The sequence below is a fragment of the Pseudomonas sp. LAMO17WK12:I1 genome, from assembly GCF_900177315.1.
Taxonomy (GTDB): Bacteria; Pseudomonadota; Gammaproteobacteria; order Pseudomonadales; family Pseudomonadaceae; genus Aquipseudomonas; species Aquipseudomonas marginalis.
The window spans coordinates 113,628-170,949 of the sequence record NZ_FWZV01000011.1 but is presented as its reverse complement, the minus strand read 5'-3'; the positions used below and the strand labels follow the sequence as shown (position 1 = coordinate 170,949).

At 62.1% G+C, this 57,322-nt stretch carries 52 protein-coding genes (2 of these 52 only partly in view); 17 read left to right on the top strand and 35 right to left on the bottom strand.

The genetic code is table 11. From position 1 onward, the window contains the following. From B9N88_RS21490 to betI, 9 genes are all read right to left on the bottom strand, one after another. Positions 1-237 carry the 5' end (the start) of a BaiN/RdsA family NAD(P)/FAD-dependent oxidoreductase gene (locus B9N88_RS21490; protein ID WP_027606028.1) on the bottom strand. The gene continues 942 nt to the left of window position 1, outside the view, so only the first 237 of its 1,179 coding nucleotides appear in the window; its start codon is at positions 235-237; its stop codon lies off the left edge, out of view. A 181-nt stretch (positions 238-418) separates the two neighbouring features. Next, positions 419-1,756, bottom strand: a complete 1,338-nt coding sequence (gene dbpA / locus B9N88_RS21485; protein WP_235865629.1) for an ATP-dependent RNA helicase DbpA — start codon at positions 1,754-1,756, stop codon at positions 419-421. A gap of 130 nt (positions 1,757-1,886) precedes the next feature. Beyond that, positions 1,887-3,314 (bottom strand): multidrug transporter subunit MdtD, encoded by a 1,428-nt coding sequence (gene mdtD / locus B9N88_RS21480; protein WP_027606026.1) that lies wholly within the window; start codon positions 3,312-3,314, stop codon positions 1,887-1,889. Positions 3,315-3,350: 36 nt separating this feature from the next. Further along, positions 3,351-4,241 (bottom strand): alpha/beta fold hydrolase, encoded by an 891-nt coding sequence (locus B9N88_RS21475; RefSeq protein ID WP_027606025.1) that lies wholly within the window; start codon positions 4,239-4,241, stop codon positions 3,351-3,353. 223 nt (positions 4,242-4,464) lie between these two features. Beyond that, positions 4,465-5,781, bottom strand: a complete 1,317-nt coding sequence (locus B9N88_RS21470; RefSeq protein WP_027606024.1) for a TldD/PmbA family protein — start codon at positions 5,779-5,781, stop codon at positions 4,465-4,467. Then, the gene (locus B9N88_RS21465; protein WP_027606023.1) at positions 5,778-7,223 is read right to left on the bottom strand and encodes a TldD/PmbA family protein; all 1,446 of its coding nucleotides are present in this window, start codon (positions 7,221-7,223) and stop codon (positions 5,778-5,780) included. The genes B9N88_RS21470 and B9N88_RS21465 overlap by 4 nt, the downstream gene beginning before the upstream one ends. 206 nt (positions 7,224-7,429) lie before the next feature. Beyond that, complete coding sequence (gene betA, locus B9N88_RS21460) at positions 7,430-9,133, bottom strand: choline dehydrogenase (RefSeq protein ID WP_027606022.1); 1,704 nt, start codon at positions 9,131-9,133, stop codon at positions 7,430-7,432. A 92-nt stretch (positions 9,134-9,225) separates the two neighbouring features. After that, positions 9,226-10,698 (bottom strand): betaine-aldehyde dehydrogenase, encoded by a 1,473-nt coding sequence (gene betB, locus B9N88_RS21455; RefSeq protein WP_027606021.1) that lies wholly within the window; start codon positions 10,696-10,698, stop codon positions 9,226-9,228. Positions 10,699-10,808: 110 nt separating this feature from the next. Beyond that, the gene (betI, locus tag B9N88_RS21450) at positions 10,809-11,402 is read right to left on the bottom strand and encodes a transcriptional regulator BetI (RefSeq protein ID WP_027606020.1); all 594 of its coding nucleotides are present in this window, start codon (positions 11,400-11,402) and stop codon (positions 10,809-10,811) included. 390 nt (positions 11,403-11,792) lie between these two features. On the opposite strand from betI, the gene B9N88_RS21445 reads away from it, so the two are divergent. Continuing rightward, entirely contained in the window at positions 11,793-13,727 is a 1,935-nt protein-coding gene (locus tag B9N88_RS21445) for a BCCT family transporter (protein WP_223841653.1), read from the top strand. A 153-nt stretch (positions 13,728-13,880) separates the two neighbouring features. Here B9N88_RS21445 and choV read toward each other — a convergent pair whose 3' ends face one another. The 3 genes from choV to B9N88_RS21430 all read right to left on the bottom strand — a co-directional run bounded on the left by choV (position 13,881) and on the right by B9N88_RS21430 (position 16,918). Further along, on the bottom strand, positions 13,881-15,059 hold the full coding sequence (gene choV / locus B9N88_RS21440) for a choline ABC transporter ATP-binding protein (RefSeq protein WP_027606018.1): 1,179 nt from the start codon (positions 15,057-15,059) through the stop codon (positions 13,881-13,883). Beyond that, positions 15,056-15,901 carry a choline ABC transporter permease subunit gene (gene choW / locus B9N88_RS21435; RefSeq protein WP_016972877.1) on the bottom strand — a complete coding sequence of 282 codons (846 nt, stop codon included), beginning with the start codon at positions 15,899-15,901 and terminating at the stop codon, positions 15,056-15,058. Before choW ends, choV begins: the two co-directional genes overlap by 4 nt. A gap of 69 nt (positions 15,902-15,970) precedes the next feature. Continuing rightward, positions 15,971-16,918: a choline ABC transporter substrate-binding protein gene (locus B9N88_RS21430; protein ID WP_027606017.1), complete on the bottom strand. Its 948-nt coding sequence runs from the start codon at positions 16,916-16,918 to the stop codon at positions 15,971-15,973. Positions 16,919-17,333: 415 nt separating this feature from the next. On the opposite strand from B9N88_RS21430, the gene B9N88_RS21425 reads away from it, so the two are divergent. After that, positions 17,334-18,710 carry an L-serine ammonia-lyase gene (locus tag B9N88_RS21425; RefSeq protein ID WP_027606016.1) on the top strand — a complete coding sequence of 459 codons (1,377 nt, stop codon included), beginning with the start codon at positions 17,334-17,336 and terminating at the stop codon, positions 18,708-18,710. Positions 18,711-19,247: 537 nt separating this feature from the next. After that, positions 19,248-20,351 carry a choline metabolism transcriptional regulator GbdR gene (locus tag B9N88_RS21420; RefSeq protein ID WP_027606015.1) on the top strand — a complete coding sequence of 368 codons (1,104 nt, stop codon included), beginning with the start codon at positions 19,248-19,250 and terminating at the stop codon, positions 20,349-20,351. 105 nt (positions 20,352-20,456) lie between these two features. On the opposite strand, the gene B9N88_RS21415 is transcribed toward B9N88_RS21420, so the two are convergent. The 6 genes from B9N88_RS21415 to B9N88_RS21385 form a co-directional block, all read right to left on the bottom strand. Further along, positions 20,457-20,720 carry a hypothetical protein gene (locus tag B9N88_RS21415; protein WP_027606014.1) on the bottom strand — a complete coding sequence of 88 codons (264 nt, stop codon included), beginning with the start codon at positions 20,718-20,720 and terminating at the stop codon, positions 20,457-20,459. A 246-nt stretch (positions 20,721-20,966) separates the two neighbouring features. Further along, complete coding sequence (locus B9N88_RS21405) at positions 20,967-22,127, bottom strand: gamma-butyrobetaine dioxygenase (RefSeq protein ID WP_027606012.1); 1,161 nt, start codon at positions 22,125-22,127, stop codon at positions 20,967-20,969. A gap of 9 nt (positions 22,128-22,136) precedes the next feature. Then, a complete protein-coding gene (locus B9N88_RS21400) occupies positions 22,137-22,613 on the bottom strand; it encodes a thioesterase family protein (protein ID WP_027606011.1) in 477 nt (158 codons plus the stop codon). Positions 22,614-22,626: 13 nt separating this feature from the next. After that, positions 22,627-23,592 carry an L-carnitine dehydrogenase gene (locus B9N88_RS21395; RefSeq protein WP_027606010.1) on the bottom strand — a complete coding sequence of 322 codons (966 nt, stop codon included), beginning with the start codon at positions 23,590-23,592 and terminating at the stop codon, positions 22,627-22,629. 70 nt (positions 23,593-23,662) lie between these two features. Beyond that, complete coding sequence (locus B9N88_RS21390) at positions 23,663-24,550, bottom strand: 3-dehydrocarnitine:acetyl-CoA trimethylamine transferase CdhC (RefSeq protein WP_027606009.1); 888 nt, start codon at positions 24,548-24,550, stop codon at positions 23,663-23,665. A 74-nt stretch (positions 24,551-24,624) separates the two neighbouring features. Further along, the gene (locus B9N88_RS21385; protein WP_027606008.1) at positions 24,625-25,569 is read right to left on the bottom strand and encodes a choline ABC transporter substrate-binding protein; all 945 of its coding nucleotides are present in this window, start codon (positions 25,567-25,569) and stop codon (positions 24,625-24,627) included. A 193-nt stretch (positions 25,570-25,762) separates the two neighbouring features. Here B9N88_RS21385 and B9N88_RS21380 point away from each other — a divergent pair, with 193 nt between their 5' ends. Together B9N88_RS21380 and B9N88_RS21375 are read left to right on the top strand one after the other, a co-directional pair. Further along, on the top strand, positions 25,763-26,707 hold the full coding sequence (locus B9N88_RS21380; protein WP_027606007.1) for a GlxA family transcriptional regulator: 945 nt from the start codon (positions 25,763-25,765) through the stop codon (positions 26,705-26,707). A gap of 68 nt (positions 26,708-26,775) precedes the next feature. Next, positions 26,776-27,954 (top strand): AAA family ATPase, encoded by a 1,179-nt coding sequence (locus tag B9N88_RS21375; RefSeq protein ID WP_027606006.1) that lies wholly within the window; start codon positions 26,776-26,778, stop codon positions 27,952-27,954. Positions 27,955-28,073: 119 nt separating this feature from the next. On the opposite strand, the gene B9N88_RS21370 is transcribed toward B9N88_RS21375, so the two are convergent. Beyond that, positions 28,074-28,490, bottom strand: a complete 417-nt coding sequence (locus tag B9N88_RS21370; RefSeq protein ID WP_027606005.1) for a DUF3010 family protein — start codon at positions 28,488-28,490, stop codon at positions 28,074-28,076. 40 nt (positions 28,491-28,530) lie between these two features. Next, on the bottom strand, positions 28,531-28,932 hold the full coding sequence (locus B9N88_RS21365; RefSeq protein ID WP_027606004.1) for a lysozyme inhibitor LprI family protein: 402 nt from the start codon (positions 28,930-28,932) through the stop codon (positions 28,531-28,533). A 221-nt stretch (positions 28,933-29,153) separates the two neighbouring features. Between B9N88_RS21365 and B9N88_RS21360 the strand changes: the two genes are divergently transcribed. From B9N88_RS21360 to B9N88_RS21335, 6 genes are all read left to right on the top strand, one after another. Then, a complete protein-coding gene (locus B9N88_RS21360; protein ID WP_027606003.1) occupies positions 29,154-30,131 on the top strand; it encodes a dipeptidase in 978 nt (325 codons plus the stop codon). 52 nt (positions 30,132-30,183) lie between these two features. After that, positions 30,184-30,714 carry a DUF5943 domain-containing protein gene (locus B9N88_RS21355; RefSeq protein ID WP_027606002.1) on the top strand — a complete coding sequence of 177 codons (531 nt, stop codon included), beginning with the start codon at positions 30,184-30,186 and terminating at the stop codon, positions 30,712-30,714. A 15-nt stretch (positions 30,715-30,729) separates the two neighbouring features. After that, a complete protein-coding gene (dgcA, locus tag B9N88_RS21350) occupies positions 30,730-32,790 on the top strand; it encodes a dimethylglycine demethylation protein DgcA (RefSeq protein ID WP_027606001.1) in 2,061 nt (686 codons plus the stop codon). Between the two features lie 156 nt (positions 32,791-32,946). Beyond that, positions 32,947-34,890, top strand: a complete 1,944-nt coding sequence (gene dgcB / locus B9N88_RS21345; RefSeq protein ID WP_027606000.1) for a dimethylglycine demethylation protein DgcB — start codon at positions 32,947-32,949, stop codon at positions 34,888-34,890. Then, positions 34,890-36,110 (top strand): electron transfer flavoprotein subunit alpha, encoded by a 1,221-nt coding sequence (locus B9N88_RS21340; RefSeq protein ID WP_027605999.1) that lies wholly within the window; start codon positions 34,890-34,892, stop codon positions 36,108-36,110. Before dgcB ends, B9N88_RS21340 begins: the two co-directional genes overlap by 1 nt. A 10-nt stretch (positions 36,111-36,120) precedes the next feature. Further along, the gene (locus tag B9N88_RS21335; RefSeq protein ID WP_027605998.1) at positions 36,121-36,891 is read left to right on the top strand and encodes an electron transfer flavoprotein subunit beta; all 771 of its coding nucleotides are present in this window, start codon (positions 36,121-36,123) and stop codon (positions 36,889-36,891) included. Positions 36,892-37,010: 119 nt separating this feature from the next. Here B9N88_RS21335 and B9N88_RS21330 read toward each other — a convergent pair whose 3' ends face one another. The 14 genes from B9N88_RS21330 to gbcA form a co-directional block, all read right to left on the bottom strand. Continuing rightward, entirely contained in the window at positions 37,011-38,936 is a 1,926-nt protein-coding gene (locus tag B9N88_RS21330) for a secretin N-terminal domain-containing protein (RefSeq protein WP_027605997.1), read from the bottom strand. A gap of 18 nt (positions 38,937-38,954) precedes the next feature. Beyond that, on the bottom strand, positions 38,955-39,446 hold the full coding sequence (locus tag B9N88_RS21325) for a hypothetical protein (protein ID WP_027605996.1): 492 nt from the start codon (positions 39,444-39,446) through the stop codon (positions 38,955-38,957). Further along, complete coding sequence (locus B9N88_RS21320) at positions 39,443-39,979, bottom strand: hypothetical protein (protein ID WP_027605995.1); 537 nt, start codon at positions 39,977-39,979, stop codon at positions 39,443-39,445. Before B9N88_RS21320 ends, B9N88_RS21325 begins: the two co-directional genes overlap by 4 nt. A gap of 6 nt (positions 39,980-39,985) precedes the next feature. Beyond that, positions 39,986-40,543 (bottom strand): hypothetical protein, encoded by a 558-nt coding sequence (locus B9N88_RS21315; RefSeq protein WP_051429359.1) that lies wholly within the window; start codon positions 40,541-40,543, stop codon positions 39,986-39,988. After that, entirely contained in the window at positions 40,540-41,265 is a 726-nt protein-coding gene (locus tag B9N88_RS21310; protein WP_027605993.1) for a hypothetical protein, read from the bottom strand. The genes B9N88_RS21315 and B9N88_RS21310 overlap by 4 nt, the downstream gene beginning before the upstream one ends. Then, positions 41,246-42,883 (bottom strand): GspE/PulE family protein, encoded by a 1,638-nt coding sequence (locus B9N88_RS21305; protein WP_027605992.1) that lies wholly within the window; start codon positions 42,881-42,883, stop codon positions 41,246-41,248. The genes B9N88_RS21310 and B9N88_RS21305 overlap by 20 nt, the downstream gene beginning before the upstream one ends. 4 nt (positions 42,884-42,887) lie before the next feature. Further along, the gene (locus B9N88_RS21300) at positions 42,888-44,072 is read right to left on the bottom strand and encodes a type II secretion system F family protein (protein WP_027605991.1); all 1,185 of its coding nucleotides are present in this window, start codon (positions 44,070-44,072) and stop codon (positions 42,888-42,890) included. After that, positions 44,069-44,533, bottom strand: coding sequence for a transglycosylase SLT domain-containing protein (locus B9N88_RS21295; RefSeq protein WP_043293568.1), 465 nt, complete (start codon positions 44,531-44,533; stop codon positions 44,069-44,071). Before B9N88_RS21295 ends, B9N88_RS21300 begins: the two co-directional genes overlap by 4 nt. Position 44,534: 1 nt before the next feature. Then, on the bottom strand, positions 44,535-44,966 hold the full coding sequence (gene gspG, locus B9N88_RS21290; RefSeq protein WP_027605989.1) for a type II secretion system major pseudopilin GspG: 432 nt from the start codon (positions 44,964-44,966) through the stop codon (positions 44,535-44,537). 212 nt (positions 44,967-45,178) lie between these two features. Continuing rightward, positions 45,179-46,678, bottom strand: a complete 1,500-nt coding sequence (locus B9N88_RS21285) for a lytic polysaccharide monooxygenase (RefSeq protein ID WP_027605988.1) — start codon at positions 46,676-46,678, stop codon at positions 45,179-45,181. A gap of 72 nt (positions 46,679-46,750) precedes the next feature. Then, a complete protein-coding gene (locus B9N88_RS21280) occupies positions 46,751-47,257 on the bottom strand; it encodes a hypothetical protein (RefSeq protein WP_027605987.1) in 507 nt (168 codons plus the stop codon). After that, entirely contained in the window at positions 47,244-47,624 is a 381-nt protein-coding gene (locus tag B9N88_RS21275; protein ID WP_027605986.1) for a type II secretion system protein, read from the bottom strand. The genes B9N88_RS21280 and B9N88_RS21275 overlap by 14 nt, the downstream gene beginning before the upstream one ends. Beyond that, complete coding sequence (locus B9N88_RS21270; protein ID WP_027605985.1) at positions 47,599-48,093, bottom strand: prepilin-type N-terminal cleavage/methylation domain-containing protein; 495 nt, start codon at positions 48,091-48,093, stop codon at positions 47,599-47,601. Before B9N88_RS21270 ends, B9N88_RS21275 begins: the two co-directional genes overlap by 26 nt. Positions 48,094-48,885: 792 nt before the next feature. After that, entirely contained in the window at positions 48,886-50,181 is a 1,296-nt protein-coding gene (gene gbcA, locus B9N88_RS21265) for a glycine-betaine demethylase subunit GbcA (protein ID WP_027605984.1), read from the bottom strand. 281 nt (positions 50,182-50,462) lie between these two features. Here gbcA and gbcB point away from each other — a divergent pair, with 281 nt between their 5' ends. Next, positions 50,463-51,563 carry a glycine-betaine demethylase subunit GbcB gene (gene gbcB / locus B9N88_RS21255; RefSeq protein ID WP_027605983.1) on the top strand — a complete coding sequence of 367 codons (1,101 nt, stop codon included), beginning with the start codon at positions 50,463-50,465 and terminating at the stop codon, positions 51,561-51,563. Between the two features lie 86 nt (positions 51,564-51,649). Here gbcB and B9N88_RS21250 read toward each other — a convergent pair whose 3' ends face one another. Further along, complete coding sequence (locus tag B9N88_RS21250) at positions 51,650-52,690, bottom strand: threonine aldolase family protein (RefSeq protein ID WP_027605982.1); 1,041 nt, start codon at positions 52,688-52,690, stop codon at positions 51,650-51,652. A 90-nt stretch (positions 52,691-52,780) separates the two neighbouring features. Here B9N88_RS21250 and B9N88_RS21245 point away from each other — a divergent pair, with 90 nt between their 5' ends. From B9N88_RS21245 to B9N88_RS21225, 5 genes are all read left to right on the top strand, one after another. Beyond that, a complete protein-coding gene (locus tag B9N88_RS21245) occupies positions 52,781-53,509 on the top strand; it encodes a TraX family protein (protein ID WP_027605981.1) in 729 nt (242 codons plus the stop codon). A gap of 175 nt (positions 53,510-53,684) precedes the next feature. Further along, a complete protein-coding gene (gene glyA / locus B9N88_RS21240) occupies positions 53,685-54,938 on the top strand; it encodes a serine hydroxymethyltransferase (protein WP_027605980.1) in 1,254 nt (417 codons plus the stop codon). A gap of 22 nt (positions 54,939-54,960) precedes the next feature. Further along, positions 54,961-56,211 (top strand): sarcosine oxidase subunit beta, encoded by a 1,251-nt coding sequence (locus B9N88_RS21235; protein ID WP_010207084.1) that lies wholly within the window; start codon positions 54,961-54,963, stop codon positions 56,209-56,211. 15 nt (positions 56,212-56,226) lie between these two features. Further along, a complete protein-coding gene (locus B9N88_RS21230; RefSeq protein WP_027605979.1) occupies positions 56,227-56,529 on the top strand; it encodes a sarcosine oxidase subunit delta in 303 nt (100 codons plus the stop codon). After that, positions 56,526-57,322, top strand: the 5' end (the start) of a protein-coding gene (locus B9N88_RS21225) for a sarcosine oxidase subunit alpha (protein WP_027605978.1). Its footprint extends 2,221 nt past the window's final position; 797 of the gene's 3,018 nt are visible here — the first part of the coding sequence; the start codon lies at positions 56,526-56,528; the stop codon falls past the right edge of the window. Before B9N88_RS21230 ends, B9N88_RS21225 begins: the two co-directional genes overlap by 4 nt.

The following is a 57,322-nucleotide window of genomic DNA, read 5'->3' as shown; positions in this document are numbered from 1 at the left end:
CTGGGTGTAACGGGCCAGGGCCGACTTGCAGAAGTGCGCGTTGTGCGAGAGGAAATTGGCCGGCTCGGTGTACATATTGGTGAAATTGCAGCGGCCACCGCCGGACATCAGGATCTTCTTGCCGGCCTTGTTCGCATGGTCGAGCAACATCACCTTGCGCCCACGCCCGGCGGCGGTCAGTGCGCACATCAAGCCTGCGGCGCCGGCGCCAATGATCACAACTTCGGTCGAGCGCACAGCAATGTCCTCATAAAAATACGGGTCTGGAATGCAATCAAAACTGGGGGAGGGGGGTTGCTGTGGTGAGGGGAGCTTGCTCCCGATTCAATGGGGCTGCTTCGCAGCCCAGCGCGGGGCAAGCCCGCTCACCACGGCAAGCCCCCTCCCACATTGGATCTCCATTGGTGCGGAGATCGTGTTACAGGATCCGAACGCGCAACGAGCGGCCTTTGATCTTGCCGTCGTTCAAGCGCTGCAACGCCTGCTTGGCGATGCCGCGTTCCACGGCCACGAAGGCCTGGAAGTCGAAGATCGCGATCTTGCCGACCTGGGCACCCGGGATGCCGGCTTCGCCCGTCAATGCGCCGAGGATGTCGCCCGGGCGCACCTTGTCTTTGCGTCCGGCGGCGATGCACAGGGTGCTCATCACCGGCAGCAGCGGACCACCGCTTTGCGGCTTGAGGTTGTCCAGTTGGTCCCAGTTCAGCGGCGACTTCTGCAGTTGCTCGATGGCTTGGGCGCGGTGTGCTTCGGACGGCGCCACCAGGCTGATGGCGATGCCGGTCTCACCGGCGCGACCGGTACGGCCCACGCGGTGGATGTGGATTTCCGAGTCGCGGGCCAGTTCGACGTTGATGACCATGTCCAGCGCGTCGATGTCCAGGCCGCGGGCGGCGACGTCGGTGGCCACCAGCACCGAGGTACTGCGGTTGGCGAACATCGCCAATACCTGGTCACGGTCGCGCTGTTCCAGGTCGCCATGCAGGCCGACGGCGGAAATGCCCTTGGCCGTCAGGTGGTCGACGGTTTCCTGCACTTGCTGCTTGGTGAAGCAGAACGCCACGCAGGAGGCCGGGCGGAAATGCGCCAGCACCTTGGTCACGGCGTCCATGCGCTCTTCCGGGGAGATCTCGTAGAAACGCTGCTCGATCTGGTCGTCGGAGTGGAACGCTTCGGCTTTCACTTGCTGCGGCGCGCGCATGAATTTCGAGGCCAGTTGCTTGATGCTCACCGGGTAGGTGGCCGAGAACAGCAGGGTCTGGCGGCGCGGCGGGGTCTTGCTGATGATGTCTTCGATGGCGTCGTAGAAGCCCATGTCGAGCATGCGGTCGGCTTCGTCGAGGATCAGGGTGTTCAAGCCGTCCAGCACCAGCGAACCCTTGCGCAGGTGTTGCTGGATACGGCCCGGGGTGCCGACGATCACGTGGGCGCCGTGCTCCAGGGAAGCGATCTGCGGGCCGAGGGACACGCCGCCGCACAGGGTCAGGACCTTGATGTTGTCTTCGGCGCGGGCCAGGCGGCGGATTTCCTTGGCGACCTGGTCGGCCAGCTCACGGGTCGGGCACATCACCAGGGCCTGGCAGCCGAAGTAGCGCGGGTTGATCGGGTTCAGCAGGCCAATGCCGAACGCCGCGGTCTTGCCGCTGCCGGTCTTGGCCTGGGCAATCAGGTCCAGCCCCTTGAGGATCACCGGCAAGCTTTGCGCCTGGATCTGCGTCATCTCGACATAACCCAGCGAGTCGAGGTTAGCCAGCATGGTGGCGGACAGGGGCAAAGTATTAAAAGCGGTGGCGATGGTAGTCACGGGACTGGCTCTGCAAAACAAAATGTCGCGCAGTGTACCAGCCCTGTGGGAATTTCCCCGCAAGTTCTAGACGAGACGCCGGTTAATGCTCGATATGCTGTTCCGGGCTGGCCGCCCGTTTGCCGTCTTGGGGCGACAGTTGCAGGAAGATCGCCGCCGCCAGCATTGCCATGATGCCCACGGTGAGGAAGGTCAGCTGGAACGCGCCGAGCACCGTGCTCACGCCGTCGTTGCCCGACTCGGCGGTAAACCCGCCGAGCAATGCACCGGCGCAGGCCACCCCCAGGCTCAGGGACAGTTGCGCCACCACCGACAGCAGACTGTTGCCGCTGCTGGCCTGGGCGTCATCGAGGTCGATGAGGGTGACGGTGTTCATCGCGGTAAATTGCAGCGAGTTGATCGCCCCCAGCACCGCCAGCATGGCCAGCAGCAGCGGGTAGGGCGTCTGTTCGCTGACCAGGCCCATGCTCGCCAGCATGATGCCCAGGGCCAGGGTGTTGCCGGTCAGCACCACGCGATAACCCAGACGCTCGATCAACGGACGCGCCACCGACTTGGCGAACATCGCCGCCGCCGCCAGGGGCAGCATGCTCATGCCGGCCTGGGACGGCGAGTACCCCAGGGCCACCTGCAGCAGCAACGGCACCAGGAACGGCAAGGCACCGCTGCCCAGGCGCGCGAACAGGTTGCCGAGGATGCCCACCGCGAAGGTGCGGGTCTTGAACAGCGCCGGTGAAAACAGCGGGTTATCGATATGCCCGGCGCGCAGCCAGTACGCCGCCAGGCACGCCAACCCGCCGAACAGCAGCAGCATCACCCGCAGGTGCGGCAGGTGCAGCTCGCCCAGGCCTTCCATGGCAATGGTGATCAGCACCATCGCCGCGCCGAACAACAGAAAGCCGAGGCCATCGAAGCGTGTGCGCTCGCTGCCGCGCAGGTCAGGGATGAATTTCCACACGGCGTAGCAACCGATCATGCCCACCGGCAGGTTGATCAGGAAGATCCAGTGCCAGGTCAGGTATTGCACCATCCAGCCGCCCATGGTCGGGCCGAGCAAGGGCCCGAGCAGACCGGGGATGGTGATGAAGCCCATGATCCGCACCAGTTCGGAGCGGGGGTAGGCACGTAGCACCACGAGCCGCCCGACCGGCAGCATCAGCGCACCGCCGAGGCCCTGGATGACCCGCGCGCCCACCAGCATGGTCAGGCTGCTGGACAGGGCGCACAGCAAGGAGCCGATGCTGAACAGCATGATCGCACCGAAGAAAATCTTCTTGGTGCCGAAGCGGTCGGCGATCCAGCCCGAGGCCGGGATCAGCAGGGCGACGGTGAGCATGTAGGCGATCACCACCCCTTGCATGCGCAGCGGGTTTTCCGCCAGGTCCCGGGCCATGGCCGGCAGTGCCGTGTTGAGAATCGTCCCATCCAGCGATTGCATGAAGAAGGCAATCGCGACCACCCAGGGGAGCCAGCGGGCGGTCTTGGCATCGAGAGGGGCACGATCTGGCATGGGGTACCTTTTTGTTAGCCGGCTATGTGTCGGCGATTATGCGCCATTCGTCGCTCCTTTTCCCACTGGCGGTTCATCTAAGTCCGACAAGTTCGCGTGCTCTCCCACCAGGAAATCCAACAACGCCCGGTGCACCGCCAAAGCCGCCTCGCGGGACTCCAGGTCGAGTAAATGCCCAGTGTGTTCGGCCACCGCAAAGCTGCTGTGGCCCACGTACTGTTTGAACAGTCGGGCCTCGGCGGCGGGGGTGTATTCGTCCAGCGCACCATTGAGAAAGTGCACCGGGGTTTCGATCTGCCGAAGCGCCGGCAGGTAGTTGCCATCACCCAATGCCAGCACCTGGTGGATATGAAAGCGCGCCTGACGGTACTCGGTGGTGGCCATGTTCGACAGGTGCCGATGGTTGTTGCGCTTGAGGCGTGGCGACAGGTATTTGCCGACGGTCTCGTTCAGCAGGTGGCCGACGGCGGATTTGTCATCGGCCTCGATCAGCACCCGCACGCGCTCCACATAGTCGAGCATGGCCTGGTTGAGGTTGGGCGCCAGGGCCATCACCACCGAGCTTTCGATCGACGGCGGGTTGTGCGCCAGGGTCAGCAGCGTGGAGATGCCGCCCCAGGAGGCCGAGACCAGGTGGTTGACCTGGAAGCGCTCGACCAGGGCGCGCAGGATTTGCACCTCGTCATCCTTGGTCACCAGATCCAGGTCGGTGTTGTGTTCGCGGGAATAGCCCGAGAAGGGCAGGTCGAACAACAACACATTGAAATGCTCGGCCAGGCATTTGCTGGTACGGGCGAATGAGCGTGTGGTGGACAGTGCGCCATTGACCATCAGGATGGTCTTCTTTTCCGAATCGTTTCCCAACTGCTCAACATGAACGTTGTAGTGCTTGAACAGCTTTTCTATGACAAAACTTCCATGGTTCATGTCAACGCTCCAGCTTGCCCTTCCCGGGCAAGGTCGTGCTCTCGTGGGTGAGGTGGCGGGGTGCCACTAACCGTTATAACGAGGTTTTCCGCAGGCGACAACAGGCTGCCCGTGCAGACTGGGAGGAAGAGAATCTACGGTAGGAAGGGCTGAAACCGGGATGTCTGAAATCAGCACAGGACAAGGTGGGAGAGGGCAAGCCCGCTCCCACAGGGGGGGGTATCTACAGGGTCAGGGTCAGGCGTTTAACCAGGGCACCCGGTAACAGGTTGGACGCGGTATTGCGCTGGCTATAAGTGCTGGCCGACAGCAGCAGTTCCCGCTCGGCGGTCAGCGCTTCCAGTTGCGAACCGAGCAACTGGTAGACGCTGTCATCAAAACGCATGGTGCTGACCGGCGCCTTGATCTCGCCGTCTTCCACCCAGAACGTGGCGAAGCGCGTCATGCCGGTCAGGCGTGCGGCGGGCAGGTCGGAGTAGTTCAGGTACCACAGGTTGCTGATGTAGAGCCCGGTGCCCAGTTGCTTGAGGATCTCGGCCTGGGCCAGGTTGCCCGCCGCGATCTGCAAGGCGCTCGGTGACTCATCGCCGCTGGCGCCGTTGGCGCTGAGGCCATATTCGGCGGCGCTGCGGGAGTTCACCAGTTGGCCCTCGGCCTGGCCGGCATTGATCAGGGTGACGTCACTGCGCGGGTAGCCTTCGCTGGAGAACGCCTGGCTCAGGGAGTCGGTGATATGTTCTTTCACCGTCACCAGGGGGCTCAAGGACTGCTCGCGGGCATACAGCCGTTGCAACGAGCTGCCTTTGCTGGCGATGGCCTGGGCGGAAAAACCACCCCAGGTGATGATGCTGATGATTTCTTCCAACGCCGCCGGCGCGAGGTAGGCGCGGTACTGCCCGGGCGCCACGGTGTGCAGCGGGCGGCCGAGGAATTCCAGCTGTTCACGCGCCAGCTGGAAGCGCCGGGCGAACTCGGCGCTGTCCCAGGCGTCGCCGGCGTAGCTGGCTTTTACCGCCTCGCCATTGGCGTGGAACAGGCTGAAATCGAAGTTGAAGCTATTGGCCTGATGCCAGCCAAACGCACCGTCCGAACTGGCGAAGCCCCGGCTGATCGGGCCGGCGGCATAGAAGCCGACCAGGTCGAGGCCATCGGCGGCCTGGCTGATTTCTTCCAGTACCTGGGCCAGGTCGGGCAAGGGGCGGGCCTGTTCGTGGTGGCTTTGCCAGGCGTTGTGGTTGAGCAGCAGGTACGGGTCATGGGGCAGCAGCGGCAGGGTTTCGCGCAATTGCCGCAGGCCGTCGGCGAGGCGCTGGCGATCCAGCTCGGGCTCGCCGGCCAGGGTGATGCCGAGGTCGGCATGGCGGCCATCGTTGATCAGCTTGAGGTTGAGGCTGGCCTGCTGCACGTGCCCGGCCTGACGCACCTTGGCGTGGTTGAAGCGCACGAACTCGGACGATTCTGCCGCATAGCCCAGGTGGAATTGTTCCTTGTCGGTGATGGCCTGCTTGAGCCACTGCACCAATGCCTTGAAGGTGTTCATTCGGCATCTCCTCCAAATACGTCAACGTTGCTGAACACACAGGCCGGCGACGCATGGCCGACGCGGATCACCTGGTTGGGCTCGCCCTTGCCGCAGTTCGGCGTGCCCAGCACCTTGAAGGTGCTGGCGTCGCCCACGGCGCTGAGGTTGCGCCAGAACTGCGCGGAAATCGCCCGGTAGTTGGGGTTCTTTACCACGCCCTTGAGCTCGCCGTTTTCAATCAACTGGCCCCACTCGCAGCCGAACTGGAACTTGTTGCGCGCATCGTCGATGGACCACGAGCGGTTGGTCGACATCAGGATGCCGCTGTCGATGCCGCCGATCAGTTGCGCCAGGCTCTTATCGCCGGCTTCGATATTCAGGTTGGCCATGCGGTCGATCGGCGCGCGGTTCCAGCTGCTGGCGCGGCTGTTGGCCACGCCGCCCATGCCCGAACGGAACTGCGACAACGCCCCACCCAGCGGCTTGAGCAGCAGCCCTTCGCGGATCAGGAATTGCTTGCTGGCGGCGGTGCCGTCGTCGTCATGGCCGTAGCTGGCCAGTTGCTCGGGAATGTCCGGGTCGAACGTCACGTTCAACAGCTTGGAGCCGTATTGCAGCTGGCCGAAGTCGCTGGCCTTCACAAAACTGGTGCCGGCGTAATTGCGCTCGTCGCCGAGAATGCGGTCGAGTTCCAGGGGGTGGCCGATGGACTCGTGGATCTGCAGGATCATCTGGTCGGGCATCAGCAGCAGGTCGCGCGGGCCCTGGGGCGTGTTGGGCGCCAGCAGCAGTTGCAGGGCTTCGTCGGCAATGCGCGGCGCGGCGCCCACCAGGCCGAAGCGGCTGATCACGTCAAACCCGCCTTGCTGGCCGAAGTTACTGCCGCCGAGGGTGCGCGATTGGCTGTCGGTGCCGTCGTAGGCGGTGACGTTGACGCCGGGGAACACAAACCGCTGGGCCTGGCGCAGTTCGGCGCCGGCACTGTTGAGGTAGATCTGCTCGACATGGGTCAGGCCGAGGCTGACTTCCCAGTTCACCAGGCGCTCGTCCTGGGGCACCGCAGAGGACTCATCGCCGAGCAGTTGGTAGCAGTCGCTCAAGGACGGGAAGGCGTGCTCGAGGTGCGGCGACAGGTAGTCGGCGACGTCGCTGGACACCGGTTGGTCGCGCAGGTCGAGCAGGGCGTGAGGTTTTATCAGGCGTGCTTGCTGTTCGGCGCGCTCGAGGGCGGCTTGCAGGCCAGGCAGGGAAATATCGTGGGTCGCGGCGTAGGTTTCCACACCGTTCAAACGCACGGTGAGCATGGCGCCTTCGTCGTGGTTCAGGTGCGGCGGTTCGGCGACGTTCTTGCGCACCGACAGGTACTGGCCGGACTCGCGCACGTAACGCAGGGAGAAAAATTCGGCGGTGGTGCGCAGGGCACTGAAGTGCTGCTTGAGTGTGGCGTGGTGTTCGAACATGGGGCCTTCCTTGTGGGCGGCTCAGCGCGGGCAGGCACACAGAGTAGGCCGGGGCTGGGGAGCGATCAAGGAGAGGTGATTCTTTGTGGCAAGTGCCCCTGTGGCGAGCGGGCTTGCCCCGCGTTGGGCTGCGCGGCGGCCCCCAAAATCTTGGGAGCGCTGCGCACTCCAGCGCGGGGCAAGCCCGCTCACCACAGAGTTTGGCGTTATTGCGCCAATGGTCCCACTTCACGCAACGGCTTGCCACGTACCGGCGCATCGCCGGCCACGTAGTAGTCGGCAGTGCTGCGCGGCAGCGGCTGGCGGCCACGGATCTTGTCGGCGATTTTCTCGGCGATCATGATCGTCGGTGCGTTCAGGTTGCCGGTGGTGATGATCGGCATGATCGACGCATCGACTACGCGCAGGCCCTGCATGCCATGCACGCGGCCTTCGCCATCGACCACGGCCATCTCGTCGTCGCCCATCTTGCATGAGCAGGACGGGTGGAACGCGGTCTCGGCGTGCTCGCGGATGAACTTGTCCAACTGCTCATCGGTTTGCACCTCGATGCCCGGGCTGATTTCGCGGCCACGGTACGGGTCCAGTGCCGGCTGCTGCATGATTTCACGGGTCAGGCGGATGCCGTCGCGGAATTCCTGCCAGTCCTGCTCGGTGGCCATGTAGTTGAAGAGGATGCTCGGGTAGTCCCGTGGGTTCTTCGACTTCAGTTGCACGCGGCCACGGCTCGGCGAGCGCATGGAGCCCATGTGCGCCTGGAAACCGTGCTCTTTCACACCGTTGCTGCCGTTGTAGTTAATCGCGACCGGGAGGAAGTGGTACTGGATGTTCGGCCATTCGAATTCTTCACGGGTACGGATAAAACCACCCGCTTCGAACTGGTTGCTGGCGCCGATGCCGGTGCCGTTGAACAGCCACTCTGCACCGATGGCCGGCTGGTTGTACCAGAGCAGCGACGGGTACAGCGACACCGGCTGGGTGCATGCATATTGCAGGTACAGCTCAAGGTGGTCCTGCAGGTTTTCGCCGACGCCGGGCAGGTCGTGGACCACCGGGATGTCGAGGCTTTCCAGCAGCTTGGCCGGGCCGACGCCGGAGCGTTGCAGCAGCTGCGGCGAAGCGATTGCGCCGCTGCACACCAGCACTTCTTTACGCGCACGGGCTTCCACGCGCTCTTCGGCGGCACCGATCAGGTAACGCACGCCAACGGCACGCTTGCCTTCGAACAACACCTTGTCGGTGAGGGCGTGGGTGACGATGGTCAGTGTGGAGCGCTTCTTGGCTATGTCCAGGTAACCGCGCGCGGTGCTGGCGCGACGGCCGTTAGGCGTGACGGTGCGGTCCATCGGGCCGAAGCCTTCCTGCTGGTAGCCGTTCAAGTCTTCGGTGCGCGGGTAACCGGCCTGCACGCCCGCTTCCACCATGGCGTGGAACAGCGGGTTGTTGCCGGCTTTAGGCGTGGTCACGCTGACCGGGCCATCGCCGCCGTGCCAGTCGTTGGGGCCGATGTCGCGGGTTTCGGCCTTGCGGAAATACGGCAGGCAGTCGAGGTAGCTCCAGTCTTCCAGGCCTGGCAGTTTCGACCAGTTGTCGTAGTCCATGGCGTTGCCACGGATGTAGCACATGCCGTTGATCAGCGAAGAGCCACCCAGGCCCTTGCCGCGACCGCATTCCATCCGGCGGCCGTCCATGTGTGGCTCCGGATCGGTTTCGTAGGCCCAGTTGTAGCGCCGGCCTTGCAGCGGGAAGGCCAGGGCGGCGGGCATCTGGGTACGGAAGTCGAGGCGGTAGTCGGGGCCGCCGGCTTCCAGCAGCAGGACGGTGACGCCTTCGTCTTCGGTCAGGCGGGTTGCCAGGGTGTTACCGGCGGAGCCGGCACCCACAATGATGTAGTCGTATTCTTGGGACATAAATGCACCCTCTTTGAAGTGTGGTCAGCAGGTCGGGCCTCATCGGGGGCCTGCCCCGATGACGGCCTCAAAGGCACGACAAAACCCGGGTCTTAGAACACCGAGGCGTAGTCGCCCAGCTCAACCTGTACCGATTTGATGCGGGTGAAGTTGTTCAGCGAGCTGATGCCGTTTTCACGGCCCACACCGGATTGCTTGTAGCCACCCACCGGCATCTTCGCGTCGGATTCGCCCCAGGCGTTGATCCAGCAGATGCCCGCTTCCAGCTGGTGAATCACGCGGTGGGCGCGGTTCAGGTCCTTGGTCACAAGGCCCGCAGCCAGGCCGAAGTCGGTGTCGTTGGCGCGGCGGATCACTTCTTCTTCGGTTTCGTAGGTGAGGATGCTCATCACCGGGCCGAAGATTTCTTCACGGACGATGGTCATCTCGTCGGTGCAGTCGGTGAACACGGTCGGGGCCACAAAGGCGCCTTTGGCCAGGTCGCCGTCGGTCAGGCGGTCGCCGCCGCACAGCACGCGGGCGCCTTCTTCCTTGCCTTTGGCGATGTAGCCCAGCACGCTTTCCATGTGGGCGAAGCTGACCAGCGGACCGAAGTTGGTGTTGGCGTCCTGCGGGTCGCCAACGCGGATGCGCGCAACACGCTCAACGATCTTGGCTTCGAATGCCGCTTGCAGGTGCTTGGGCACGAACACGCGGGTGCCATTGGTGCAGACCTGGCCGGAGCTGTAGAAGTTGGCCATCATCGCGATGTCGGCCGCACGATCCAGGTCGGCGTCTTCGAACACGATCAGCGGCGACTTGCCGCCCAGTTCCATGGTCACTTCCTTGAGCGACGAGCTCGAAGCGCTGGCCATGACTTTCTTGCCGGTGTCGGTGCCGCCGGTGAACGAGACTTTCTCGATGCGCGGGTGCTCGGTCAGCCAGGTGCCGACTTCACGGCCGCTGCCGGTCAAGACGTTGAACACGCCTGCTGGAACGCCGGCTTCGGTGTAGATCTCGGCCAGTTTCAGGGTGGTCAGCGAGGTGACTTCGCTTGGCTTGAAGATCATCGCGTTACCGGCGGCCAGGGCCGGTGCGGATTTCCACAGGGCGATCTGGATCGGGTAGTTCCAGGCGCCGATACCGGCGACCACGCCCAGGGGCTCGCGGCGGGTGTAGACGAACGAGGTGTCGCGCAGCGGGATCTGCTCGCCTTCGATGGCCGGTACCAGGCCTGCGTAGTATTCCAGCACGTCGGCGCCGGTGACGATGTCGACGTACTGGGTTTCGGAGAAGGCTTTACCGGTGTCCAGGGTTTCCAGGGCGGCCAGTTCGTCGTTGCGCTCGCGCAGGATGTCGACGGCACGACGCAGGATGCGCGAACGCTCCATGGCGGTCATGGCGGCCCAGATTTTCTGGCCTTTTTCCGCGCTGACCACGGCACGTTCAACGTCGTCGAACGTGGCGCGTTGCACTTGGGCGAGAACTTCACCGTTAGCCGGGTTGATGGCGTCGAAGGTGGCATCGCTGCCAGCGTCGCTGTAGCCGCCGTCAATGTAGAGTTTTTGCAGGTCGAAACGGGCCATAAAGTCCTCGCAAGTGCATAAGTGGTTGGCGTTACCCGCCGCAAAGTGGGCCATGAGGGTGTGGCAACACTGGGCGGCGGACGTTCAGGGGTTGAGCGTTTATAAGGGCTCTAACTCACCTGCTTGGCCAATTGGAAATCCATGTATTCGTAAGCGATCCGTTGCGCCTGCGCCGTGTCGAAAGCGTCCCCCGACAGGGCACCGCGCAACCACAAACCGTCGATCAGGGCCGCCAGGCCTCTGGCTGCTTTGCGTGCGTGCGGCAGCGGCAGCACTCGGCGGAACTGGCAGCACAGGTTGGAATACAGACGTTGATCGTTGATCCGCTGCAACCTGTGCAATGACGGGTGATGCATGCTGGTGGCCCAGAAGGCCAGCCAGGTTTTCATTGCCGGGCCATTGACCTGGCTGGCGTCGAAGTTGCCCTCGATGATCACCCGGAGGTGCGCCCGTGGGCTGTCGTCCTTCAGCGCAAGCCTGCGTTCGTGGACGTTCTCGATCAGCATGTTCATCAGGTAGCGCATCGTCGCGGCGATCAGGCCGTTCTTGTCCTGAAAGTAGTGACTGATGATGCCGTTCGAGACCCCGGCCAAACGGGCGATCAGCGCAATGCTGGCATCTCCCATTCCGACCTGGTCGATGGCCGTCAACGTGGCTTCGATCAACTGTTGGCGGCGTATGGGTTGCATACCGACCTTGGGCATGTAGCACCTCTCCTTAGGCCTGCCGACGGGCGATGAACGTTCGTCGACTTGAAGGCCAGTCTATTTTGTTTTGATTGAACGTTCAATCAACAAAGAATAAGCTCTGCGACAAATGGTCGCTGCCTACAGGTATTTCCTACGTGAGGGCCGCGACATCCGGCACCTGCAAAAACCTTTGAAACAGGCGGTATCAAGGCCTGCCCACTGCCTGGTGGGGCTCAAGGATTTTCGGGGTGTCTTTATAACACCCGTCCGTCGACTGCCGAAAAATCGATAGGTCGGGATAACCGCTGCCTTGTGTTTCTCTCTCGCACTGCCCGGAGCATCTGCGCCATGAGTTCTGCCTCTCTTATAAAGACCCCGCCGGAAAAGGTACGGGTCAACGGTTGGGTGTTCTACACCTCCACCGCACTGATTCTGTTGTTGACCGCCATTCTGATCATCGCCCCGCAGGAGGCCGGGCGCATGCTCGGCGTAGCCCAGGCCTGGCTTTCCAAAAGCTTCGGCTGGTACTACATGGTGGTCATCGCCGCTTACCTGGTGTTTGTGGTCGGCCTGGCGTTTTCGTCCTATGGCAAGTTGAAACTGGGCAGCAAGGACGACACCCCGGACTTCAGCTACGGCGCCTGGGCCGGCATGCTGTTCTCGTCGGGCATCGGTATCTCGTTGCTGTACTTCGGTGCCTCCGAGCCACTGGATCACTACTTCAACCCGCCCGAAGGCGCCGCCGCCAGCAACGGCGCGGCACGCCAGGCGTTGCAGTTGACCTTTTTGCACTGGGGCCTGCATGGCTGGGCGATCTATGCGCTGGTCGGCCTGGCGGTGGCGTACTTCGCCTACCGGCATAACCAGCCGCTGGCCTTGCGTTCGGCGTTGTACCCGCTGGTGGGTGAGCGTTGGGTGAAGGGCGCGGCCGGTCACGCGGTGGACGGTTTCGGCATGTTCGTGACCCTGCTGGGCCTGGTAACGAACCTGGGCATCGGTTCGATGCAGGTGTCGTCCGGCCTGGAAAACCTGTTCGGCATGGCGCACAGCAACACCAACCTGCTGATCGTAATCATTGTGATGAGCACCGTGGCGACCATCGCCGCCGTGTCGGGCGTGGAGAACGGCATCCGCCGCCTGTCCAACCTCAACATCGTGCTGTTCAGCGGCTTGCTGATCTTCGTGCTGCTGTTCGGCCCGACCCTGCACCTGCTCAATGGCCTGGTGCAGAACACCGGCGACTACCTCAACGGCATCGTGCTGAAAACCTTCGACCTCTATGTGTACGAAGGCGACGGTGACAAGACCGAACGCTGGATGGGCCTGTGGACCCTGTTCTACTGGGCCTGGTGGATTTCCTGGGCACCGTTCGTGGGCATGTTCATCGCGCGGATTTCCCGTGGCCGCACGGTGCGTGAACTGGTGGCCGGCGTGTTGCTGATTCCCCTGGGCTTTACCCTGGCGTGGCTGTCGATCTTCGGTAACTCGGCGCTGGACCTGGTGTTGAACCATGGTGCGGTGGAGTTGGGCAAGACGGCGCTGGAACAACCGTCCATGGCTATCTACCAGTTGCTGGAGCATTACCCGGCGTCGAAAATCGTTATCGGCGTGTCGATCTTCGTGGGCTTTGTGCTGTTCCTGACCCCGGCGGATTCCGGCGCGGTGATGATGGCCAACCTTTCCTGCAAAGGCGGTAATGTGGATGAAGATGCGCCGCACTGGTTGCGCATCTTCTGGTCGGCGGTGATCACCCTGGTGACCATCGGCCTGCTGTTTGCCGGCAACTTCGAAGCCATGCAAACCATGGTGGTGCTGGCGGGGCTGCCGTTCTCGGTGGTGCTGATTTTCTTTATGTTCGGTTTGCACAAGGCGATGCGCCAGGACGTGGCGATCGAACAGGAGCAAGCGCAACTGGCTGAACGCGGGCGTCGCGGCTTCAGCGAGCGCTTGACGGCACTCGACCTGCAACCGAGCCAGGGCACTGTGCAGCGCTTTATGGACAAGCACGTCACGCCGGCGCTGGAAGAAGCGGCGACGGCGTTGCGTGAACAAGGTTTGGAAGTGCAGACGCTGCTGGGTAAATCCAAGCGCTGCATCGGTGTGCGCATCGAGATGGAAGAGGGCAACCCCTTCGTTTATGAGGTGAGCCTGGATGCTTACTCGTCGGCGCCGAGCGACCTGCCCGAAGAAGAACGCACCCGCTATTACCGGGCCGAGGTGTACCTGCACAACGGGCCTCAGGAATACGACCTGATGGGCTTCGCCCAGGAACAGATCACCCGGGACGTGCTCGATCAGTTTGAAAGCCATCGGCAGCTCCTTGGCCGTGTCTATAGCTGATGCGTTGAAAGCCCGGTGGTGTCACTGACGCCACTGGGGCAAAAAATGTGGGAGGGGGCTTGCCCCCGATTGCAGTGTGTCAGTCAGTCCATCTGTTACTGATCCACCGCTATCGGGGGCAAGCCCCCTCCCACAGTTGTTTTGCAGTGTGTGTTAGCCCAGGTTTTTGCCCAACAGGGCGTGGTAGAGCTCACTGTCGCCGAGGATCCCCACCACCTGGTTGTTGTCATGCAACACCAGCTTGTTCCCCGTCTGGTAACGAATCTGCAGCGCATCACGCATGCCGATATTCGAATCCACCAGGGTCGGTACCCGGCCCAAACCTTCCACCGGTTGCCCCGGTGCCCAGTTTTGCAGGTTCATCACCACGCCATTCTGGCGGGCGCCCTGGATGGTGTTGCCTTCGGACAGGTCCAGCCACGAATCGCCGCCCGGGTCGAGGCACACCGAGCCGTTGACGCGTTTGCAGTTGTCCAGCGTGCGCATCAGGCTGCGGCCGCACAGCACGTTCAGCGGGTTGGTATGGGCGACGAAGGTGCGTACGTAGTCGTCCGCCGGGTTCAGCACGATCTCTTCCGGCACGCTGTACTGGATGATCTTGCCGTCTTTCATGATCGCGATGCGGCTGCCCAGCTTGAGCGCCTCGTCGAGGTCGTGGCTGACGAACACGATGGTCTTGCTCAGTTTGCTTTGCAGTTCCAGCAACTCGTCCTGCAGGCCCTGGCGGATCAGCGGGTCGAGGGCGGAGAAGGGCTCGTCCATCAGCAGGATGTCGGCATCCATCGCCAACGCGCGGGCCAGGCCGACGCGTTGTTGCATGCCGCCGGACAGCTCATCGGGCTTCTTGTTGCGCCACTGGGTCAGGCCCACCAGCTCGAGTTTCTCGTCCACCAGCTTGCGCCGTTCTTTTTCCGGGCGGCCCTGCATTTCCAGACCAAAGCTGATGTTCTCGCGCACCGTCAGCCAGGGCATCAGGGCAAACTTCTGGAACACCATGGCGATGCGCTTGGTGCGCATCATTTTCAGCTCGGCGGGGCTGCAGGAGGCGATGTCGATCTGGCGACCTTCATGCTCGACGAACAGCTGGCCACGGCTGACGGTGTTGAGGCCGTTGATGCAGCGCAGCAGGCTCGACTTGCCGGAGCCCGACAGGCCCATCAGCACGCAGATCTCGCCTTTTTCCACATCCAGGCTGGCCTTTTCAACGCCGACAATCTGCCCGGTCTTTTTCAGGATTTCGTTACGGCTCATGCCCTGGTCCAGCAGCTTGAGCGCTTCGCGTGGGTCTTTGGAGAAGATCACGTCGACATTGTCGAATCGGATAATGCTCATGCATCACCCCCTACTTTGGCGTCGGGTTGTTTGCAGATGCGGTCGAGCATGATGGCCAGCAGCACAATCGCCAGGCCGGCTTCGAAGCCCAGGGCGATATCGGCGGTGTTCAGCGCGTTGACCACCGGCTTGCCGAGGCCGTCGGCGCCCACCAGGGCGGCGATCACCACCATCGACAACGACAGCATGATGCATTGGGTAATACCGGCAGCGATGCTCGGCATGGCGTGGGGCAGTTCAATGCGCGAGAGCAACTGACGGCGCGAGCAGCCAAAGGCCTTGCCGGCGTCCATCAACTCTTGCGGTACATCACGGATACCCAGGTAGGTCAGGCGGATCGGCGCGGCAATCGCGAACACCACCGTGGAAATCAACCCAGGCACCACACCCAGCCCGAAGAGGGTCAGGGTAGGGATGAGGTAGACGAAGGTCGGTACGGTCTGCATCAGATCGAGCACCGGCCGCATCATGGTGTAGAACAGCGGTTTGTGCGCGGCAACAATGCCCAGCGGCACACCGATGACCACGCAGACCAGGGTGGCGAACAGCACCTGCGCGAGGGTCTCCATGGTTTCCTGCCAGTACCCCAGGTTGAGGATCAGCAGGAAGGAGGCGATGACAAAAACAGTCAGTCCCCATTTACGTTGAATAAAGTGAGCCAGCAGCGCAATCAGACCGATCAATGCCAGCGGATTGAACCAGGTCAGCGCGAACGTCACGCCGTGGATCATCGTTTCCAGTGTCGATGCGATTGCGTCGAAGTAGTTGGCGCCGTGTTGGGTCAACCATTCGACGAAGGCAGCGATGTACTGGCCTAGTGGGATTTTCTGTTCAGTCAGCATGGTAGTGAATGTCCACATGCGAAGAGGGAAAACATCCCGGGGCAGCGCACCGCCCCGGGGTCAGCGGGATTACTTGGCGAGATACGCTTTGACGGCCTCCAGGCCTGGTTTGCCATCGACGGTATTGACTCCGGCGAGCCAGGTGTCGAGGACTTGCGGGTTCTTTTTCAGCCAGGCCTTGGCGGCGGCATCGGGCTTCATCTTGTCGTCCAGGACGTTACCCATCAGGGTGCTTTCCATGTTCAAGGTGAACACCAGGTTCTTCAGCAACTGACCGACGTTGCTGCATTCCTCGGTATAGCCCTTGCGGGTGTTGGTGTAGATGGTGGCCTGGCCGTAGTTGGGGCCGAACGAATCGTCACCCCCGGTCAGGTACTTCATCTTGAAGCGGGTGTTCATCGGGTGCGGTTCCCAGCCGAGGAACACGATGGCCTGGTCACGCTTGGTGGCGCGCTCAACCTGGGAAAGCATCCCGGCTTCGCTGGATTCGACCACTTTGAAACCGGCGGTCTTTAAGCCGAAGGCGTCTTTGTCGATCAGCGTCTGGATGGTGCGGTTGCCGTCGTTACCCGGCTCGATGCCGTAGATCTTGCCACCCAGCTCATCCTTGAATTTGGCGATATCGGCGAAGTCTTTCAGGCCCTTGTTGTACAGCGCTTCGGGTACCGCCAGGGTGTACTTGGCGTTTTCCAGGTTGGCGCGCACGGTTTCCACGGTGCCGGCATCACGGTACTGCTTGATGTCGTTTTCCATGGTCGGCATCCAGTTGCCGAGGAACACGTCCATGTTCTTGCCGTCGGCCAGGGACTTGTAGGTCACAGGAACGGAAATCATCGTGGTCTTGGTCTTGTAGCCCAGGCCCTTGAGGATTTCGCTGGTGGTCGCGGTCGTGACGGTGATGTCGGTCCAGCCGACATCGGAGAAGTTGACGGTCTTGCACTGTTCCGGTTCTGCGGCGTGCGCCATGACTGGCAGACTCAGCATGGCGGCCAACAACAACGAGGGTGAACCTTTCATCTGGGTAGACTCCTGTGTTTTTTCTGGCGGCATTCGCCGCGCTTTATAAGTGTTGCGGTTGGAGCGTGCGGCAACAGCTCTGCCACGGTGCCTTGCAAACGAGTCGAGACTGATCATGTACCAGTGAAAATCTGACGCCTACAGGGGGCGTCGTATCCAGTACAGGGAGGGTCGTATCCAGTGTCGGTGACGTCGCTTACAGGTTTTTCCCAAGGTAAAACCGCTGTTTTTGCCCATCTGCACCGCTAAAAACGGCTGAAACAGGCGATCGCACGGGAGCGACGCTGGTGAGCATGGGTGCGTCGGTGTGAGACGCCGTGAGCGACAGCAAAAGCTTGATGATGCCGCCATCTGGGCGATCTGAGCGTAGCACCTCGTTCAAGCCTGGCCGTGCTTATCGAGGAGTTCTACCGCAATGGCTATCAGTGTTTTCGACCTGTTCAAGATCGGCATCGGGCCTTCCAGTTCTCACACCGTCGGCCCCATGCGCGCCGCGGCGTTGTTCGTCCAGGGGTTACGTGAACGTGAACTGTTGGAACAAGTCAGGCGTGTCGAAGTTCAGCTGTACGGTTCGCTGTCCGCCACCGGCATCGGCCACGGCAGCGACACCGCCACCATCATGGGCTTGATGGGCGAGTGGCCGGACGCGATCGATCCGTCGCAGATCGGCCTGCGCATCCACACCCTGCGCGAAACCGACACATTGCTGCTCGACGGGCGTTTGCCCGTGCCGTTCGTGTGGGCCCGGGACATGCGCCTGCTCGACGAAAACCTGCCGTTCCACCCCAACGCCATGACCCTGCTGGTGTACGGCGATGAAGGCGAGCTGCACCGCGACACCTACTACTCAGTGGGCGGTGGTTTCGTGGTGGATGAAGCCCAGGCGCAGAGCGGCGTGGCAGACATGGACCGCACCGAGTTGCCCTATGATTTCTCCAGCGCGGTGGAACTGCTGCACTTGTGCAAGACCCACAACCTGCGCGTTGCCGAGTTGATGCTGGCCAATGAAAAAGTCTGGCGCTCCGAAGACGAAATCCGCAGTGGTCTGATGAAACTCTGGCGCGCCATGCAGGCGTGCGTGGAGGAGGGCCTCAAGCACGAAGGCATCCTGCCCGGCGGCCTCAATGTGCGCCGTCGCGCCGCCAAGTTGCACCGCAGTCTGCAGGAGTTGAACAAGCCCAATGTGATCGGCTCGACCTTGAGTGCGATGGAGTGGGTCAACCTGTTCGCCCTGGCGGTGAATGAAGAAAACGCCGCCGGTGGACGCATGGTCACGGCGCCCACCAACGGTGCGGCGGGGATCATTCCGGCGGTGCTGCACTACTTCATGAAGTTCAGCGACGAAGTCACCGAAGCCAACGTGGTCGACTACCTGCTCAGTGCGGCGGCGGTGGGGATCCTGTGCAAGAAGAACGCCTCGATCTCCGGGGCTGAAGTCGGTTGCCAGGGTGAAGTGGGTTCGGCCTGCGCCATGGCCGCTGCCGGGCTGGCGGAGATCCTCGGCGCAACCCCGGAGCAACTGTGCAACGCCGCCGAGATCGGCCTTGAGCACAACCTCGGCCTGACCTGCGACCCGGTGGGCGGGCTGGTGCAAGTGCCGTGCATCGAGCGCAATGCGATTGCCGCGGTGAAGGCGATCAACGCGGCGCAGATGGCCCTGCGCGGTGACGGCCAGCACTTTATCTCCCTGGACCGGGTGATCCGCACCATGCGCGATACCGGGGCGGATATGCATGACAAGTACAAGGAGACGTCCCGGGGCGGGTTGGCGGTCAGTGCGGTGGAGTGCTGATTAGCTTGTTGTGATGAACAGGGCCTTTGTGGTGAGCGGGCTTGCCCCGCGCTGGGTAAAGGCACCACATAGTTTCAGATAAAACCCGGTCGCCTGATTTTGGGGCGGCTTCGCCACCCAGCGCGGGGCGAGCCCGCTCACTACAAGTGAACACACCAACCAAAATCGCCACCTTTTAGCGCGTCGCAAACAGATAAGTAGCTTCCAAACGATTTTCCCCTCGACCACCCGTCACCTGTGCGTGCGGTGACAGACTTTTCCTACGCGCTGAAAGCGCCTTCCCACAAGTGATACCGAACTGCTCACACACCTTGAGCAGGGCCGCTCCGACGTCTATTTCAGCCATATCCCGTACTCCTCGCGTGGGCTTATTTAGACGCGTCATCAGGTCGTTTTCAGGATTTGTTGAATGGCCATTCAAATTTAGGCATGGCATTTGCTCTACCAATTCAAAGCCTCTCGCCTTGCCGGATGAAGAGCGCAATAACAAGAGCCTCGCCTGAGGCCATCACCCGCTTTGTGTGAGGAGATACCGCGATGACGTCGTTCAACTCAGGGGCCCAACCCCAGAACCGTGCGCCTCAATCCATCGGCTTTTTGCTGCTGGACAATTTCACGCTGATTTCCCTGGCGTCGGCCGTGGAACCGCTGCGCATGGCCAACCAGCTGTCCGGCCGCGAGCTGTATCGCTGGACAACCCTGAGTGTCGACGGCAACCAGGTATGGGCCAGCGACGGTCTGCAAATCACCCCCGATGCCTCCATGCACAAAGCCCCGGTCCTGGACACTGTGATTGTGTGCGGCGGCGTGGGTATCCAGCGTACCGTGACCCGTGAGCATGTGTCGTGGCTGCAAAGCCAGGCGCGCCAGTCCCGTCGCCTTGGCGCGGTGTGCACCGGCAGCTGGGCCCTGGCCTGTGCCGGTCTGCTCGACGGCTTCGATTGCAGCGTGCACTGGGAATGCCTGGCGTCGATGCAGGAAGCCTTCCCACGCGTGTCGATGAGCACCCGTTTGTTCACCCTCGACCGCAACCGCTTCACCAGTTCGGGCGGCACCGCGCCGCTGGACATGATGCTGCACCTGATCAGCCGCGATCACGGCCGCGAACTGTCGGCGGCGATCTCCGAGATGTTCGTGTACGAGCGCATCCGCAACGAACAGGATCACCAGCGTGTGCCGCTCAAGCACATGCTGGGCACCAACCAGCCGAAGCTGCAGGAAATCGTCGCGCTGATGGAAGCCAACCTCGAAGAGCCGATCGACCTCGACGAACTGGCGGTGTACGTCGCCGTGTCGCGTCGCCAACTGGAGCGGCTGTTCCAGAAATACCTGCACTGCTCGCCGTCGCGCTACTACCTCAAGCTGCGCCTGATTCGCGCGCGGCAGTTGCTCAAGCAAACGCCGATGTCGATCATCGAAGTGGCCTCGGTGTGCGGGTTTGTCTCCACCCCACACTTCTCCAAGTGCTACCGCGAATACTTCGGCATTCCTCCACGGGATGAGCGCGTAGGCTCCAACACCACCCAGCAGGTGGCGATGATGCCGATTCCGCAGGCGCTGGTGTTGTCACCGCTGTCGGGACCGATGGCGGCGCTGAGCCAGGCGCGCAATGAGTCGACGTTTGCGAGCGTACGGCTCTAAACCGAGTTGACTGCATCGGGGGCAAGCCCCCTCCCACACTTGACCGAGTTGTCATGACGAACATGGCCAGATGTGGGAGGGGGCTTGCCCCCTGATAGCGGTCTGTCAGGCGCCGGAGTTCTGCTTGAACTGCATCAGCGCTGGTAACAACTGCTTGTCGATCGCCTGGCGCACCGCCGGCAAAATCGTCGCACTGCCGGTGTACATCTGCTCAACCATACCCTTGAGGGCCTTGGCCCGCGCTTCGCTCAAACCGCGTACCGCGCACTCGCAAGCCTGTTCGGCGCTGGCGCCGCTGGACACCTCGAAACCCAGGGAGCGCAGTTGGCTCAGCAGGTCATCCTGGTCAATCAAATCCGCATGCATCATGACGTTTATCCTGGTGAAGGGAGCGGGGATCGACTTGGATTCTGGTAGGCCCCCGGCCGGTCGGCAAGGGCAGAATGCACGAATGGCTCAGATGGCTATGAGCGTGTCGTTTTCGGGCCATTTACCCACTGAAGTAATAGGCACACTGTCCATCAGCAAGCAGCTTGAAGGTTTGGTCACCCTCGGGATGTACGGCTCACACAAGGCACTCTGCCCCGATCCAGTCACGGCTGGACCGGGGCTTTTTTAGCGCTGCAGCACCAGGATTCGTGAAAGCAGTTCGTCCCGGTCGATATAGCAACCCTGAAAGTGCCGCGCCCCGGAGGTGGGATCAAACGCATTGCGCGCATGCAACGTGCGGCGGTTATCGAAGCACCACAGCTCGCCCGGGTCCAGGCGCTTGACCAGCCGAAAGCGCGCCTCGCGCGTCATCGCGATAAAGCGTCGATAAGCCCGATACAGCAACGGCATCTGCGCCACCGACGTCTCGAACGGCCCACGCAAAAAGTTGGCCATGCGAATCTCTGCCACATCCCCCAAGGCGTCCAATGCGATGATCGGCGCGAGGCGACGATAGTCGCTGTGGCGGTCTTTGTTGCGAAACTCCACGGGTATTTCACACAAGGCACGAAACGCTTCGGGATCTTCCTCGCGCAGGGCATTGGCGATGGCAAACCCATCGACAAAAATACTTTCGCCCCCGTCGGCATCGTTGACCAGGCAATGCAGGAATTGCAGCCCCGGTTGCAGCTCCCGGGTCGGCAAATCACTGTGCAAGGGCAGGTTGAAAGCGGTGTAGGCATTGCTGTCGGCATCGGCCTTGGATTGCACGTTGAACAGCACGCCGAAATTGCTCTCGCGGATAAATGAAATACGCTGGGCGACACGCGCCAGGGAGCCGGGTTCGGTGGGTACGCCGCGCATTTGCGTCAGGCCCGCGTCACGCAAGGCCAGCAGCCATTGCAGCAGCGCCGCAGGGTCTTGCATGACCGCCGCGTAGTCGAATATAGGCAGTTCGAAGGTGTTGTCCCAGAGCCGCGATTTTGCTTTCGCCGCCCGGCGTTCGGCGCGGGATTCATCGTCGTAGGCATGGGCCCGCAGCCAGCCGGGATCGTACCGGCTGCGATGACCGCCGTGCCATTCCACGCTGAGGAGGCCCTGGTCGATACGCACGCTGATGGCGCCGAGGTTTTCATCCACATCGACAATTTCCAGCACTTGCTCGCGGGTCACGCTGTACACGCATTGCGTGCACGGGCAGTTGTCCCGCAGCCACTGATGGTGAAACGGGCTGACCCGACCATCGGCCCATATCACGCGAACCTGATCGTCCAGCACCTGTGCATCGGCGAGGTCGCAGAGTTTCGGGTAAGTACGGAAATCGGCAACAGCGGCGGCGGTTTGCATGATGGCTCCTTATTTTTTCGGGGGCAGTCCAATCACTCGGCCGAGGAGGGCGGGCCTTGGCAGGTCGGCTTGCTCAGCGCTGATCGCAATGAGTTTCTCCAATGTCGCCTCGGCAAACGGGGCCGAATGCGGACCGGCCAGGTCGACGTGCAGCAGCATCTGTTCGTTGCCGGCCAGTTCTTTCTCATCGCCCACTAAATGCAGGCTGTGATAAAGGTGCAGGCGCTTGGCATCGTGGGCGATCAGTTGCGTGTGCACCTCCACTTCGGCACCGAGTTTCACTTCGTGCAGGTAGTTCAGGTGCAGTTCCAGGGTGAACAGCGAATGGCCGCTGGCTTCGCGGTTTTCGCTGTCCAGGCCGAGGGTGTCCATCAGCGCGTCGGTGGCGTAGCTGAAGATCAGCAGGTAGAACGCGTCGCGCAGGTGGCCGTTGTAGTCCACCCAGTCGGCAAGGACTGGGGTGGTGTAGGTGGTCAGTGCAGGCATGGTGAGGGTTCCGTTATTCGGCGAAGGTCATGCCGTGCTTGGCTTTGGTGGTTTTCACCGCTTCCAGCACCGCCAGCAGGCAATCATCACGATAGCGTTCCAGCGCCGAAATGCTGTGTTTGCCCAGCTGGTCGCTGGTGCCATCGACCACATCGTCGATCAACTTGTCGGTCAGCTCCGGAGCCGGCAGGTAGGTCCACGGCAATTGCAACGCCGGGCCGAACTGCGCCATGAAGTGGCGCATGCCCGCATCGCCACCCGCCAGGGTGTAGGTGAGGAAGGTGCCCATGAACGACCAGCGCAGGCCGGCGCCAAAGCGGATGGCATCGTCGATCTCGCCAGTGGTGGCCACGCCGTCATTGACCAGGTGCAACGCCTCGCGCCACAGGGCTTCGAGCAAGCGGTCGGCGATAAACCCGGGGACCTCCTTGCGCACATGCAGCGGGCGCATGCCGAGGGATTCATACACCTTGATCGCGGCCTGGATCGCTTCCGGCGCGGTGTGCTTGCCGCCGACCACTTCCACCAGCGGCAGCAGATAGACCGGGTTGAACGGATGGCCGACCACACAGCGTTCCGGATGGGTCGAGCCCTCGTAGAACTCACTCGGCAACAGCCCCGAGGTACTTGAACCGATCAATGCATCGGGCTTGGCCGCGGCGCTGATCCTGCTGTGCAATTCCAGCTTCAGTTCCAGGCGTTCCGGGGCGCTTTCCTGGATGAAGTCGGCGTCTTTCACGCATTCTTCGATGGTGGCCACAAAGCGCAGGCGGTCTTGGGATGCGCCGGGTGCCAGGCCCTGTTTTTCCAGGGCGCCCCAGGCATTGGAGACGCGCTTGCGCAGCGCCGCTTCGGCACCCGGCGCCGGGTCCCAGGCCACCACATCCAGGCCGTGGGCCAGCGCGCGGGACACCCAGCCGCTGCCGATGACACCGCTGCCCAGGGCGGCGAAGGTTTTGATCTCAGTGATAAAGCGCATGGCAAATTCCTAGAGCGTTCGGTGGTTCCCTGTGGGAGGGGGCAAGCTCCTCCCACATTTTTTGATTCGGTTAGCCGCGTTTGGTAAGGCCCATCTTGATGCGACCCTCCGCCGGGGTCATGACCCGCGCGCCCAGGCGGCTGAGGATTTCGCCGGCGCGTTCCACCAGTTGGCCGTTGGTGGCGAGTACGCCCTTGTCCAGCCACAGGTTGTCCTCCAGGCCGACCCGTACGTTGCCGCCCAGCAGCACCGCCTGCGCGGCCATGGGCATTTGCATGCGGCCGATCCCGAACCCGGCCCACACCGCGTCGGCCGGCAGGTTGTCGACCATGGCCTTCATGGTGGTGGTGTCGGCCGGCGCGCCCCATGGGATGCCCAGGCACAGTTGGAACAGCGGGTTGTCGAGCAGGCCTTCCTTGATCATCTGCTTGGCGAACCACAGGTGGCCGGTGTCGAAGATTTCCAGCTCGGCCTTCACGCCCAGTTCCTGGATGCGCTTGGCGCCCGCACGCAACTGCGCCGGGGTGGAGACGTAAATCGTGTCGCCATCGCCGAAGTTCAGGGTGCCGCAGTCCAGGGTGCAGATTTCTGGCAGCAGCTCTTCCACATGGGCCAGGCGGGTCAGCGGGCCGACCAGGTCGGTATTGGGACCGAATTCCATCGGGTGCTCGCCGCCGCCGATCTCCAGGTCGCCGCCCATGCCGGCGGTGAGGTTGACGATGATGTCGATGTCGGCCTCACGGATGCGCTCCATCACCTCGCGGTACAGGGCGACGTCGCGGCTGAACTTGCCGGTCTCGGGGTCGCGCACATGGCAGTGCACCACGGTGGCGCCCGCCTTGGCGGCTTCCACCGCAGCGGCGGCGATTTGCTTGGGGGTGACCGGCACGTGTGGGCTTCTGGCGGTCGTGTCGCCAGCACCGGTGAGTGCGCAGGTGATGATGACGTCGTGGTTCATGAGGCAGGTTCCTTACAGGCGTGGTGATGCCGTTCGCGGTCGGTAGTGACCGCGAAACGGTGATTCGAAGAAGGTTATTTGCTGGTCAATTGCAGGTTGGCCGCCGCCGGTTTGCCGTCGAAGGTGGTCACGCCTTCGAGCCAGCGCGCCTGGTCCTGGGGGTGATCCTTGAGCCACTGCCTGGCGGACTCGAGGGCATCCTTGTGATCCAGCAACGGCTGCATCATCCGGCTCTCGTCGGCGGCGGTGAAGGTCAGGTTGGTCAACAGCTTGTGCACGTTGGGGCACTGTTCGGCGTAGGTCGGCGCGGTGACCGTCCACACGCTGGCCATGCCTTCGTTCGGGCCCAGGGCGTCGTCGCTGCCGGTGAGGTAGGTCATCGCGATATTGACGTTCATCGGGTGCGGCGCCCAGCCGAAGAACACCACGGCTTCCTTGCGGCGTACCGCACGGTCCACGGCGGCGAGCATGCCGGCCTCGCTGGATTCCACCAGTTGGAACTTGCCCAGGCCGAACTGGTTCTTGGCGATCATTGCCTTGATCTGGGTGTTGGCCCCCGAGCCCGGCTCGATGCCGTAGATCTTGCCGCCCAGCTCCTTCTCGAATTTGGCGATGTCGGCAAAGGTCTTCAGGCCTTTGTCCGCCAGGTAAGTCGGCACCGCGAGGGTCGCGCGGGCGTCTTCCAGGCTGGGTTTGTCGAGGACTTTGATTTGCTTGGCGTCGACGAACGGCGTGATGGTCTGGGTCATCAGCGGGTTCCAGTAGCCGAGGAACAGGTCCAGGCGCTGGTCACGGATACCGGCGAAGATGATTTGCTGGGAGGCGCTGGTTTGTTTGGTCTTGTAGCCGAGGCCGTCGAGCAGCACTTGGGTCATGGCGCTGGTGGCGATGACGTCGGTCCAGTTCACCACGCCCATGCGCACGTTCTGGCAGGATGCCGCGTCGGCAGCCCATACGTTCGTGCTCAAGATGGCGCTGGCGCTGAGTGCAAGCACGCAGCGGCGAATCAGTCGGTTCATGGTGGATCCCTCGGCAGGTCGTTATTGTGGGGGCCGGCGTCTTTGTGCGCCGTGAGGCCAAGTTACGTAGCTTTGGAGGCGACAAAACGCACGGCGGCGACCAGCTCTTGCACTGCAGCGACCTGCCCCCTTGAATCCACCCGAGAACGGGAGTATCACAGTGCCACGCTGCCCGTCCTACGAGAGCGCCACCATGTCCCAGGATTTCTACTTTCTGCTGATGCCGGGGTTCTCGGCCATCGGTTTTATTTCTGCACTGGAACCTTTACGCGTGGCCAACCGCTTTCGTGGCGAGTTGTACCGCTGGCATGTGCTGAGCGCCGATGGCGGCGCGGTGCTGGCGAGCAATGGCATGTCGGTCAACGCCGACGCCGCGCTGGAACCGCTGAAAAAGGGTGCGACGCTGTTGGTGGTGGCCGGCTTCGAACCGCTGCAGTTCGCCACGCCGGCGCTGGAGCACTGGCTGCGCCGTCTGGACCATGACGGCGTGACCCTCGGCGCCATCGACACCGGCGCCTGCGTGCTCGCCGAAGCCGGCCTGCTCGACGGTCATCGCCTGACCCTGCACTGGGAAGCCATCGATGCCTTCAAGGAGTCGTACCCGCACCTGAGCGTGACCCAGGAACTGTTCGAAATCGACCGCCGCCGCATCACCTGCGCCGGCGGTACCGCCTCCATCGACCTGATGCTCGACCTGATCGCCCAGGCCCACGGCGCCGACCTGGCGATCCAGGTCTCCGAACAGTTCGTACTCGGCCGCATCCGCCCGCGCAAGGACCACCAGCGCATGCAGATCGCCACGCGCTACGGCATCAACAACAAGAAGCTGGTGCAAGTGATCGGCGAGATGGAGCAGCACACCGAACCGCCCCTGAGCACCTTGGCGTTGGCCGACGCGATCAAAGTTACCCGGCGCCAGTTGGAGCGTCTGTTTCGCCTGCATTTGAACGATACCCCGAGCAACTTCTACCTTGGCCTGCGCCTGGAAAAAGCCCGGCAGCTGCTGCGCCAGAGCGATATGAGCGTGCTGGAGGTGAGCATTGCCTGCGGGTTCGAGTCGCCGTCGTATTTCACCCGGAGTTATCGGGCGAGGTTTGCCAAGTGTCCGAGGGAGGATCGGCGACGGGAGGTGGTTTGACGAACAATTATAGTGAATTATACTCATCACTATAATTTATAGTTGTTTTCATAATTGAGTATAAATCCATGTCCAAGCACAGCGGCTTCGTGTTCCGTCGCCCCGCCCTGGCAAGCAGTATTGCCGATGGCCTGGTGGGCGCCGGTATTCAGGATTTCACCTCTGGCCTGTTCCTCGCGGCGCCCCGTCGCACCGGCAAAAGCACTTTCCTGCGCGAAGACCTGATTCCGGAATGTCAGCTCCGGGGCTGGCTGGCGGTGTATGTGGATCTCTGGGCTGACAAGGAGAAAGATCCTGCGGAGTTGATTGCCAGTGCTATTGCGGCTGCCCTGGTTCCCTATGAAAAGGGCATCCGCAAACTGGCCAAGAATATTGGCATCGAGAAACTGAGCTTTCTGCGGACGCTCTCCTGGGACTTTACCCAGCCACAATTGCCTGTCGGTGCGACGCTGACCCAAGCCCTGGAATTGCTCCACAGTGCTGCAGAAAAACCCGTTGTGCTGGTGATTGACGAAGCGCAGCACGCCTTGACCACCGAGTCGGGTATCAATGCGATGTTCGCGTTGAAGGCTGCCCGGGATCAGCTCAACCAGGGCCGTGACGAAGAGGGCAGCGGCTTGCGCCTGGTGTTTACCGGTTCCAATCGCGACAAACTCGCCCATTTGGTATTGGGTAAAAGCCAGCCGTTCTTCGGTTCCAGCATCACGCCGTTTCCGCTGCTGGGTAAAGAGTTCACCCAAGCCTACACTGTGCACCTCAACGCGCACCTGGCCGAGACCAACCAGTTCAACGCGGCTGATATTGATGAGGCGTTTGAGCTGGTAGGCCGGCGTCCCGAGATGTTGCGCACGATCATCGGTGAAGTCGCGTTGGAACTGGGCGAGGCGAGCAATCTGGGCCAATTGCTGCACAGTCGCGCCGAACTGCTGCGCGCGGGTGTATGGACCGAGTTCGAAAGCGCCTGGAACGCCCTGACCATCCCGCAGCGCGCCGTGCTGGAGGTGATGGTGGAGCGCTCCCAGAACAACGAACCCTTCGCGCCCTTCACCGACAGCACCCTCACGGCTGTCAGCAAGGCGCTGGAAGCCATGGGCAGTGACGTGGTGCCGGGTACCCAGACCGTCCAGGCCTGCATCGATGCCTTGCGCGACAAGGAGTTGGTGTGGAAGTCGGGCCGCGGTGGTTATGCCCTGGAAGACAAGTCGTTCGGGGATTGGCTGCGGCACAAGCGCCATACACCCCACTGAAAACACCCCACATCTAATGTGGGGGCTTGCTCCCGATGACGGACTGTCAGTTGATACAGCTTTGGCTGACTCACCGCTATCGGGGGCAAGCCCCCTCCCACATAGGATTGTGGTGTAGCTTACTTCTTCAGCAGTGCCGAACACGCCGCCTTGAAGGCCTCATGCTGATATTTGTTCAACGTCGCCGGCAGTTCAAAGTTGTGCTTCTTGTTCTGCGCATTGATGGTCTGCGGCGACAGCAACGTCACCTCAACCCCCTCCAGCAGTTGAAACACCCCTTCAATCTTGAACGTGGTCGGGCCACCGGCGAATTCGCCTTTTTTGCTGCGCTTCTTGATCGCGATGCGAGTGACGGCGTTGGCCTGCACGAAGGCCTTCACCTGGGCGGCAAAGGCTTTGACGTTGGCCGCTTCATCATCGTCTTCAAGGGCGATTTTCTTGGTAGCCAGGGCGACGTGGCCCAGCGCCTGGTTGTCCAGGGAGGCGACAGCGATGATGGCTTCGCTGCCTTTGATTTCGATGCCACAGATAGTCATGAAGGGCCTTGGTTCAAAGAGAAAGTGGCGGGATTGTCGCTTATTCCTGCCCAATCGACTCCAGAAACTCCGACCGCTCATCACTCATCCGCGCCAGGCAGTCATTTTGCGCAATCGCATAGGCTTTGGTGCCGGTCACTGCCGGGAAGGTGTCCACCGCGCAGTCGGCGTCACGCAGTTTTTCCCATTTCTGCTGGGCATCCTTCAGACGAGCGGTAATGTCGGCGAGCTTGGTCTTGTCGCTGCCATAGGTGGAATGCATGCGTTCCAGCAGGCCTTGATAATTATCCTTGAGCAATTGCTCGGCAGTGGTTTTGTTATAGGTGGCGCATTCCAGGGTTTGCTTGTCGTTTTCGATGCCATCGCACGGCGTGCTGTCGGTGTCTTCGGCCGCGTGGACGCCGGTTGCGATGAGTGCCAAAGCCAGGAAAATCGATTTCATTGCGCCGTCTCATATCAGGTGATGCGGGAATTCTGGCTCAAGCGTAAGACAAATAACAGCCGCCAGTCAGACCACTCATAACAGCCTTTGTCGTGGATTGACGCTTTCGGCAATTCCCCTGTCGTTTTTGCACCCGGCTCGGTCGGCCCCTGGGCATATGCTGGCCCCAAAGCGCCGGCAGACGATTCGGCGCATGAATCGCCAAAATAAGGGGACGCCTGATGAGCCCAGCCGAATTGCACGCCGACAGCATCGTTATCGACGGGCTGATCATTGCCAAGTGGAACCGCGACCTGTTCGAGGACATGCGCAAAGGTGGCCTCACCGCCGCGAACTGCACCGTGTCGGTGTGGGAAGGGTTCCAGGCCACGATCAACAACATCGTCGCCAGCCAGGCCCTGATCCGCGAGAACAGCGACCTGGTGATCCCGGTGAAAACCACCGCCGACATCCGCAAGGCCAAGGAACAGGGCAAGACCGGCATCATCTTCGGCTTCCAGAACGCCCATGCATTTGAAGACCAGCTCGGGTATGTGGAGATCTTCAAGCAGCTCGGCGTCGGTGTGGTGCAGATGTGCTACAACACCCAGAACCTGGTCGGCACCGGTTGCTACGAGCGCGACGGCGGCCTGTCGGGCTTCGGGCGCGAGATCGTCGCCGAGATGAACCGCGTCGGCATCATGTGCGACCTGTCCCACGTCGGCTCCAAGACCAGCGAAGAAGTCATCCTCGAATCGAAAAAACCGGTGTGCTACTCCCACTGCCTGCCGTCCGGCCTTAAAGAACACCCGCGCAACAAGTCCGATGAAGAGCTGAAGTTCATCGCCGACCACGGCGGTTTTGTCGGCGTGACCATGTTCGCGCCGTTCCTGGCCAAGGGCATCGATTCGACCATCGACGACTACGCCGAAGCCATCGAATACACCATGAATATCGTCGGCGAGGACGCCATCGGCATCGGCACCGACTTCACCCAGGGCCATGGCCAGGATTTCTTTGAAATGCTGACCCATGACAAGGGCTACGCCCGCCGCCTGACCAGCTTCGGCAAGATCATCAACCCGCTGGGCATCCGCACCGTCGGCGAGTTCCCCAACCTGACAGAGACCCTGCTCAAGCGCGGCCACCCCGAGCGTGTGGTGCGCAAGATCATGGGCGAGAACTGGGTCAACGTCTTGAAGGACGTTTGGGGCGAATAAGCCAAGCACCCACGGGCAACATCACAACGAATTTTTCTGGAGTTAAGTTTCCATGGCCAAGATCGCCCCGCAATTGCCTATTGAAGTCGACAGCGAAACCGGTGTCTGGACGTCCGACGCCCTGCCGATGCTGTACGTGCCGCGTCATTTCTTCGTCAACAACCACATGGGCATCGAAGAAGTGCTGGGCGCCGAGGCCTACGCCGAGATCCTCTACAAGGCCGGCTACAAATCCGCCTGGCACTGGTGCGAGAAAGAAGCTGAATGCCATGGCCTGGAAGGCGTCGCGGTGTTCGAGCACTACATGAAGCGCCTGTCGCAACGCGGCTGGGGCCTGTTCAAGATCCAGGACATCGACCTGGATAAAGGCACCGCCAGCGTCAAGCTCGAACACTCGGCCTTCGTCTATGTGTACGGCAAGGTCGGGCGCAAGGTCGACTACATGTTCACCGGCTGGTTTGCCGGCGCCATGGACCAGATTCTGCAAGCCCGTGGCAGCCAGATCCGCACCGTGGCCGAACAAGTCTACGGAGGCTCCGAAGAGGGCCACGATGACGGCTTGTTCACCGTCAAGCCGTTGTAAGCCGAGGACCGTGCCATGGCTTTCGAAGCAATGTTCCAGCCGATCCAGATCGGCAAACTGACCATCCGCAACCGCGTGCTCAGTACCGCCCACGCCGAGGTGTATGCCACCGACGGCGGCATGACCACCGACCGCTATGTGAAGTACTACGAAGAGAAAGCCAAGGGCGGTATCGGCCTGGCGATCTGCGGCGGTTCCTCGGTGGTCGCCATCGACAGCCCCCAGGAATGGTGGAGCTCGGTGAACCTGTCCACCGACCGCATCATCCCGCACTTCCAGAACCTGGCGGATGCCATGCACAAGCATGGCGCCAAGATCATGATCCAGATTACCCACATGGGCCGTCGCTCCCGTTGGGATGGCTTTAACTGGCCGACCCTGATGTCGCCGTCCGGCGTGCGCGAGCCGGTGCACCGTGCCACCTGCAAGACCATCGAGCCGGAAGAAATCTGGCGCGTGATCGGCAACTACGCCCAGGCCGCGCGGCGTGCCAAGGCCGGTGGCCTGGACGGTGTGGAACTGTCCGCCGTGCACCAGCACATGATCGACCAGTTCTGGAGCCCACGGGTCAACAAGCGTACCGACGAGTGGGGCGGCACCTTCGAAGGCCGCATGAAGTTCGGCCTCGAAGTGTTGAAGGCCGTGCGTGCCGAAGTCGGTGACGACTTCTGCGTGGGCATGCGCCTGTGCGGTGACGAGTTCCATCCGGACGGCCTGTCCCACGAGGACATGAAGCAGATCGCCAAGTATTACGACGACACCGGCATGCTCGATTTCATCGGCGTGGTGGGCTCGGGTTGCGACACCCACAACACCCTGGCCAACGTGATCCCCAACATGAGCTATCCGCCGGAGCCGTTCCTGCACCTGGCGGCCGGTATCAAGGAAGTGGTCAAGGTTCCGGTGCTGCACGCACAGAACATCAAGGACCCGAACCAGGCCACGCGCATCCTCGAAGGCGGCTATGTGGACATGGTCGGCATGACCCGTGCGCACATCGCCGACCCGCACCTGATCGCCAAGATCAAGATGGGCCAGATCGACCAGATCAAACAGTGCGTCGGCGCCAACTATTGCATCGACCGCCAGTACCAGGGCCTGGATGTGCTGTGCATCCAGAACGCCGCGACGTCCCGTGAGTACATGGGCGTGCCGCATATCATCGAGAAGTCCACCGGGCCGAAACGCAAGGTGGTGGTGGTCGGTGCCGGCCCTGCCGGGATGGAAGCCGCGCGGGTGGCCGCCGAACGTGGCCACGACGTGACCCTGTTCGAGAAGAAAGAATTTATCGGCGGGCAAATCACCACCGCCTCCAAGGCGCCGCAACGCGACCAGATCGCCGGTATCACCCGCTGGTTCCAGCTGGAGCTGGCGCGTTTGAAAGTCGACCTGCGCCTGGGCGTGGCCGCCGATGCCGAGACCATCCTGGACCTGCGTCCGGACGTGGTGGTGCTGGCGGTCGGCGGGCATCCGTTTATCGAACAGAACGAACACTGGGGTGCCGCCGAAGGCCTGGTGGTGAGCAGCTGGGACGTGCTCGACGGCAAGGTCGCACCGGGCAAGAACGTGTTGGTGTACGACACCATTTGCGAATTCACCGGCATGTCGGTGGCGGACTTCCTGGCCGACAAAGGCTGCCAGGTGGAAATCGTCACCGATGACATCAAGCCGGGCGTAGCCATCGGCGGTACGTCGTTCCCGACCTACTACCGCAGCATGTACCCCAAGGAAGTGATCATGACCGGCGACATGATGCTGGAAAAGGTCTACCGCGAGGGCGACAAGCTGGTGGCGGTGCTGGAGAACGAATACACCGGCGCCAAAGAGGAGCGGGTAGTGGACCAGGTGGTGGTGGAAAACGGCGTGCGTCCGGACGAAGCCATTTACTACGGGCTCAAGGAAGGTTCGCGCAACAAGGGCCAGATCGACGTCGAAGCCCTGTTCGCGATCAAGCCGCAGCCGTGCCTGAGCGAGACGGGCGAGGGGTACTTGCTGTTCCGCATCGGTGACTGTGTGGCGCAGCGCAATACCCACGCTGCCATCTACGACGCCCTGCGCCTGTGCAAAGACTTTTGATGAGGTGAACGCGGTCAAATGTGGGAGGGGGCTTGCCCCCGATAGCGGTGGTTCAGCGACAACTGTACCAACTGACAGTCCGCCATCGGGAGCAAGCCCCCTCCCACATTCGGGCCAGTTTCACAGTAGACCTGTGCGGTCTGTGGGAGCTTCACCATGTTGAACACCTTGCTGCCTATTCTCTTATTTACCGCCCTGGGCCTTGCCGTCCTCGGCGCCCTGCGCCGTGTGAACATGTGGCGCCGCGGCCGAGCCTCCAAGGTCGACCTGCTGGGCGGCCTGCTGGCCATGCCCAAGCGCTACATGGTCGACCTGCACCACGTGGTCGCCCGCGACAAATACATCGCCAACACCCACGTCGCCACGGCCCTGGGCTTTGTGCTGTCGGCGCTGCTGGCAATCCTGGTGCACGGCTTCGGCCTGCATAACCGTATCCTCGGCTACGCCTTGCTGCTGGCGTCAGTGTTGATGTTTGTCGGCGCCACCTTCGTTTACCTGCGGCGGCGCAATCCACCGTCGCGCCTGTCCAAGGGCCCGTGGATGCGCCTGCCGAAAAGCCTGATGGCGTTCTCGGTGAGTTTCTTCCTGGTGACGCTGCCGGTGGCGGGGATCCTGCCCGCCGACTTCGGTGGCTGGCTGCTGGCCGCGCTGCTGAGTGTGGGTGTGCTGTGGGGCGTGTCCGAGATGTTCTTCGGCATGACCTGGGGCGGCCCGATGAAACACGCCTTCGCCGGTGCCCTGCACCTGGCCTGGCACCGTCGCGCCGAACGCTTTGGCGGTGGTCGTTCCACTGGTTTGAAACCCCTGGACCTGAGCGACAAGAGCGCGCCCCTGGGCGTGGAAAAACCCAAGGATTTCACCTGGAACCAACTGCTCGGTTTCGACGCCTGCGTGCAGTGCGGCAAGTGCGAAGCGGCGTGCCCGGCCTTCGCCGCCGGCCAGCCGCTGAACCCGAAAAAGCTGATCCAGGACATGGTGGTCGGCCTGGCCGGCGGCACCGATGCCAAGTTCGCCGGCAGCCCTTATCCAGGTAAACCGATTGGCGAGCACAGCGGCAACCCGCACCAGCCGATCGTCAACGGCCTGGTGGACGCCGAGACCCTGTGGTCGTGCACCACCTGCCGCGCCTGCGTGGAAGAGTGCCCGATGATGATCGAGCACGTCGACGCCATCGTCGACATGCGCCGCTACCTCACCCTGGAAAAAGGCGCGACCCCGAACAAGGGCGCCGAAGTCCTGGAAAACCTGATCGCCACTGACAACCCCGGCGGCTTTGCGCCGGGCGGTCGCCTGAACTGGGCGGCGGATCTGAACCTGCCACTGCTCAGCGAAAAAGGCAGTGCCGACGTGGTGTTCTGGGTCGGCGACGGTGCCTTCGACATGCGCAACCAGCGCACCCTGCGGGCGTTCGTCAAAGTGCTCAAGGCGGCCAAGGTCGACTTCGCCGTACTGGGCCTGGAAGAGCGCGACAGCGGTGACGTCGCACGGCGCCTGGGCGATGAAGCAACGTTCCAGCTGCTGGCCTCGCGCAATATCCAGACGCTGGCCAAGTACAGCTTCAAGCGCATCGTCACCTGCGATCCCCACAGCTTCCATGTGCTGAAAAACGAATACGGCGCCTTCAACGGCAACTATCTTGTGCAGCACCACAGCACCTTCATGGCCGAGCTGATCGGCGAAGGCGCGCTGAACCTGGGCCAGCACAAAGGCAACAGCGTGACCTACCACGACCCGTGCTACCTGGGCCGCTACAACGGTGAGTACGAGGCGCCGCGCCAAGTGCTGCGTGCCTTGGGCATCGAGGTCAAGGAGATGCAACGTTCGGGTTTCCGCTCACGCTGCTGCGGCGGCGGTGGCGGCGCGCCGATTACCGACATCCCCGGCAAGCAACGTATCCCCGATATGCGCATGGAAGACATCCGCGAGACCGGCGCCGAACTGGTAGCGGTCGGTTGCCCGCAATGCACCGCGATGCTCGAAGGTGTGGTTGAACCGCGCCCGTTGATCAAGGACATCGCCGAGCTGGTGGCCGATGCATTGCTGGAAGACGTCGCACCGGCCAAAGCTCCCAACAAGCGTGAACCTGCGGAGGTGCACTGATGAGCGACATTATCCGCCGCGACCCACGGGCCGAATGGATCGCCCGCAACCGCCTGCACCCGCTGCATGCGGCGATGCAGCCGCTGCAACACAGTTGGATGGGGCCTAACGGCGTCATCCGCAAGAACGTGCATGGTGTCGGTTTTATCGGCCCCAACGGCATCAAGCGCATCGACCGCAGCGGTGCCCAGCAGGGCGGTGCGGCCAAGCGTACGGCGGCGATTGAAGTGCAGTTGCCGCTGCATCAGGTGCCTGCGCCTGCGTTCTACATCAACGTAGTGCCGGACATGGTCGGTGGCCGCTTGAGCAGCCACGACCGCGACCTGCTCGGCCTGGCGCGGCAACTCGCCGGCAACGACGGCGCGGTGCTGGTGGTGGTGTTTGGCGAACACAAGGAAAGCGCGTTTGCCACGGCCGGTGTCGATCGCCTGCTGGTGCTCGACGGCCGCGAATTCGACGGTTATTCACCGGAGCAACGCGTGCAGGGTTTGCGCGCTGTGGATAACCAGTTCAACCCGCGCCACTGGTTGCTGCCCGACAGCCGCAGTGGTGGCGGCGAGTTGGGTCGGCGCTTTGCCGCCAGCCTCAAGGAACGCCCGGCCACTCGCGTCTGGCAGATCAAGGGCGATGAGTGCATCGGCCGCGCCGGTGCGGGCCGGGAAGACTTGGCGCGGCCGCTGCCACGCCTGATTCTGGCCGCCGCCGAATGCGCCGATCCGGTCAGCGACACACGCCATGAGGTGCTGCCCGTGGAGTTATCCACAAGCCTGGCGCGCAGCCTGCCGCGTATCGAGGATCTCGGTGCGGTGGCGGTGGACCCGGCGGCGATTCCCATGGCCGAGGCCGAGTTTATTTTCTCCGGCGGCAACGGCGTGAAGGACTGGGCGCTGTTCCACCAGACCGCCGCGGCATTGGGGGCCACCGAAGGCGCCTCGCGGGTGGCGGTGGACGATGGATTCATGGCCCGTGATCGCCAGGTCGGCGCCAGCGGTACCTGGGTGACGGCGCGGGTGTATGTGGCCGTGGGGATTTCCGGGGCGATCCAGCACCTGCAAGGCATTGGCGCCTGCGACAAGGTGGTGGCGATCAACCTCGACCCGGGCTGCGACATGATCAAGCGTGCCGACCTGTCGGTGATCGGCGAAAGCGCCGCGATTCTGCAAGCCTTGATCGCTGCGGTCGAGGCCTACCGCAACGGCGCCAAGCGCGATGCGGCTTGAGGACATGACCATGACCACGAATGTAATCAGCCTGGTGTCCATCGGCGCCCACCCCACCTCCGGCCGGCCACGCCGCGCCGAACAGGATGCGCGCGCCGTCGAACTGGGTCTGCAGATGGCTGGGGATAAGTTGCAGGTGCTGCACGCCGGCAACATCGCCGAACCGACCCTGCGCAGCTACCTGGGCATGGGCCTGCCACAGTTGCACGTGCTGGAACAACCGGAGGGCAGCGATGCGTTGCCGGTGCTCGGCGAGTACCTGCGCCACGCCGGTGCCCAGGTGGTGCTTGCCGGCAGCCAGGCCGAAACCGGTGAAGGCTCGGGCATGTTGCCGTTCCTGTTGGCCGAGCAATTGGGCTGGCCGCTGATTGTCGGGCTGGCCGAGGTGGAGTCCATCGACGGCGGTGTGGCCCATGTGCTGCAAGCCTTGCCCCGTGGGCAGCGCAGGCGCTTGAAGGTGCGCCTGCCATTCCTGGCGACGGTGGACAACGCCGCGCCCAAGCCTCGGCAGAGTGCCTACGGCCCGGCACAGCGCGGTGAGCTGGCGGCCCATGAGGTCGAGGTTGAAGACGATGAGTTATTCGCCAGCGCGCTGTTGCAACCGGCCAAGCCCCGGCCCAAGCGCCTCAAGGTGATCAAGGCCAAGAGCGGCGCCGACCGCATGAAAGCCGCCACCGCCAAGGCCAGTGGCGGCGGTGGGCAGGTGCTCAAGGGTGTGAGCGCCGAGGAAGGTGCCCAGGCAATCCTCAAGTTGCTCATAGAAGAAGGCGTCGTGCGCTAACCCACCAACACTGCAAAACAAATGTGGGAGGGGGCTTGCCCCCGATAGCGGTGCTTCAGTTAAAGATACTGAGACTGACACATTGCAATCGGGGGCAAGCCCCCTCCCACATTGGATCTTCATTGGGGCGCAGGTTCGGGCGCAGGCTTGGGCACCAGATCCGGCAGCGGTGGCGGCAGGGGTTGCCAGGTGGCATCCGGCTGTTGCATCGGCGGTGGCAGCGCCGGCGTGGGGTCGCCGCCAATCGGCTTGAGGATCATTTTGTCGGTGGTGTCGCGCAGGATCATGCCCTGGGTCGAACTGCGCGCCTCGGTGCCGCTGTGGAAGGTACTGATCTGGGCAATCGGCAGGTCCAGGTTGCGTTCGATCCTCGGGGTCAGCAGCAGAATGATCTCAGTCTTCTGCTGGGTATTCTGGTTGGTGCCGAACAGCTTTTTGCCGATCCACGGGATCTGGCTCAACCACGGCAAACCCGAGCCCTCGTCGACGTCCGCCGTGCGGATCAGCCCCGAGACGATCTGGGTTTCATTGTTGCGCGCGGTCAGCAGGGTCTTGGTGGCCCGTGAGCCGAGTTCGAAGGTGGCCGGTACGTTTTCCGAGCCGGGAATACGCTTGGTGATATGGCTCATTTCCACGTTCAGCTCCAGGTTCACCTCATCGCTCAGGCTGATATTCGGCTTGACCGTGATCTGCAGCCCGACGTCCTGGTAGGCCACCGACGAGGTGGTGATCTGGTTGGCGGTGGTGGTGGTCACCACGGGGATCTTGTCGCCGATGTTTACCTGGGCTTCTTCGCGGTTGCGCACCCGCACCCTGGGGTTGGCCAGGGTCACGGTGTTGCCGCTGCGTTGCAGCATATTGATGCGCGCCGAGGTACTGCCCGCGTCGAGCAGGATGTTGTCGCCATTGATCCCGCGCAATGCGCTGAGCGGGATGCCTGCCAGCCCGGCAGGCACGTTGGCCAGGTTGCCCACGGACAGGCCGATGCTCTCCGGGTACTGGATGCCCAGGTTCAACTCGTCGGTCAGGCTGACCTCCAGCACCTGGATGTCGATGGTCACTTCCGATTGTGCGATATCAATGGCTTCCACCAGTTTTTCCACCGCGCTCAGGGTGTCCAGTCCATCGCGCACGATCACCGCGTTCAGGCGTTCGTCCACCAGCACCTCCTTGGGCTTGAGCACCTGTTTGATCTCGGCGGCGATGACCTTGGGGTCGCCATGGCTGAGGTAGAAGGTGCGCACGGCCAACTCGCGGTATTCCCGTTCCTTGTCCGGGCGGCGGGGGTAAACCAGGATGGTGTTGGCGTTGAGGACCTTCTTGTCCAGCCCCTGGGTGGTCAGCAGCAGGTTCAGCGCGTCTTCGGCGGTGGTTCGGCTCGCGGTCATGCTCGCCGAGGCACTGGGATTGACGTCCTTGTCGATGACGAAGTTGACCCCCGACAGGCGCGCAATGGTCTCGAAAATCGTGGTCAGGCTTTGGGCGCTGAACTCCAGGCTCAGGGGTTTGCGCATGGCCTCGGAGAGGTCGGCGCTGAGGTAATCGGCGCTCACCAGTTCACGGGTCAGGGCATTGCGAAAGTCCAGGGCCTCTCGGTAGTTGGGCTTTTGCGCGATGATCCGGCGCACCAGGTTGAGGGCTTCCACCGGGTTGGAACGCTTCATTTCGTAGGCCTGGGCCAGTTGCGGGCGCAGTTGTTTCATCGCCTGGATGCTCTGGATTTCCTGGCGCGCGCCGAGGTTGCTGGGGTCGTATTTGAGGATGGTTTCCAGGGCGCGGATGGCAGCGGCATCGTCGCCACGCATCAGCGCGGTGCTGGCTTCGCGGCTGTATTGGGCCACCAGCAATTCCAGCTTGCTGAAGTTGGCGGTGCGCAGTTGCACATCGTCGGGGGCCTGTCTGGCTTCGGCTTGCAGCACTTCGACCGAACGGATGATGTCGCCCTTCTGGCGCAACTCGTCGCTCTCCTTGATCGCCCGGTGGGTCTGGCAGGCGCTGAGCAGGGCCACGGCCAGGCTCAAGGGTATCCACGTGCGTATGGCCATGATCGTGTCCTGCGCCGGTCAGTGAGTGTCCAGCCGCAAGGTGCTGACATGCTTGAGGGGCATGTAGGTCAGCACCACGGCGGTGTCGGTGAGTTTGTCCAGCCGGTAGTGCGCGTCGAGCATCTTGCCGGGCACGATGCGCCCGGGTACCGAGCAACGGTTGCACAGGGTGTACTGGCTGCCATTGCCGCTGAGCACGACGATTTTCGCCTGGTTCTCGTAGCGCCATTGCGCGCTCACGGTGAAGGGCAGGGGCGGTGGCTTGGGCGCTGAGGTGTCGACCGGTATGGGCGGCGGTGCAGGTGTCCAGGTCTGGGCGGGGAACAGGTCGATGGCTTCGGCCACCGCCGGCGCAGGTGCTGCGACCGGTGCCGAGGGCACCTGTACAGGGCGGGCGATCACTGGCACCGGCGAGGGCGTGGGAGTGTCCGCAGTGTCCTGCCAGAACAGCCAGCCGCAGCCGATCAAGGTCAGCAGCAACAGCACGCGCAGATACAGCGGCAGCGTCATTCCACCACCCCCAGCACACTCACCTTGAGGCTGATGTTCAACATGCCGCTGGTGATTTCCTTGCGCTCCAGGGCCAGGCGTTCGATGCGCACGGCCGGCTCATTGGCGACGTCGACCAGGGCATCGCGCAGCAAGGCGTAGGGGCCGACGAGGGGAATGTCCACGTCCAGCCGTTGCAGCCCGGTGTCGCCGGGCGCGGAGTAGGCCAGGGTGGTCTGTTCGATGATAAAGCCGCGCCGGGTGAGGACGTCCAGCAGCTTTTCCAGGCGTGGGGCGAAGTCCTGTGCACTGGGCAGGCGTTCGACCACGGCCGGTTCGGTCACCTGCACATCCTGGGGCTGCTCGGCGATACCGGCCTCCAGTTCCTGGCGCCGCAGGCTGTCGGCAATGCCTGCCGGATGAATCACTGTGACTTCGATCAGCAACGTTGCCGCCATCAGCCCTAATGCCAGCAGCCCCCAAAAGCCCAGGCGCTGTTGCCATTGCATCAAGTGCCAGCGCACGCGCGGGAGGTGGCGGGTCAGTGCGTCCATGGGCGACTACCCTGCACCAACCGCAAGTTTGACCTGCACCGGGTGTTGCGGGTCATTGGCCTTGCGTGTGCTTTGTTGCAGGTTCACGTGCACCCCTGGCTGGGCCTTGAGCCGTTCGACAAAGCGAAAGGCATCCCTCAGCATCTTGGCTTCCAGCTCCAAGTGAATCAGCCGGGCCTGGGTGTCGACCTCCACGCGCGTCAGCGCGACTTCCGCGGACCAGGCCCGGGCCACGGCGTCCATCAGCGCGAAGGGCGTGTCCTGCTGTCGGGAAAAGGCGGCCAGTTGTTGTTTCTGCTGGGGTGACAAGCGAATGGCGGCCTGGATCAATTGCTCCTGGCGGCGCGTCAATTCGATAAAGCGCTGCTCCAGTGCGTCGGTCTGTTGTTGCTGATGCTCCATGCGCTGCCAGTGTTGCCAGGTCACGAAGACAAGCCCGGCGGCGACCAGCCACAACCCACTCACCAGCGGCCGATAGACGGCGTTAGGGTGCAGGAAGTCGACGCCCGGCGCCTGCCGCTGTCGCCAGGCACCGGCGAGTTGTGATTTCAGCTGAGCGATCATGCCAACGGCTCCCCCAGCCAGGGATGCAGTGGCCCCAGCCAATGTTCAGTGGGGTGATTGGCGACGACCCATGTGGCCGCCGCGTGCCGTTGCGCCAGCAGGTCGGCGGTGAACAGGTTGTCGCTCAAGTGGCTGCCGGGTGGGGTTTGCAGCACGCAGACTTGTTGAGCCACACCCCGTTGCCGGTAAAGGCAACTGAGACCTCGCGCCTCAGGTACCGCCAGCACGCAATCGTCAGGCAATTGCTGCCAATACCGTTGGGCCACGGCCGTCAACAATGGCGTGCATGTCACCAGCGGCAGGTGCTGTTGCTTGAACAACTCCCGCAGGTCTTGCAGCAAATTCCGTGGCGTCGCGACCGCCAGGCGTTCATCTCCAAAGGTGCTGTTGGCGACTTGCACTTGCCACTGTCCGGGGTCGATGCCTGCCTGTTGGTTGAAGGTCACTTCGGCCAAGCCTTGCCAGTCGGCCTGGCTGTACACGCCGGTTTGCCACGCCAGCATCAGGTAGTGCACATGGGGGAAGCCCAGCAGCACCGTGGTCCGGTCCAGAAACCCGATGCGGCCGCGCGGCGCCTGTTCCAGCAGTTCGGCACAGGCGGCCAATGGTTCGCCAGCCTGTTGCGCACGCCATACTGCTGCACCGCGCCAGCGCGGCCGTGCAGCCCATTCGGCGCCGTCGCTGTGCAGCCACACCACATGCTCAATAAAGGGAAATGACACGGTGGATCTCCTTGAGCGTGGTGTCGCCCTGGGCGGCGTGGGCCAGGGCGATGTCGCGGATAAACACGTGGCCGGCTTCACGGGCCAGTTCGCGCAGGGTGGAGGCCGAACTGCGGTTGAGCAGGCCCTCCTTGATGCTGTCGGTCAGTGTCAGCACTTCGGCCAGGGCGAGTCGGCCGCGATAGCCGGTGTGACGGCAGGCCTCGCAGCCTTTGCCCACGCGGTAGTGACCCTGTTGGAGTTGAGCCTCGGCGAGTTGGGCGAGCTGGGTGATCTCGGGGTCGGGGGCGGCATCCGTGCCGCAGTCCGGGCAGATGCGCCGCACCAGGCGCTGGGCGACCACGCCGTTAAGGGCTTCGACAAAGCTGGCCGGGTCCACGTCCATGTAGGTGAAGCGCTCCAGCACACTGAACGCGCTGTTGGCGTGCACCGACGACAGCACCAGGTGCCCGGTCAACGCTGCCTGCACCGCAATGCCGGCCGTTTCACCGTCGCGTATTTCCCCCACCAGGATGGTGTCCGGGTCGTGGCGCAGGATCGAGCGCAGGCCACGGGCAAAGGTCAGGCCCTTCTTGTCGTTCACCGGGATTTGCAGGACCCCGGGCAGTTCGTATTCCACCGGGTCTTCGATGGTGATGATCTTTTTCTCGCCGGTATTGGTCTCCGACAGGGCGGCATACAGCGTGGTGGATTTGCCGCTGCCGGTGGGGCCGGTCACCAGCAACATGCCATAGGGTTCGCCGGCCAACACACGGATGCGCGCGATGGTCTCGGCGTTCAACCCCAGGGTTTCCAGGCTCAGGGACTCGCCGCGCTGGGACTTGTCGAGAATCCGCAGCACCGCATCTTCACCGTGGATGCTGGGCATGATCGACACGCGAAAGTCCACTTCGCGACCCTGGATTTTCATCTTGAAACGCCCGTCCTGGGGCACCCGCCGCTCGCCGATATCCAGCTCCGACAACACCTTGATCCGCGACAGTGCCTGCTCGGCCATGTCCATGCCGCTGGCCTGGCCCATCTGCTGCAACACGCCGTCGATGCGGTACTTGATCACCAGGCCCTGGGGGGTGGTTTCCACATGGACATCGCTGGCGCGGCTTTGCAGGGCATCGAACAGCATGGAGTTGACCAGGCGCACCACCGGGTTGTCGTCGCGGGCGATGCTGCTCAGGGAAATTTCCTGGGCGGCCTGGCCGACGCGGGCATTCTCGTCGTCCTCACCGAAAGGTTGCATCACCCGTTGGCTGGCTTCGGCCAGGCTCAACTGGGCCTTGACCGCGCCGGGCAGGCTCATGGCCAGGGGCAGTTGACGCAAGGTTTTCGAGGATTGCAGCCAGTGCCGGCTGGCCAGGGTGAAAGGGTCTCCCAGTACCAGGCACGGCTGGCCGTGGTTATCCACCGGCAGCACGTTATGGATCAGCGCCTGGGGCAGTGCCAGCAGGTCGAAGCGCCAGTGTTCACTGAGGTTTTCCGGGGGGATGGCAAGCAGGCCCAGGGGCTGGGCGATCGTGCTTAATTGGTCGGGCGCCTTCTCCAGCACCTCCAGCAGGTAATTGGACAAGCTCAGCCCGCGTTGCTCTGCAAGGGCCTGCCATTGCCGTGTCTGTTCGCTCATCGCACTACCCCTGGATGGAGCCCGCCAGTTCGAAAATCGGCATGTACAGCATGAACACGATCAGGCCGATCAGCCCGCCCACCACCAGCATCAACAAGGGCTCGAAGACTTTGCTGAACAGCTCGATGGCACGCTCCAGCGCTTCATCGTGGAACTGCGCGATGCGCTCGCACATCGCCGCCAGCTCGCCGCTTTGTTCACCCACGCGTAGCAGGCGTTCGGCGACGGCGGTGGTCAATCGATGGCGGGCGAGGGCAGTGGACAGTGGCTGGCCGGCCTGGATGTCGGTCATGGCCTGGCGCAGGTCCGCCTGGTGTTCCACGGGCAGCAGCGCACCGGACAGCTCCACCGCAGTAACCACCGGCATGCCGCCCATCAGCAACATGCCGGCGGTGCGATAAAAGCGCGCGAGGATAAACAGCGTGCGCTGGGCGCCCAGGCTGGGGATCTTCCAGAACAGCTGGGCGATGCGGCGCTTGAAGCCGGCGCTGCGCAACAACAGCACCAGCGCGGCAATCGCCAGCACCAGGCCAAGCAACAACTCCATGCCGTGCGCGTCTACCAGTGCGCCCCACCACACCATAAAGCGTGCCGTGGCCGGCAGGTCGGCCACGGCGTCGAACACCGAGGCAAAGCGCGGGATCACGAAGAACAGCAGGAACAGCAGGATCAACGCGCCGACGCTGAGTACCACCAAGGGGTACATCAGGGCGCCGCTGACGCGCTTCTTCACGGTTGCCAGGTGGGCTTCAAAATGATGGTAACGGCGCAGGGCCACGGCCAATTGGCCGCTGTGTTCCGAGGACGCCACCGTGGCAATCAACAGCGGCGGGAAGGTCTGCGGCTTGAGCAGCATCGCCCTGGACAGCGAGTTGCCCTCATACATCGAGGCGAGCAGCTCGCTCATGACCTGCCGGTTGATGCCGGCGGGCGCCTTGTCGCGCAGGGTCTCCACGGCTTCCACCAGCACCAGGCCGGCATCGAGCAGGACTACCAGTTCCTGGATAAACAGGCCGAGGGCGAACGTACTGCGGCGGCTGGGGAGTTTGAGTGGGCGGCGGGCTTTCAGCGAGATGACCTGGGCGCCGTCGGCCTGCAGTTGCTGGCGCGCCTGGGCGACGTCAACGGCTTGCAGGCGCAGGGTCTGCACATGGCCACCACGGATGATGCGCACGTCAAAGTCGGTCATGGCATTTGCCCCGCCCGTTGTTGGCGCTGTTGCAACAACACCGCGTAGTAACGCCACACCGCCAGGGCGTAGCGTGAGCGCCGTGCTTCCCGGTCCGGCTTGGCCCCGGCGTTATAGGCGCCCACGGCCTGCCAGCCATAACCCTGCTCGCGGATAAACCCGGCAAGAATCCACGCGCCCACCATGACGCTGGTGCAGGGCTGGGTGATCAGGTGCTGCTCGGTGATACCGAACCGGGCCAGTGCGGGCAAGTGGCGGCTGTTGATTTGCATCAGGCCGATATCCTGGCTGCCATCGCTGTTGAGGTTGCGTGCGCTGGGGTTGAGGCCGGATTCGACCTTGGCGATGGCGTACAGCAACAGCGGGTCGACGTGGTAGCGGCTGGCTGCCAGTTGCCAGCAGTTGGCCTGTGCGGTACCCGTGAGGCACAGCAGTATCAGGACCCGCCGCAGCGTGTACATGTCAGAGGCCGTACACAATATCGGCGTAGGTATTCACCCCGCCGGCCTTGCCGTCACGGCCCAGGCAGATGATCTCCGCATCGTTGGGCGGTGTGCCGGGGTTCTTGTAGAGATACGGGTTGCCCCAAGGGTCTGGCGGCAGCGTCTTCACATAGGGGCCCTGCCAATGGCTGGCGGTGGCGGGCCGGGCGGTGAGGGCGTCGAGGCCCAGGGTTTCGTCGGGGTAGTTGCCGTTGTCCAGGCGGTACTGGTTCAAGGCATCGGCAAGGGCTTTCATCTGGCCCTGGGCGGTTTGTACCTTGGCCAGTTCCAGGCGGTCGAACATCTTCGGGCCGACGTAGCCGGCGAGCAGGGCGATGATCAGCAGGACGACCAGCAGCTCCAGCAAGGTGAAGGCACGCTGGGGGCTGTGGATAAATGAGTGAATACGCATGGAAATACCCTGTTGGGAGTGCCAAGGTACGGCGGTTGTGTATAACTCTCCCGGCCCGCTGTGAAGCGGGCACCGCCGGTAGGACTGCGTTAGAACCTTTTCAATTCAAGTACATCTTCAACTGTAGCGTTGCTCGATATAAGGCGCCGTGAGGCGCCCTATAACGTTTGGCTCTTATGCTTATCCAGTAACTGAATATGCGTTCGAGCGGGTCATCGAACTTCGTCCCAGGCCTGGTCCCACGCTGTGCCCGTGCCGGGGGCATACGCCCAGGCGGCGCCTGCGCACCACGCGGTGTAGGGGTGAGGTTTGCACTTATAGTTTTTGCCGTTATTGCTCACGATGTCGCCGGCGTTGTACGCAGTGCCTTCTTTGTAGGCCGGATAGTCCCCGCCGCCACTGGAAGGGGTCACGGTAAAGGTCTGCCGCGCCAGGCCGGTCTTGCCATTCTGCTCGTCCCGTACCAGCAATCGCACCTCATGCTCCGTTGGCTCACGAACGGTAACCGCCACACCGTTTACAGTCATCTGGTTGTAGGGCTTATTCATCCCGATAACAGTCCAGCTGTAGAGCAATGGACCGTTATACCCCACGGACTGACTGGCACTGAAGGTAAACGGCCGGCCGGATTGCATGGTGGTGGGCCCGGTTATTTTCGCATCAGGCGCCGTAGGGTTTATCGGGGTTTCACTGCCAGGAATGATCGCCATTGCACGGCTGTAACCCTTCGCTAATGTGTAAACCGAGTTGGCGCTGGCATCGCTGGTATTGAATACAATATTGCCGGCTTTTTTCTCTCCTACCTTGGCAATGCTTGGGTTGATCTGATTCGCCAATTGCTGGCCCCATATGTTCGGGTCGCGGTTGCTCGCGGTAATGGGCAGGGTAATGTCCACCACTTCCCTGGCCGCCGGTGTGTTGTCGAGGATGCGGAAGTGGACTGAGTCACCCGGTTTGAGGGTCTCCATGACCTGATCGATGAATTGGCCGATATCGACCCACTGCTCCGGGATTCCGGCACCGACGATGTTGATGTCACTGCAGTTATAGAACCCTTCACCCGCTGGATCGATACGCTGCCACTGCACGAACAGCGTGGCTTTGCCCGTTTGCCCCGATGGGATAGGTACAGCGAACTTGAAGTACCCCGTGGCCCCCGCAATGATGGGTGGATCATTGCCCCAGTCGGTTTGCGCGATCTGGAACGGCTGAGTGTGGATGAGTGTCAGGTCATTCCAGGTCAGCGGCGACCTGGTCGGGTCAAAGCCCGGGTTTGTGAGAAAGACCTTTGCGAAACTGGGCACGTGTGGCGCAGTGCCGATGATGCGCACATCCATCATGCCATTGGTGGGCGTAACGTCGGTGCGATGCCACTGGTCCGACACAATGTTCAGGCCATCTTTCTTGCTGTCAGCCGCCGAACAAAGTTTGCCATCGGGCACTTCTCGTTTGACGATTTCAGGGTCGTTGTAACCCGGTTGCCTGATCAAATGGGCCACTTCATTCCATTGCTGGCCTGGATACTGCTTACTCACTTTAGACAGGGCCGCGCACCCTGCATCACTGGGGCTGCCTGACCAGAAATCCGGGAGTGCCCTGCAATAGACCTGTCGTGCGACGGGCGTGTCCACCGCACCGTGGGCCATGACCAGCGTCGGTGCCAACAAGACCGCCGCCAACAACCATTTCATTAAGCGCTGTAAGTTACTCATGCTTGATCCACCTCAATTCAGATAAACAAGTTCCGAACGGCTGGAACGATCAGTGTGCTTATTCAATCGGCATCATTTGCTCAGTTGATCTCCCTTGGGAGCGATGCGGGTTGCAGGGTTGTTCTGCCCAGGGCCAAACAGAAACACCCACCCTTGATAACTGCCTTGTCCTGTAAAACTCTGGTTGATGACTGAAAAGTTGCCTTGTTTGAACGGTGTGCCCTTTGCCGTGCTGAACACACCCATGATGCTTTCGCCGGGCCCGGCCACCACGCCCCACTCGGCGTCGCCGGTCAGCGGGTCGGTATAGGCGCGGCGCAGATAGCGCTGGGGGGTGGGCTGGCGACGGTCGAGCAGCAGGTCTTCGAGGGACCTGGGGTAGGTATTGCCGGCGGCGTAGTACAGGCCGATCGCCCGGCGGATTTCATTGCCCCGCGCCAGCAGTTCCAGCTCGCGTTCGCGCTGCAGCACGCTGGACCACAGGGTGCCGACTTCCATCAGCATCACGGCCACCACCGCCACTGTCACCAACATGCCCATGAACACCGAGCCCTGCTGGCTGTGCTTACCAGTCGGCATAAGCGTTCCCGTTCGTGTCGGTCCCCGTGGCACCGCTGCGTACATCGCCCAGGCCTTGTTCGTCCGAAGGTTGCAGTTGCCAGGTATCACGCCTGCCGGTCAGCGGGTCCATGGGGATCTCGCGCAGGTAGCGGCGGTCGACCAGGGCTTGCAGGGACTCGGGGTTGGCGCCGTGGTCCTCGCGGTATTGGTCCAGGGCCTGGCGAATGGAAGACAGGTTGTGGCGCAGCACGGTTTCCTGGGCCTTGGTGTGCTGGCGGAAGTACTGCGGGGTGACCAGGGTCATGAGGGTGGCGATGATCGCCATGACCACCAGCAACTCAATCAGGGTAAAGCCCCGATCACCATTGGCTGTATGACGTTCCATTCAAGCTCTCCCGGGTGCTTCGGGATGAAACGTCGAATACATCTTCTCCCTCTTGTGGGTTATCCGCAGTGCTCTTGTAGCTGCGCAGTTGCCAGGTTTCTGCGGGCGCACGTTCAGGGCACTCGCACACGGGATCGCGGGGAATGCGTCGCAGGAAATAGAGTTTGTTGCCCTGAAGGTTGGTCTTGTCCGTCACCCCCTCGACCAATACGTGCAGGGAGGGTGGATAACCGCTGTCAGTGATGCTCTTTTCAATGCGGCCATCGTCACTGGCGTCTTTGTAGGCATCGATCGCACGCCGGATTTCCCGCAGCGAGCGTTGCAGGTCCAGTTCTCGATCACGTTTACCCATCAATGCTGTCAGCGGATAAGCCACTGTCGCAAGCGTGGCCAGCAGGGCCAGCGTCAGTAGTAATTCAATCAGCGTAAAACCTTTGGCGCAGTGATGGCTGGGCTTGCCCTGCCACATCACCGTTCTTCCTCCCGATCAGGCTGCCAAGGACTTCCGCGTTAACCCAGGCCATGGAATTGACTGCAAGGATGAGTGTAGATGCTGGGTGTTTTTTGTACAGGTTGTGGGTTTACCCACAAACGCTGTGAGCGTAGCTGTGGATAAGATGTTCGTGAGTCTCCACAACCCCCGTAAATCAACGTCTGTAAGCCGTTGTACGAAAAATAACCAAGCTAAGTCACGGTTTTTAGGTGCTTTTTCGTGTGGATAAGGTTGAAGCGGTGTTCGGACTTGCCCCCAAAGTCTGTTGGCGCTTCTGTGGATAAGATGTTTGCTATCCGCTACAGGCCTTATGAATAGAGGCTTTCCTTCGTCTGGTTGTTTATTGATCAAATTGCCGTTAAACCCCAGGAATATAGCTGAAACCCTTGGTATATGAAGGTTTGACGCGGTTTTCCACAGCGCTGCCGAAGTTGCCCCCAAAGTCTGTTGGCGGTTCTGTGGATAAGGTGTTTGCGTACCGCTACAGGTCACGTTCTACGTGGCTTTTAGGGGTTTGATCAATAAATGATCAATATGCCGCTGGAACCGTCAACTTGAATAAGTCACGGATTTTCTTCAATTAATTTTGATGCGATAGCGCAGTTGCCCACAATTGCTGTGGGTGGCTTTGTGGATAAGTTGTTGGGTAAAGGCTGGAGGGCAGGCTGGCAGTGGTCTGCGAGACAGTCGATCAAATATTAAGCAGTGTGAGGTTCAAGTGTGGGAGGGGGCAAGCCCCCTCCCACAGTTTTGAGCTGTGGGTATCGGTTACTCGTGCGCAGCCACGCCTTTCAGGTAAGGCGCCGGGGCTGCGCCGAGGTTGTTCAACATGCGCTCGCTGTACCAGTCCACGAAGTTCACCACGCCGAACTCATAGGTCTTGGAGTACGGGCCAGGCTGGTAGGCGGTGGAGTTGATCCCGCGCTGGTTCTCTTCGGCCAGGCGACGGTCCTGGTCGTTGGTGGCGTCCCATACCTGGCGCATGCGCTCCACGTCGTAGTCCACGCCTTCCACGGCGTCCTTGTGCACCAGCCACTTGGTGGTCACCATGGTTTCCTGGGCGCTGATCGGCCACACCGTGAACACGATGATGTGATCGCCCATGCAGTGGTTCCAGGAATGCGGCAGGTGCAGGATGCGCATCGAGCCGAGGTCGGGGTTCTTGATGCGGCCCATCAGCTTGGCGCAGCCCTGCTTGCCGTCCAGGGTCATCGACACGGTGCCCTTGAGCAGCGGCATGCGCACGATACGGTTACGCAGGCCGAAGCTGGCGTGGGCGTAAGGGATCTTCTCGGCATCCCAGGCAGCGGCCGAAGCGGCGACATGGTCCTTGAAGGCCTGGTCGGCGCGTGGGTCGGTGACGTCGTCCCATTCCAGCAGGGTTTTCAACAGCTCGGGGTGCGACGCATTGCAGTGGTAGCACTCGCGGTTGTTTTCCAGCACCAGCTTCCAGTTGGCCTTTTCCATCAAGGTGGTTTGCACCGCCACCTTGGTGTTCTCCATGTCGTAGGGTTCCATGTAGTGGTTCAGCGTCGACAGGAAATCATCGATGGCCGGCGGGTTCTCGGCCAGGCTGATGAAGATGTAGCCGCCGGCGGTCTTCACGTTCACCGGCTTGAGGCCGTATTGCTTCATGTCGAAATCGGCGCCCATCTCGGTGCCGGCGAACAGCAGGCGACCGTCCAGCTCGTAGGTCCACTGGTGGTAGTGGCACACCAGCTTGGCAACCTTGCCCTTGTCGCTGGTGCACAGGCGCGAGCCACGGTGGCGACACACGTTATGGAACGCATGCACCACGCCTTCGGCGCCACGGATCACGATGATCGGGTTCTTGCCCACTTGCAGGGTCAGGTAGTTGCCCTTGCTGGGGATCTCGCAGGTCATGCCGGCGATCAACCACTCTTTCTGGAAGATCTCCTGCATGTCGATATCAAACAGCCGCTCATCAGAGTAGAACGGCTGCGGCAGCGAAAACGTGCGCTCGCGCTCTTGCAGCATTTGCGCGGTGGCCTTGCGTGCGGGTTCCAGCGGATCGCCCAAGCTTAAGGTTGCGGTGACGTCCATCGTGTGTGTCCTCATGGCCATTCTGTGTGGCCGACGAATAGTGGCTGATCAGGTTTGCAGCAAGGCGTAAAGAAAACGTCGTTGTTGGGAGCGAGTGTGGGGCTGCTGATGCGCCGAACCTTATCCATGAGCGACATGGCCCACTCTGTTCCCGACGCGCAACCCCCGTGGCATGGGGGCTGGTCGCGATAAGTATGTGAATGTCGCAGATAGGTAAATGGGCGGTTCCCGCGTTACGCAGAATCGCCACCATAAGGCCGACGTCGGCGGTGGAGAACAACATGTCCAATAATTTCCTGAATCCGGTAACCACCCAGACCTGGGCCAATGGTCGGCACATCGTCCGTTGCGTCAAAGTCATCCAGGAAACCTGGGATGTGCGCACCTTCTGCTTTATGGCCGACCAGCCGATCCTGTTCTTTTTCAAGCCGGGGCAGTTCGTCACCCTGGAGCTGGAAATCGACGGCCAGCCGATCATGCGCTCGTACACCATTTCCAGTTCGCCGTCGGTGCCCTACAGCTTCTCGGTGACCATCAAGCGTGTGCCGGGCGGCAAGGTGTCCAACTGGCTGCACGACACCCTGCATGAAGGCCAGGAATTGGCGGTGCACGGGCCGGTCGGGCTGTTCAATGCCATCGACTTCCCCAGCCCGAAAGTGCTGTACCTCAGTGGCGGCGTGGGGATCACGCCGGTGATGTCCATGGCCCGCTGGTTCTACGACACCAACGCCAACGTCGACATGACGTTTATCCACAGTGCCCGTTCGCCCAAGGACATCATCTACCACCGCGAGCTGGAGCATATGGCGTCGCGGATCGACAACTTCAGCCTGCACCTGATCTGTGAGAAGCACGGCCTGGGTGAGCCCTGGGCGGGTTATCGCGGTTACCTGAACCACAAGATGCTCGAACTGATGGTGCCCGACTTCCTTGAGCGCGAAGTGTTCTGCTGCGGCCCGACGCCCTACATGAATGCGGTGAAACGCCTGTTGGAAGTCGCCGGTTTCGACATGGCGCGCTACCACGAGGAATCCTTCGGCGCCACGCCGCCGGAAGCCCGCGCCGACGCGGTGGAGCAGGCCGAGCAAGCGGCGGATGCCCCGGAAATCGATCTGGCGGATCTGCACCAGGTGGAGTTCATCGCCTCAGGCAAGAGCATTCGCGTCGCACCTGGCGAGACCGTCCACGCAGCGGCGGCCAAGCTTGGGCTGTTGATTCCGAAAGCCTGCGGCATGGGGATTTGCGGAACGTGCAAGGTGATGAAGCTGGGCGGTGAGGTCGAGATGGACCACAACGGCGGGATTACCGAGGAAGACGAAGCCGAAGGCTACATCCTGTCGTGCTGCAGCGTACCGAAGGGCGATGTGCGCATCGAGTTCTGATTGCTCGAGCAGGCACAACACAATCCAAATGTGGGAGGGGGCTTGCTCCCTCCCACATTTGTTTTATGTACATCAGTGAGTCATTGTCAGGCGCCCATGACTTCGCGGATGTCTGCGGCCAATTCCCGTACTCGCTCTTCGTCGGTATCCCACGCGCACATGAACCGCGCCCCGCCTTTGCCGATGAAGGTATAGAAGCGCCAGCCCTTGGCCGTCAGCGCGGCAATCGCCGGTTCCGACAGTTGCAGGAACACGCCGTTGGCCTGCACCGGGAACATCAACTCCACACCGGGAATATCCGCCACCAGGCTGCTGAGCAATTGTGCGCAGTGGTTGGCGTGGCGCGCATGTTTGAGCCAGGCGTCGTTTTCCAGCAAGCCCACCCAGGGGGCGGAGAGGAAACGCATTTTCGAGGCCAGTTGGCCGGCCTGTTTGCAGCGGTAGTCGAAATCTTCGGCCAGCTTGTGGTTGAAGAACAGGATGGCCTCACCCACGGCCATGCCGTTCTTGGTGCCGCCAAAGCACAACACGTCCACTCCGGCTTTCCAGGTCAGGTCGGCGGGTGAGCAGCCGAGGAACGCACAGGCGTTGGAAAAACGTGCGCCGTCCATGTGCAGGTTCAGCCCCAGTTCCTTGCAGGTCGCACTGATGGCGCGGATTTCTTCCGGGGTGTAGACGCTGCCGACTTCGGTGGCTTGGGTCAGGGTCACTACGCGGGGTTTGGGGTAGTGGATGTCCTGGCGCTTGAGGGCGATCTCGCGGATCGATTCCGGGGTCAGCTTGCCGTTTTCGGTGCGGGCGGTGAGCAGCTTGGAGCCGTTGGAGAAAAACTCCGGCGCGCCGCATTCGTCGGTTTCGACGTGGGCGGTTTCCGAGCAAATCACGCTATGGTAGCTCTGGCACAAGGAGGACAGCGCCAGGGAGTTGGCGGCCGTTCCGTTGAAGGCGAAGAACACTTCGCAGTCGGTTTCGAACAGGTTGCGGAAACCGTCGGCGGCGCGGTGGGTCCATTCATCATCACCGTAGGCACGTTGATGACCCTGGTTGGCTTGTTCCATGGCGGCCCAGGCTTCGGGGCAAATGCCCGAATAGTTGTCACTGGCGAATTGTTGGCTCTTGTCGGTCATGGCCCATTCCTGTGGTCGATGTTGGTGCGCACTGTAACCAAGAAGGTTGGCGCTGCGCACGCACTGTAAATGCAAAGTCACTGGGGAATTATGCACGGTTCTGAAACGATGCCTGTCGGACGCGTCCGTGATGGCGCTTTGGATTTGCTCAAGTGGCTGGCGCTGCTGAGCATGGTGCTCGACCACCTGCGTTATGTCGGTTTGAGCCTCGATGGCCTGTATGTGCCGGGGCGCCTGGCGTTCCCGTGGTTTTGCCTGGCGATTGCGGCGAACCTGCACCGGGCCCGAAATGCGCCGGTGACCGGGCAATGGCGCTACCTGGGCTGGCTGTTGCTGTTCAGCGTGATCAGCGAAGTGCCGTATCGGCTGTTTATCGAGGACGCCGATACGTTGAACGTGCTGCCCACCTTGGCGCTGGGGCTGCTGGTTGCCCGAGGATGGCAGCAGAAGGCGTTTGTTGATCGAGGATTGGCGTTGATCGCCGTCACGATAGCGGCGGTATTTTCGTCGCACTTAATGTTCGGTTTCTTTGGTGTGTTGCTGCCACTGGCGATGTTGCTGGTGTTTCGCCGGCCTTGGTACTTCAGTGTGTTGCCAGGATCGGTCTGCGTGGCCGCCAACCAATGGCAGATCCTGCTCAATAGCGGTACGCCGGTGGCGCTGTTGGGGTTGGCGACCTGCCTGATTGCGCCATTGGTGGGCCTGGTCTTATTGCGACATGCCCATAGCACCTCGCCGCCAGCAATGCGCCGCTGGGCCTACGCCCTTTATCCGCTGCACTTCCTCCTGCTCCTGCTCCTGCGCCACATCATCGCCTGACCCACCGCTATCGGGAGCAAGCCCCCTCCCACATTTGTTTCGTGTTGTTCCGGCAATGTCGTAAACGCACCTTTGCGTGGCGTGCGCAGGCATTTGACCTGTCTGCGCCAGCCCTACCATCGCATCAAAGGGCCCTGCACGGGCCTCAACAATACGAAAGGCTGGGAGAGACGCGATGTTCAGCAAACAAGACCAGATCCAGGGATATGACGACGCACTGCTGGCGGCCATGAACGCCGAGGAGCAGCGTCAGGAAGATCATATCGAGCTGATCGCGTCGGAGAACTACACCAGCAAGCGTGTGATGGAAGCCCAGGGCAGCGGCCTCACCAACAAATACGCCGAAGGCTACCCGGGCAAGCGCTACTACGGTGGCTGCGAGCACGTGGACAAGGTCGAAGCCCTGGCCATCGAACGCGCCAAGCAGCTGTTCGGCGCCGATTACGCCAACGTACAGCCACACTCCGGTTCGTCCGCCAACAGCGCCGTGTACCTGGCGCTGATCAATGCGGGCGACACCATCCTGGGCATGAGCCTGGCCCACGGCGGTCACTTGACCCACGGCGCCAAGGTGTCGTCCTCGGGCAAGCTGTACAACGCGGTGCAGTACGGCATCAACACCGATACCGGCCTGATCGACTACGACGAAGTCGAGCGCCTGGCGGTGGAGCACAAGCCGAAAATGGTCGTGGCCGGTTTCTCCGCCTACTCCAAGACCCTGGATTTCCCACGCTTTCGCGCTATCGCTGACAAAGTAGGCGCGCTGCTGTTCGTCGACATGGCCCACGTCGCCGGCCTGGTCGCTGCCGGCCTGTACCCGAACCCGCTGCCGTACGCCGATGTGGTCACCACCACCACCCACAAGACCCTGCGCGGTCCCCGTGGCGGTCTGATCCTGGCCAAGGCCAACGAAGAAATTGAAAAGAAACTCAACGCCGCCGTCTTCCCCGGCGCCCAGGGCGGTCCGCTGATGCATGTGATCGCCGGCAAGGCGGTGTGCTTCAAGGAAGCGCTGGAGCCTGGCTTCAAGGCGTACCAGCAGCAAGTGATCGACAACGCCCAGGCCATGGCCAGCGTGTTTATCAAACGCGGCTACGATGTAGTGTCCGGCGGCACCGATAACCACCTGTTCCTGGTCAGCCTGATCCGTCAGGGCCTCACCGGCAAAGAGGCGGATGCCGCCCTCGGTCGCGCCCACATCACCGTCAACAAGAACGCCGTGCCGAATGACCCGCAGTCGCCATTCGTGACCTCGGGCCTGCGCATCGGCACCCCGGCGGTGACCACGCGCGGTTTCAAGGTGCCGCAGTGCATCGAGCTGGCCGGTTGGATCTGCGACATCCTCGACAACCTCGGCGATGCCGACGTCGAGGCCAACGTGGCCAAGCACGTGTCTGCCCTGTGCGCTGATTTCCCGGTTTATCGCTGAGCGCGGTTTTGGAGTAATGACTATGCAACGCTACTCGGGCTTCGGCCTCTTCAAGCACTCCCTCAGCCACCACGAAAACTGGCAGAAGATGTGGCGCACGCCGACCCCCAAGAAGGTCTACGACGTGGTCATCGTCGGCGGCGGCGGGCATGGTCTGGCGACCGCCTACTACCTGGCGAAAGAGCACGGCATCACCAACGTGGCCGTGGTCGAGAAAGGCTGGCTGGGCGGCGGTAACACCGCGCGCAACACCACCATCGTGCGTTCCAACTACCTGTGGGACGAGTCGGCGCACCTGTACGAACACGCGATGAAATTGTGGGAAGGCCTGTCCCAGGACCTGAACTACAACGTGATGTTCTCCCAGCGTGGCGTCTACAACCTGTGCCACACCCTGCAGGACATCCGTGATTCCGAGCGTCGCGTCAGCGCCAACCGCCTGAATGGCGTGGATGGCGAGCTGCTGAATGCCAAGCAAGTGGCCGACGAGATTCCGTACCTGGATTGCTCGAAAAACACTCGTTACCCGGTACTCGGTGCCACCGTGCAACGGCGCGGCGGCGTGGCCCGTCACGATGCCGTGGCCTGGGGCTTTGCCCGCGCCGCCGACGCACTCGGCGTGGACCTGATCCAGCAGACCGAAGTGATCGGTTTCCGCAAGGAAAACGGCGTGTGCATCGGTGTGGAAACCAACAAAGGCTTCATCGGCGCCAAGCGCGTCGGCGTGGTGACCGCCGGTAACTCCGGCCACATGGCATCCCTGGCGGGCTTCCGCCTGCCGATCGAATCCCACCCGCTGCAAGCGTTGGTGTCGGAGCCGATCAAGCCGATTATCGACAGCGTGATCATGTCCAACGCCGTGCACGGTTACATCAGCCAGTCCGACAAGGGCGACCTGGTGATCGGCGCCGGTATCGACGGCTACAACGGCTACGGCCAGCGCGGCTCGTACCCGGTGATCGAACACACCATCCAGGCCATCGTCGAGATGTTCCCGGTGCTGTCGCGGGTGCGCATGAACCGTCAGTGGGGCGGCATCGTCGACACCACGCCGGATGCGTGCCCGATCATCTCCAAGACCCCGGTACCGAACATGTTCTTCAACTGCGGCTGGGGCACCGGTGGCTTCAAGGCCACGCCGGGCTCAGGCAACGTATTTGCCGCCAGCCTCGCCAAGGGTGAAATGCACCCATTGGCGGCGCCTTTCTCCATCGACCGTTTCCACAACGGTGCGTTGATCGATGAACACGGCGCTGCGGCCGTCGCCCACTAACAGGAGAAATTCCCTATGTTGCATATCTTCTGTCCTCACTGTGGCGAACTGCGCTCCGAAGAGGAATTCCACGCGTCCGGCCAAGCGCACATCCCGCGCCCGCTGGACCCGAATGCCTGCACCGATGAAGAGTGGGGCGACTACATGTTCTTCCGCGACAACCCCCGTGGCCTGCACCACGAACTGTGGATTCACGCTGCCGGTTGCCGCCAGTACTTCAACGCGACCCGCGACACCGTGACCTACGAAATTCTTGAAACTTACAAGATCGGTGAGAAGCCTCAGTTCACCGCCAAGGCCTCTGGAGAGAAGGTATGAGCCAGATCAATCGCCTGTCCAACGGTGGCCGGATCGACCGTAACAAAGTCCTGACCTTCAGCTTCAACGGCCAGAGCTACAAAGGCTTCGAGGGCGACACCTTGGCCGCTGCTTTGCTGGCCAACGGCGTCGACATTATCGGCCGCAGCTTCAAGTACTCGCGCCCACGGGGCATCTTTGCCGCCGGTGCCGAAGAGCCGAACGCCGTGCTGCAGATCGGCGCTACCGAAGCCACGCAAATTCCTAACGTGCGCGCCACGCAACAGGCGCTGTACCAGGGCCTGGTCGCCACCAGCACCAACGGCTGGCCGAGCGTCAACAACGACATGATGGGCATCCTCGGCAAGGTCGGCGGCAAGCTGATGCCACCGGGCTTCTACTACAAAACCTTCATGTACCCGCAATCGTTCTGGATGACCTACGAGAAGTACATCCGCAAGGCCGCCGGCCTGGGTCGCTCGCCGACCGAGAACGATCCGGACACCTACGACAACTTCAACCGTCACTGCGATGTGCTGGTGGTCGGCGCCGGCCCTGCCGGCCTGGCTGCCGCATTGGCCGCCGCCCGCAGCGGCGCGCGGGTGATCATCGCGGATGAGCAGGAAGAGTTCGGCGGTTCGCTGCTCGATTCCCGCGAAAGCCTCGACGGCAAGCCGGCCACCGAGTGGGTTGCCAGTGTCATTGCCGAATTGAAAGCCCTGCCGGACGTGGTGCTGCTGCCCCGCGCCACGGTCAACGGCTACCACGACCATAACTTCCTGACCATCCACGAGCGCCTCACCGATCACCTCGG

Coding starts and splice junctions, on each gene's coding strand:
- dbpA (WP_235865629.1), bottom strand. CDS start 1,756: ATGCTGGCTAACCTCGACTCGCTGGGTTATGTCGAGATGACGCAGATC.
- mdtD (WP_027606026.1), bottom strand. CDS start 3,314: ATGCCAGATCGTGCCCCTCTCGATGCCAAGACCGCCCGCTGGCTCCCC.
- B9N88_RS21475 (WP_027606025.1), bottom strand. CDS start 4,241: ATGAACCATGGAAGTTTTGTCATAGAAAAGCTGTTCAAGCACTACAAC.
- B9N88_RS21470 (WP_027606024.1), bottom strand. CDS start 5,781: ATGAACACCTTCAAGGCATTGGTGCAGTGGCTCAAGCAGGCCATCACC.
- B9N88_RS21465 (WP_027606023.1), bottom strand. CDS start 7,223: ATGTTCGAACACCACGCCACACTCAAGCAGCACTTCAGTGCCCTGCGC.
- betA (WP_027606022.1), bottom strand. CDS start 9,133: ATGTCCCAAGAATACGACTACATCATTGTGGGTGCCGGCTCCGCCGGT.
- betB (WP_027606021.1), bottom strand. CDS start 10,698: ATGGCCCGTTTCGACCTGCAAAAACTCTACATTGACGGCGGCTACAGC.
- betI (WP_027606020.1), bottom strand. CDS start 11,402: ATGCCCAAGGTCGGTATGCAACCCATACGCCGCCAACAGTTGATCGAA.
- choV (WP_027606018.1), bottom strand. CDS start 15,059: ATGAGCATTATCCGATTCGACAATGTCGACGTGATCTTCTCCAAAGAC.
- choW (WP_016972877.1), bottom strand. CDS start 15,901: ATGCTGACTGAACAGAAAATCCCACTAGGCCAGTACATCGCTGCCTTC.
- B9N88_RS21430 (WP_027606017.1), bottom strand. CDS start 16,918: ATGAAAGGTTCACCCTCGTTGTTGTTGGCCGCCATGCTGAGTCTGCCA.
- B9N88_RS21425 (WP_027606016.1), top strand. CDS start 17,334: ATGGCTATCAGTGTTTTCGACCTGTTCAAGATCGGCATCGGGCCTTCC.
- B9N88_RS21420 (WP_027606015.1), top strand. CDS start 19,248: ATGACGTCGTTCAACTCAGGGGCCCAACCCCAGAACCGTGCGCCTCAA.
- B9N88_RS21415 (WP_027606014.1), bottom strand. CDS start 20,720: ATGATGCATGCGGATTTGATTGACCAGGATGACCTGCTGAGCCAACTG.
- B9N88_RS21405 (WP_027606012.1), bottom strand. CDS start 22,127: ATGCAAACCGCCGCCGCTGTTGCCGATTTCCGTACTTACCCGAAACTC.
- B9N88_RS21400 (WP_027606011.1), bottom strand. CDS start 22,613: ATGCCTGCACTGACCACCTACACCACCCCAGTCCTTGCCGACTGGGTG.
- B9N88_RS21395 (WP_027606010.1), bottom strand. CDS start 23,592: ATGCGCTTTATCACTGAGATCAAAACCTTCGCCGCCCTGGGCAGCGGT.
- B9N88_RS21390 (WP_027606009.1), bottom strand. CDS start 24,550: ATGAACCACGACGTCATCATCACCTGCGCACTCACCGGTGCTGGCGAC.
- B9N88_RS21385 (WP_027606008.1), bottom strand. CDS start 25,569: ATGAACCGACTGATTCGCCGCTGCGTGCTTGCACTCAGCGCCAGCGCC.
- B9N88_RS21380 (WP_027606007.1), top strand. CDS start 25,763: ATGTCCCAGGATTTCTACTTTCTGCTGATGCCGGGGTTCTCGGCCATC.
- B9N88_RS21375 (WP_027606006.1), top strand. CDS start 26,776: ATGTCCAAGCACAGCGGCTTCGTGTTCCGTCGCCCCGCCCTGGCAAGC.
- B9N88_RS21370 (WP_027606005.1), bottom strand. CDS start 28,490: ATGACTATCTGTGGCATCGAAATCAAAGGCAGCGAAGCCATCATCGCT.
- B9N88_RS21365 (WP_027606004.1), bottom strand. CDS start 28,932: ATGAAATCGATTTTCCTGGCTTTGGCACTCATCGCAACCGGCGTCCAC.
- B9N88_RS21360 (WP_027606003.1), top strand. CDS start 29,154: ATGAGCCCAGCCGAATTGCACGCCGACAGCATCGTTATCGACGGGCTG.
- B9N88_RS21355 (WP_027606002.1), top strand. CDS start 30,184: ATGGCCAAGATCGCCCCGCAATTGCCTATTGAAGTCGACAGCGAAACC.
- dgcA (WP_027606001.1), top strand. CDS start 30,730: ATGGCTTTCGAAGCAATGTTCCAGCCGATCCAGATCGGCAAACTGACC.
- dgcB (WP_027606000.1), top strand. CDS start 32,947: ATGTTGAACACCTTGCTGCCTATTCTCTTATTTACCGCCCTGGGCCTT.
- B9N88_RS21340 (WP_027605999.1), top strand. CDS start 34,890: ATGAGCGACATTATCCGCCGCGACCCACGGGCCGAATGGATCGCCCGC.
- B9N88_RS21335 (WP_027605998.1), top strand. CDS start 36,121: ATGACCACGAATGTAATCAGCCTGGTGTCCATCGGCGCCCACCCCACC.
- B9N88_RS21330 (WP_027605997.1), bottom strand. CDS start 38,936: ATGGCCATACGCACGTGGATACCCTTGAGCCTGGCCGTGGCCCTGCTC.
- B9N88_RS21325 (WP_027605996.1), bottom strand. CDS start 39,446: ATGACGCTGCCGCTGTATCTGCGCGTGCTGTTGCTGCTGACCTTGATC.
- B9N88_RS21320 (WP_027605995.1), bottom strand. CDS start 39,979: ATGGACGCACTGACCCGCCACCTCCCGCGCGTGCGCTGGCACTTGATG.
- B9N88_RS21315 (WP_051429359.1), bottom strand. CDS start 40,543: ATGATCGCTCAGCTGAAATCACAACTCGCCGGTGCCTGGCGACAGCGG.
- B9N88_RS21305 (WP_027605992.1), bottom strand. CDS start 42,883: ATGAGCGAACAGACACGGCAATGGCAGGCCCTTGCAGAGCAACGCGGG.
- B9N88_RS21300 (WP_027605991.1), bottom strand. CDS start 44,072: ATGACCGACTTTGACGTGCGCATCATCCGTGGTGGCCATGTGCAGACC.
- B9N88_RS21295 (WP_043293568.1), bottom strand. CDS start 44,533: ATGTACACGCTGCGGCGGGTCCTGATACTGCTGTGCCTCACGGGTACC.
- gspG (WP_027605989.1), bottom strand. CDS start 44,966: ATGCGTATTCACTCATTTATCCACAGCCCCCAGCGTGCCTTCACCTTG.
- B9N88_RS21285 (WP_027605988.1), bottom strand. CDS start 46,678: ATGAGTAACTTACAGCGCTTAATGAAATGGTTGTTGGCGGCGGTCTTG.
- B9N88_RS21280 (WP_027605987.1), bottom strand. CDS start 47,257: ATGCCGACTGGTAAGCACAGCCAGCAGGGCTCGGTGTTCATGGGCATG.
- B9N88_RS21275 (WP_027605986.1), bottom strand. CDS start 47,624: ATGGAACGTCATACAGCCAATGGTGATCGGGGCTTTACCCTGATTGAG.
- B9N88_RS21270 (WP_027605985.1), bottom strand. CDS start 48,093: ATGTGGCAGGGCAAGCCCAGCCATCACTGCGCCAAAGGTTTTACGCTG.
- gbcA (WP_027605984.1), bottom strand. CDS start 50,181: ATGGACGTCACCGCAACCTTAAGCTTGGGCGATCCGCTGGAACCCGCA.
- gbcB (WP_027605983.1), top strand. CDS start 50,463: ATGTCCAATAATTTCCTGAATCCGGTAACCACCCAGACCTGGGCCAAT.
- B9N88_RS21250 (WP_027605982.1), bottom strand. CDS start 52,690: ATGACCGACAAGAGCCAACAATTCGCCAGTGACAACTATTCGGGCATT.
- B9N88_RS21245 (WP_027605981.1), top strand. CDS start 52,781: ATGCACGGTTCTGAAACGATGCCTGTCGGACGCGTCCGTGATGGCGCT.
- glyA (WP_027605980.1), top strand. CDS start 53,685: ATGTTCAGCAAACAAGACCAGATCCAGGGATATGACGACGCACTGCTG.
- B9N88_RS21235 (WP_010207084.1), top strand. CDS start 54,961: ATGCAACGCTACTCGGGCTTCGGCCTCTTCAAGCACTCCCTCAGCCAC.
- B9N88_RS21230 (WP_027605979.1), top strand. CDS start 56,227: ATGTTGCATATCTTCTGTCCTCACTGTGGCGAACTGCGCTCCGAAGAG.